The sequence below is a fragment of the Ureibacillus aquaedulcis genome (genome assembly GCF_030418165.1).
GTDB lineage: Bacteria > Bacillota > Bacilli > Bacillales_A > Planococcaceae > Ureibacillus > Ureibacillus aquaedulcis.
In genome coordinates this window covers 1-57,671 of the sequence record NZ_JAUHTQ010000013.1, presented here as the reverse complement: position 1 = coordinate 57,671, position 57,671 = coordinate 1, and the positions used below count along the sequence as shown (strand labels likewise).

Here is a 57,671-nt window from a genome sequence, read left to right as displayed (position 1 = left end):
ATGTATACCACTCCTCATAATAACGAAATTCATCGGGTTCCATAATAACTCTGTAAACCCATAAATTTACACAAGGCGAACCGCTATAATGTATACTGTAGGTATCCTGTTAAACTAGTAGGAAAGTCTTTTTCTAGGAGATTACGATGAAATTAGATTGTTTAATTGTAGATGATGAAGTTGCTTTAGCCGAAACAACTTGTGAGTATTTTAATATGTTTGAAGTCAGGACGGAATTTGTAACAAGTGTAGAAGAATGTGAACGCTTTTTAGAGAAACATGAACCATCACTGCTTCTTCTGGACATTAATCTAGGAAATGAATCCGGCTTTGACTTGTGCAAGAAATTGCGCAAAACCATGGAGATTCCCATCCTCTTTATAAGTGCCCGTTCCAGCGATGACGATGTTCTTATTGCACTTAACATTGGTGGGGACGATTATATACAGAAGCCCTATACATTAAGTATCTTATTGGCAAAAGTAAAAGCAGTGCTTAAAAGATATGGCAATGCTTCTGGGAAGCAGCAAGATATCCTGGAGTTTGGACAGATACAAATTGTTCCAAAACTTCGTCGTGTTCGCGTGAGTGGTATGGATGTTCATTTAAAATTGATGGAATATAAACTTCTGCATTACTTGGCAAAAAACAAAAATCGGATCATCACAAAAGATGAATTATTTCAGAATGTATGGGGGGATTCCTTTGTTGGAGATGGGACCCTGAATGTACATATTCGGCATTTGCGGGAGAAAATTGAACGAAATCCAAAGGACCCGCAATTTATAAAAACAGTATGGGGAACAGGATATGTTTTTGAGGATACCCAACAATGAGAATAAATTTGCTTATTGTCATGATTTTGGTTGTTTTTAGTGCAGGGATAACTTCCTCACTAATCATTATTATGAGTAAAAAAACTCCCGAAATGGATCTTGTGGCCATAAATGATGTGGTGAAAACGGTTGAAAAAAATTGGGGCCATGTTGGTGAAGAAACTTTTCGCAATAGCGACCTAGCACAACCCTTTACCATTATCGATTACTCGGGGACCGTCATCTACCGAACACCAGGAAATCATTTTAATAATAATAACGAAGCCATTAAAAATAGAGATACATTCATCGATCTTAGGCAAGATAATGAAATTGTAGGCAAAATAATTATCCGCAACAACGAACAAGAAATAATGCAGCAAATGAAAAATGAACTCGTTGCATCTATCAGCTTGATTTTGGGTTTGTTATTGATAGTTACTTTATTTTTTATTATTTATATTGATAGAACATTATTGAAACCCTTTAAGCAGCTTCAAAATTTTGCAGTAAATGTGGTCAGGGGCAATCTAGAAATACCTCTAAATATGAACAAGAATAATTACTTTGGCGCATTCACTGAAAGTTTCGATCTATTGCGTGAAGAACTTGGTGCTGCCCGTCAACGGGAGTACGAGTCCAACCGCAGCAAGAAGGAGCTTGTTGCCACCTTGAGTCATGATATTAAGACACCTGTTGCTTCGATCAAAGCAGTAAGTGAATTAATGCTTCTGCAGGCAAAAGACGATAAGGTCATCAAGCACGTGAATACGATCTATTCCAAAGCAGAACAAATTGACTTACTTGTAACGGATATGTTTCATGCAACTTTAGAAGAACTGCAGCAGTTAAGGTTAACGGTTGCCGAAGAATCGAGCGAAGTACTTATGGAGATGATAGAGAATGTCAATTATGGCAACAAAATCGCCTATGATCATATTCCACAATGTATTATTTTAATAGATCCTATCCGTATGCAGCAGGTAATAGACAACATTATCAGTAATTCATATAAATACGCAGGAACAAATGTGAGTATTAAGTCTCAAATCAATCAGGGATACCTTGAACTCTACATTATGGACTTCGGAACAGGAGTTAGTGAAGGGGAATTGCCTCTACTGTTCAATAAATACTATCGCGGAAAAAATGTCCTGGGGAAGAATGGTTCAGGCCTTGGCCTCTATATATCAAAATACTTCATCGAAAATATGGATGGCCAAATTCGCTGTTGCAACAGAGAGGATGGCTTTACTGTCGTCATGAAAATCAAACTTGCCTAAGATTTAAGAAACAGTTAAGAATTGCATAAAGATTTAATAAGAATTCATTTTGTATGATAAGACTGTAATCTTCATTACGGTCTTTTTTCTATGAGTTGAAATAAGGGAGAGTGCTGAAAGAACATGACAATGACAATTATAAAAACGGAAAAGTTATGTAAAACCTTTTCGAGTGGGGGAATTCAACAGCATGTGTTGAAAAATCTGGATATTAGTTTGCAAGAAGGGGATTTCACGATCATAATGGGCAGTTCGGGATCAGGGAAATCCACTCTGCTTTATGCAATGAGCGGTATGGATAAACCAACATTGGGTGAAATCGATTTTGCCGGCAAAAACCTGTCCCGATTAAATAACGATCAACTAGCGATATTCAGAAGAAACAACTGTGGCTTTGTCTTTCAACAAATTCATCTACTAGACAATATGAGCGTGCTCGACAATGTACTGGCAAGCGGACTTTTAGGAAATAAAAATAGGCGCCAAACAATACACAAAGCCAAAGAAATGTTAATGCAAGTAGGAATCGATGAAAAGGCATGGTCCAAATTTCCGACTCAGCTTTCCGGTGGTGAGGCTCAACGAGTTGGAATTGTTCGTGCGTTGATTAATAGTCCAAGAATTCTTTTTGCAGATGAACCAACCGGAGCACTGAACTCTGCATCCAGTGATAGTGTGTTAGATGTGTTAACAGATGTAAATCGAAAAGGGCAGAGTATCGTCATGGTCACACATGACATCAAAACAGCAATACGCGGGAATCGAATTTTATATTTACGAGATGGTGTTATTTGTGGAGATTTGCAGTTAGGTGGTTACAGTGAGCAAAAGAATGCAGAACGGCATGAAGAGCTCAAGACTTTCCTGGCAGAAATGGGGTGGTAGGGTGAGAATCATGAACCTGGCCATGGCCAATATAAGAAAAAGTAAATCTGCTACCGTTTCTTTATATACATTCATTTTAGTTGCTGCGCTGCTTCTTAATATTGGTCTCATGGTCATTACTCAACTAAATATGTTTTTTGACCAAAAAGCGGAACAATTAAAAGATCCCCATGTGACCATAGTGATGAATCAAGCAAATTATAATTCGACTCATGAAGAATATTTGGCGAACTATCCTGGAGTAAAAGAGACGGAAACAGAAGAGATTATCCATATGAACCTAGCTAATTATAAATTCGGCAATGGTGAGCTAACGAACAGTGCGGTTATGTATAATGCCGATGCTAATCGGACTATTGGAACGCTTAAGTTAGTAGAAAAATTAGATGCATCGAGCCCCAATGATATTTTTGTTCCCTACAGCTTTAAAACGGTTGGAGGTTACGAATTAGGTGATGACTTCACGATCACATTACAAGACAAGGATTATGAATATCGTGTTGCAGGATTCTTCGAAACAACCATGATGGGTACAAATAATATTGGTGTCATGAAATTTATGCTGCCGGAAAATTCTTATCAATCACTAGCAGCTGAACTAGAAGACCATTCCAAATGGATAAGTCTTTCTGCGGTGATGAAAGACAGTGCAAACTCTGCGGAATTGGAAAATGATTTCATCCAAGATGTAAGGAAATCTCAAGGAGAGGAAGATACACCTTACATTTTTGGTATAAATATTGAAATGGTTGAAAGTGTAAACACATTGACTATCAATATCATAGCGACGATATTAGTAGCCTTTTCAGCAATTATCGTACTTGTTTCACTCATAGTTATTAAATTCCGTGTTTCCAATAATATTGAAGATGGCATGGCCAATATCGGGGTATTAAAATCGATTGGTTATACAAGTGGGCAAATTCTTTCATCAATTATTCTTCAGTATACTCTTATTGCCCTTTGTGCGAGTGTAATCGGTATAGCACTGTCCTATGCACTCATGCCGTATATTGGGCGTGTTATTTCAACCATATCCGGATTGATATGGACACAAGACCTCGATATGGGTGTTAACTTGATCAGTATTCTATTTGTGACGATTAGTGTTGTCATCGTAACGTTGGCATCTGCCTTTCGTGTGCGAAAAATTCTGCCTGTTGCCGCACTTCGTGGTGGTATTCAAACCCACAGTTTCAGAAAAAATCATATTCCTTTGGCAAGAGCGAAAGGTGGTCTTCATTTTCTGCTTGCTATTAAGTCAATGCTTGCGAATTCTAAACAAAATATAATGATTAGTTTAATTGTGATGGCGTTGACTTTTGCCACAGTTTTCTCGGTTGTGCTATATTACAACATTGCATCAGACAAATCCGCATTTGTTGATTTATTCGGATCTGAACCGGCAAATGTCTATATAGCGGTTAAGCCGGATGCAGACACTAGAGAGTTGATGAACAGTATTGAACAAATGGAGTATGTTAGGAAAGTGAATATATTCGACACAATCGAGACGAGAGTGGATGATCAAAATATCTACACAAATGTGACGGATCACTACGACCAGCTGGAGAATAATGTCGTGTATGAAGGTCGCCAGCCAAAGCACGAAAATGAAATATCGATCTCCTGGATAATATCAAATCATATCAATAAGGGGATTGGCGACACGGTTGAGGTGGAATATGGAAATGAAACAGCTAGTTTTCTAGTAACGGGCCTTAGTCAGTCAATTGGTAATTCCGGCCAGATTGGTTCATTAACAATGGAAGGTATTCAACAGATACAATCAAACTATAAAGGTACGACACTTTATGTATATTTGGACGGAGTATCGAACAAGGATTTTATTCAGAATGTCCAGGAACAGTACGGGAATTCAATAATTGAAACATTAGATATCGATGAAAATATTGAAAGTCAGACAAGCATGTATACAGCTGCAGTATTTGCAATCATGGTGATGGTTTTGACGATTAATGTGCTGGTTGTCGTAATGATTTTATATTTAGTCATTAAAACGATGATTACAAAGCGGAGAAAAGAGTTTGGCGTATTGAAAGCAATAGGGTACTCAACAATTCAGTTGATGACTCAAATCTCCATCAGTTTTCTGCCTGTAGTTGTTATAGGTGTTGGTATTGGCGGCATGTTAGGATTACTCTTCACTAATCCTATGCTGTCCGTGCTGCTTTCAAGTGCTGGGGTTAAACGTTTGGATTTCATTATCCATTACCCAATTATTGTAATGTTTTGTGTAGGAATCATTCTTTTGGCGTACATTGTTTCGATGTTGGTTTCCTTAAGAATAAAGAAAATTTCTGCGTACAGTCTAATAACAGAATAGAATATTTTTTAAATATAAGAAACAATACCTCAACTTATATAAATTAGAACATTTTATTAGAAGGCAACCTTCCATTTTGGGAGTTTGCCTTTTCTTATTTTATATCAACGAAAACAGTAATTTATAAGAAACTTAAGAGAAATTAAGGCTAACATAATGGCGTAAGAATCATGTTTGATATCCTATGTTTCCTTTTTATTGAAAATCTCCTTGTTTTACGTCAGCTTTATGATATTATTATTAAATTCAAACTATTTTAATATATTATACTATTTCATCAATTAAAGGGAGGAAAATATATAATGAGAAGATTGATCATAGCGATTTTAGCAGCTTTACCTTTTGTTATGATGCTGGGAGCCATACCTTTTGTTAATCGAATTCACCCTATTATTCTGGGGTTGCCATTTTTCCACTTTTGGCTATTCCTGGGCATGATTATTGTACCAATATGTACATATATCATTTATCGATTACAAAAATCGGAAGGGAGCATTGAATGATGCAGGGGAATCTAACAGCTTTGTTGGTCACAAGTTTTATCGTACTTACAGTTGTATTAATTGGATTTATAGCAGGAAGAGATAAGTCAAGCAGGAGTTCGGTAGAAGAATGGTCCGTAGGCGGAAGGAAATTTGGACCTTTGCTCGTGTGGCTTTTGGTAGGTGCTGACTTATATACAGCCTATACATTCCTTGGGCTAACGAGTACAGCCTATACAGGTGGAAGTCTTGCTTTCTTTGCTATTCCTTATACTATTATAGCTTTCTTTATTTCTTACTTCTATTTACCGAAGTTGTGGAAGGTTTCGAAGGAATTTAAGTTTACTACCCTTGCCGATTATGCGAAAGGAAGATTTGATAGTAAATTTTTGTCCCTTCTTATAGCCATTGTTGGTGTATTAATGCTTATTCCGTATATTGATTTACAGCTGGCAGGTATACAAGATACATTAAGAGTAGCTGGTACAGGTTATATTAATATTCAAGTAGTTGTAATCATTTCGTTTCTATTGGTTGCACTTTATACATTCTTTAGTGGAATCAAAGGACCAACCTACACGGCTATTATTAAAGATATTTTAATCTGGGTTATTATGTTGTTCCTTGTAGTATCTATTCCGATGATCCATTTTGGCGGTTGGGGATCCATGATTAATAAAATTGTGGTGGAATCTCCCGAACTTCTAACAATCCCGACGACTGGACCAAAAGGGATCCCTTGGTTCCTAACTGCTTCACTCGTATCCGGATTGGCGTTATTTATGTGGGCTCATGGTGCTACAGGTGTACTAACGGCGAAAAACGCTGATACACTTCGAAAAAATGCTATCTATCTGCCACTATATAATATTGTGTTGATTCTTGTTGTATTTCTAGGGTTTGCTGCATTTCATGTATTGCCGGAGGGCAGCGATCCTCGTTTTGCCTTATTAAATTTAATTCAAGTGTCTTACGGCGGGGTGGTTCAAGGACTCGCCTATGCCACGATTGCACTTGCTTCGCTTATTCCATGTTCCATCATGGCAATCGGTGCATCCAATCTTTTTGCCAATAATATTTACCGTGATTTTATTAATCCGAAGGTTGCACCTGCAAAATTGACACTTATTACAAGATCGATGGTATTTGTCGTTATCGGGTTGGCCTTGATATTCGGAATGTTGTTCCCGACAGCCCTTGTTTCTCTTCAACTTCTGGGGGTATCCGGAATGGTTCAAATCTTCCCGGCCATTGTCTTTAGCTTGTTCTGGAGAAAACAAACGAAACAGGCAACGATAATTGGATTGATCGTTGGGTTAGTTGTTACGTTTACTGTATCCGGAACCGGGATGACTTTCGGTATTTACGAAGGTTTCTGGGGCCTATTGGCAAATGTCCTGGTTCTTGTTCTTCTAAATCCGCTTTTTGTTAAGAAAATCAATCGTCAATCCAACCCGATTATGGCCCAATTATTTACGCAACAAGATAACTAGGATATTCGAAATAATTACTTAAAGCAAAGATTCAAGAATAAACGGTCCAAGGAAGAAACTAATTTTATTCAAAAAGGCAATATCCCTATAGGGGTATTGCCTTTTTTCAATTGAACAGGATTGTGCAGCTCTATCCACAAGTTAAAAACAAGCCAAAAATTCTTATGCTCTATTGACAAAGGAAACTTATAAAAATAAAATAAATCGTACACGATGTATCGGATGCGATTTATTTTCGGGAGGAATAGAAATTGAATAGAGCAAAATTTATTGGGGAATCAATTGATTTTATCCATCGCTATACGATGAAGAGTCTACAAAAAACAGCGGAAGAACATGGAGTCACGATTCCACAAATAAGAGTAATCGCCGATGTATATGCCCATAAAACCGTTAGCATCAAGCAACTCTCTCAAAATTTGAAGATGACCCAAAGTACGGTTTCGGATATTGTTGAAAGGCTGATTGCCAAAGAATTGCTGGAGAAAAAGCCAAACCAAAAAGATAAACGTCTAGTGGATATTTCATTAACTGCCAGATTGGTTGAAAAGATTGACGAGAGTATAACTGAACTGGCAAACCAGTCATTGGTTGGGGCAATAGATCTTTTAAGTCCCGGCGAACAAGAAATAGTGGAGAAAGGGATGAAATTATTAGTTTCGGCGGTTAAAGAAAAAATGATTGCTGAAGGAATGGACAACTATGATTTCATCGACATTTTGTACTTCTCCGAAAAGGACAAAAGCGGAAAATAACATACGGACAAAAATGGAGGATACAAATTGAAAACTATTATAAAAGGACGCTGGGCCGTTTTTGCAATTTGGCTTATTGCAACAATCGTGCTGACAGTTATTCAGCCTGATATCAATGCGATATTGCGCCAACAGGGACAAGAAGGGACAAGCAGTGCAAGTCCATCTGTCATTGCAGGAGATATCTTGGAGAAGATGGATACCACTAAAGGTACGGATAATCTAATTGTTTTTTACGATGAACATAAAATATCGGATGAGGACGTGCAGCAGATTGGGGAGGCTGTTGAATCTATCCGTAATAACAGCACGGAACTAGGCGTTACTCAGATGATTGACCCGTTCAGTATGCCGGATGCAAAAAGCTCTTTATTCTCTGAAGATGGCACAACCCTGATGGTGAGCTATAAACTTGATAAAAAAGGGCGAGAAATCGACGACATTAAAGAACAATTTGAAAGAAAACTGGAAGATGTTCCTGTCGACTACTACCTTAGTGGGGAAGATTTTATTAATAATGACTATTTAAAAGCATCCCAGGCAGGTGTTGAGAAAAGTGCTGCATTGACAGTTGTATTTATTTTAATAGTACTTATCATCGCCTTTAGATCAGTTGTTACACCATTCATATCACTTATAACGGTGGCTTTTTCTTACCTTGTTTCAATGGGAATTGCCGCTCAATTAATAGATAAAGCTGGTTTCCCAATAACGAGTCTTACACAGATGCTGTTGGTCCTGATTCTTTTCGGAATCGGTACAGATTATAACATCCTAATATTTAATCGATTCAAGGAAGAATTGGCGCATGGCCACTCAGTGGATGACTCTATCATTAATACGTATAAAACAGCGGGTAAAACGATTGCCTATAGTATTCTCACAGTATTCATTGCTTTCCTGGCCCTAGTTTTCTCAGAATCGCCAATCTATAAATCAGGTGTAGTTGTTGTGATTGGAGTAACTATACTGCTGCTGGAAATCTTGACATTAACACCTTTCGTCATGAAAGTACTAGGAAAGAAAATTTTCTGGCCATCTAAAAATGTTGGAGGCCATAAGGATAACAAGTTCTGGGAGAAAACTTCTTCCTTTGGTACAAAGCACCCGATTCTTGTTACAATCATCATTCTTGCAATCATTGCACCGATGATCATCCTTCATGAAGAAAAACTTAATTTCGATACGGTCGGTGAACTTGGAGATAATTATCCTTCATCGAAAGCGATTAATCTCGTAGCCGAGCACTTTGGGAAAGGTCAAGCGATGCCTGCTACCGTAGTTATTGAAAACGATGAAGCACTTGATAACAATGAATCTCTTGCTGTTATTGATAACATTACAGAACAGTTGAATGAGCTGGAAGGAGTGAAGATGGTTTCATCGGTCACTCAGCCTCAAGGCAAGGAAATTCCAGACTTTTATGTCGATAGTCAAATGGGAAGTGTTACTGATGGACTTTCCCAAACGCAAGATGGGGTTGACCAAATCTATGATGGATTGGCGGAAGCTCAAGAAGGACTGCAATCTGCAGACTTTTCCGAGGTGACCCAAATGGTCGATGGAACTGCAAAACTTCAGGACGGGATGACAGCCTTAACAAACGGACTGCAACAAATCCAAGCTGGAATCGAGGATGGAACGAATAATCCACAAACCATCTATAACGGGTTGGCAGCAATTGAAACAAATCTCTCTACTATGAGTGATGGGGTAGGGACACTAGCCGAAAGTTATGGAAAAATGCAGGACGGGTACTCTGAAATGGGTACTCATTATCAAGAGGCAGCAAACGCTCTATTGGGAGTTAAAAGTGCACTTGCACAAATGCAATCCATGATAGAGGCATTAGGGAGCAGTTATGCAGAGTCTGGTAGTGATGAAAATTTCCTGGCGTTAAAACAAACGATTGATGGGCTTTCATCATCTTTAATTCAAATTACGCCAGAGGGTATAGCCGCATTAAATGAAAATTATAATACAGTCACTGCAGGTTTTGCTGCAGCGAACGAAAATTTGGCAAACATGAACAATGGTCTATCTCAAATGGTGGCCGGCTTGGATAAGTTAAAAGATGGACTTGGACAAGCATCTTCAGGAATTGACACAATTGTAGCGAATATGAATACAGTAAATACCGGGCTTGGTGAAATAAAGGCCGGTCAGCAGCAGCTAGTTGCAGGACTTAATGGATTCGGTGAATTTGGAGAAAAATTAACAGATGTCAATAATGGGCTAGAAGGAATTTCGGATGGACTGGAGCAGACAAATGGCTATTTGACTCAGCTCAATACGAACAAAACCTTTTTCATTCCACAGGAAGCATTAACAAATGAGGAATTTAAGAAATCGTTGGACGCATTTATGTCCGAAGACCGTAAAATTACAAAGATGACGGTTGTTTTGAAGGATGATCCTTATTCCGACGCTGCCTTGGCAACAATCAATACAATCAACGATACACTTGCAGCCGGATTGAAAGGTTCAGTTCTTTCGGGTGCAGAAAGTGGTACGGTAGGAACAAGTGCGACAACGAATGATATGAACGATGTATTATCGAGAGATTTAAGTAGAACAACGGTAATTGTAATTATTGGCGTGCTGCTTGTTTTATTCCTGGTGATTCGTTCATTCTGGACGCCGGTATTTATTACGGCTTCCCTTGTTGGGGCATATTATACAGCGATGTTCATCATTAATTTTATTTTCCTGAATCTATTGGGGTACGATGGAATTTCTTCCTTTGTCCCATTCTTCTCCTTTATCATCATTGTTGCCCTGGGAGTAGATTATAGTATTTTCTTGATGATGCGCTTCAAGGAATACCCGGAGCTTTCTCCAAAAGAAGCAATTGTATTGGCTTCCAAGCATACCGGCGGCGTTATCATTTCTGCAGTAATTATACTTGGCGGTACTTTTGCCACATTGATGCCAGCTGGAATAATACTGTTAACGGAACTAGCTATAGCAGTTATTACAGGATTGATTGTTCTTTGCTTTATCCTGCTGCCGCTCTTTGTTCCGGCTTTGATGGCTCTGCCAGGTACATTAAAAGCTTATGTCTCAAAGGAGGAAAATAAAATCTAATTTTATATTCTAGAAATGGGAGCGATTGTTCAAATTGAGCAATCGCTCTTTTTAACTAGAAAGGTAGTCAGGTAATTAAGTAGCTTAGATTATAGTAAAGGGCCTAAAAAGTGATATGATAATGGTATGAATCAATATATTGGAAAGGAGAGGTGAATTTTGAGCCAGGATACTATTAAGCGAAATCACGTAAATATTAGTGGCAAGGGGAAGAAATCAATCATTTTCGCGGCTGGTTTTGGATGTGATCAAACGGTTTGGAAAGATGTTGCACCCGCTTTTGCAGATGAATACCAAGTTATTTTATTTGATTATGTTGGTTTAGGAAGTTCGAATGTTTCAGCTTTCGATCCTGCTAAATATAGTGAATTATCTGGTTACGTACAGGACGTCATAGATGTTTGCACAGCCTTGAAATTAGAGGACGCAATATTTATCGGGCATTCCGTAAGTAGTATGATTGGTTTATTGGCATCTATTCAGAGACCGGAATATTTTTCACAGCTGATTATGATTGCACCTTCACCCTGTTATTTGAATGATCCTCCTGAGTATAAAGGTGGTTTCGAAAGAGAAGATCTGGAAAGCTTATTAGCCATGATGGAGAAAAACTATATAGGATGGGCTAATGCTTTCTCTATTAATCTTCTAAATAATAATAGACAATCAGATGTGGCGAAAAATTTGGAAGATCGTTTTTGCTCTACTGATCCTTTGATTGTAAATACCTTTGCAAGGGCATGTTTCTTTACCGATAGTCGCCCGCATCTCGCAAAAGCGCCTGTACCGTCCCTTATTCTTCAGTGCTCCGATGATATCATTGCACCCAAGGAAGTTGGCGAGTATCTAAAAAAGAAAATGCCAAACAGTACACTAACACATATGAATGCTATCGGTCACTGCCCGCATATGAGTGACCCTGATGAAACTATTCAATCTATAAAAAAATACTTAACTAATCAATCTGCATCACTGGTTGGGGAGGGTGTAGGTGAAGTTTAAATGGACGAATTAATAGAAGAAGCACCATGTGGATTTTTGACACTATCGAGGGATGGGATGATTCAATCCATTAATAGGACATTGCTAAAAATTTTACAATGTCCATCACCGAAGCAGCTTATCGGGAAACATATAAATGCAGCACTAGCTAATTCCGCACAAATTTTTATGCAGCTTTATTTTTTCCCACTTATAAAAACAAAGCATCGTGTTGAGGAAATGTATATTTCATTACATACTGAAAGCGGGGAAGAAATTCCTGTATTATTGAATGCATCGCTGCAAAAAAATAATGAGATTGTCTGCGTGATTGTCCCGATGCATAATCGCAATGCCTTTGAGGACGAGATTCTTCATGCAAAAAAGATGGCTGAAAATGCTTACCGCGATAAGGAAAAGACCCTTATGGAATTAGAGAGCGCACTTAAATCAGTCGAGGAGAAACAACAGGAGCTGCTGATAGCCAATAATCAAAATGCCAAATATAAGCTGGATACCGAACGGGAACTGGAGCTTGCCAAAAAAATCCAGGAAACGGCTCTTACGAAAGATATCATAAACGACAAAATACAAATCGTATCTTATTATCATGCTTCAAAAGCATTGTCTGGTGATATTTATGGATTTTATCAAGTGACTCCCGAAAAATACGGAATCATCCTATTGGATGTAATGGGACACGGCATATCATCTGCATTAATTACTATGTCGCTACAATCCTTGTTTCAAAAGTTGATTTCGCAAGGGGTAAGAGCTGAAAATGTCATGCAGGAGCTAGACCAATACCTCCATGAATTATTCCAAAATAACCAAGATGCTTGGCATTACTGTACGGCTATCTATTTTAATATTGATACAACTACTAGGACTGTTGAATACATTAATGCCGGGCATCCTCCTGCCATTATCCAGAATATAGATGGTGAACAGCAAGAATTGTTGGCTACCAGCCCTCCTTTAGGGACATTCGAAGACATCACTTTTAAATCAAGAACCATAAACTATACGCAAGGAACGAGACTCCTTTTATATACGGACGGTGTTTCGGAAGCCTTTGAGCCTAACACGCTTAACTACTTATTGCATGACTCGTTACCAAGTGATATATCAGAAACAAAGGGGATAATTCAAGGAGCGCTGGAAAATACGGAAAATAAATTTGAAAAGTACAATCACGATGACCAATGTTTTATTTTAATTGAATTGTAAGTGAGGGTTTAAGAATATATCATATTGGTCAAACGTAAAGAGGTTCGGGATACATTTTATTCCGAGCCTCTTTTAAAAAATGCAGATTTTGATAGCTGGTACGAATACATTAACAAAAAAAGAGGGGTAGAATCATGACACTACAACAATTAAAGTATGTAATCGAAGTTGCGAGGAGTCGTTCCATCAGTAAAGCCGCGCAAAATTTATTTATCAGTCAGCCAAGCTTATCCAATGCACTAAAAGAATTGGAAAATGAAATTGGCATTATGATTTTTTCGAGAACCAATAAAGGAATTATCCTGACACCAGAGGGGGAGGAGTTTCTGGGTTATGCTAGGCAAGTAGTTGAACAAGTTGCGCTTCTTGAAAATCGATATTCAAATACTCAATCAGTCCAGCAGCATTTCTCTGTATCAGCCCAGCATTATGCATTTGCGGTAAGTGCATTTGTGCGTCTACTAAAAGAATACAAGCGAGATGAGTACGAATTCACGCTGAGAGAAACGAAGACCTACGAAATTATAGAAGATGTAAAAAATCTGCGAAGTGAAATTGGCATCCTATATGTAAATGATTTTAATAGAAACGTCATTCAAAAATTTCTTAGAGAGGGCAACCTTATCTTTCATGAGTTATTCGAAGCAAAGCCGCATGTATTTATAAGTTCAGGAAATCCACTCGCAAAACAGGATTATGTAACATTAACGGACTTAATTCCTTATCCTTATCTTTCATTTGAGCAAGGGGATTATAATTCTTTTTACTTTTCTGAAGAAATCTTAAGTACGATCTCCCGACCAAAAAATATTCGTGTTAGTGATCGGGCAACACTCTTTAACTTGCTGATCGGTCTAAATGGCTACACAATTTCTACAGGGGTGATCAGTCAAAAGTTAAATGGCAAAGATATCGTAGCGGTTCCTTTACGTGTAGATGAACGGATTACAGTGGGGTATATCACGCACAAAAACGTAACTCCTTCACCTTTAGCGAATATCTATATAGATTATTTAAAAGAATCAATTGCTGAAGAACAAGCTCAGGTATAGTTTAAAACTATACCTAGAGATAAAATATATGTGTTATCTGCTATCAAATTTATCGTGCTACAATCTCCTTACAATATAAAAACCGAGGAGATTATTGCAATGACAGTAAAAACTAGTACTTCCCCATATCGCTTTGACCATGTAGGCAGCTTATTACGCCCTGCAAACTTAATAAAGGCTCGTGAACAATATAATTCAGGAGCAATTACTTATGACGAATTAACAAGCATAGAAAACAGCGAAATTATCAGTTTGATAGAAAAGCAAAAGGAAAATGGTGTACTTGCAGTTACAGATGGAGAATTCCGCAGAAGCTGGTGGCATTTTGATTTTTTAGGCGGACTTGATGGCATTGAATATTACGAAAAAGAGACAGGCCTAAGCTTTCACAAAATGGAGACGCGGAAGGAGGGTATTCGTGTAATTGGCAAGATAGATTTTTCAACTCACCCATTTATTCAGCATTTCCAATTTATGAAACAGCACTCTGGCGACATGAATGTCAAGCAAACAATTCCAAGTCCGAATATGCTTGTCTATCGAGCAGATTTGAATAAAGAGATTTATAGTGACAGAGAGTCGCTTCTGCAGGATACAATCATAGCTTACCAAAAAGCAATTCAAGCATTTTATGATGCCGGCTGTCGTTATTTGCAATTAGATGATACAGCATGGGCGGACTTATTCTCTGAAGAAGGTCACCAAAAACTGCGAGCTAAAGATTTGGACCCTGCCGAGGAATTAAAGGTAATGCAAAGGATGATTAATGAATCCATTGCCCATAAACCGGAAGACTTAGTTGTGACGATGCATATTTGCCGTGGAAATTATAAATCGAATTACTTTTCAAGCGGCGGTTATGATTATGCTTCGGAAGTGATTTTTGGCGGATTGGATGTTGATGGGCTATTCCTTGAATTTGATGATGAGCGATCAGGAAGCTTCGAACCACTAAAATTTGTTAATCGGAAAGATTTAAAAATCGTATTAGGCTTAATCACATCGAAGTCCGGTGAATTAGAAGACAAGGATAAAATTATTGCGCGTATTAATGAAGCGGCATCTTATGTCCCGCTTGAACAGCTTTGCTTAAGTCCACAATGCGGCTTTTCATCGACAGAAGAAGGCAATCTATTAAGTGAAGAAGAACAGTGGGCAAAACTTCGATTTGTGAAAGAAATCGCAGAGAAAGTTTGGCTGTAATTTGTGACTTGCAGCCTTATCATCTGCGTACAAGAAAAATAGAAAAACAATAGTAGATTAATGCCATCCTATCTTAATGAAGGTTATAAACGGTCAAACCAATATGGTGGCTTTTATCTACAAAATAAAATTCAAATCGGAGTGGTTTCTATGAATACAGTGAATCCCATTGAAATCGTTAATCAAAGTAAATTGAAAGGTTTCCACTACATTCTTGTTCTTTGCTTATTTATTATTATGATGTTCGACGGCTATGATGTTGTTATTTATGGTGCCACTATTCCTTTGCTGAAAGAAGACTGGGGAATCTCGAATATCGTTGCAGGGGCGATCAGTAGTTATACAACGATTGGTACGGCAGTTGGTGCAGTCATATTCGGGCTGTATGCAGATCGTTTCGGGAAAAAGCGCATTATTGTATTAACAACGTTCTTATTCAGTTTCTTTACATTATTATCCGGGTTTGCATCTTCACCTTTATTCTTTATTGTTTGTCGTGTAATTGCAGGCTTGGGATTTGGTGGTGTTATGCCAAATATCGCCGCTTTAATTTCTGAGTACGCACCGGCAAAACATCGTGCCGCCATTATTTCATTCATTTTTTGCGGTTATTCAGTTGGTGCGATGAGTGCCTCAATTAGCGGCCAAGTATTGCTCGAAAATTTCGGATGGCAGCCGGTATACTGGATTGGGGGCTTGCCGCTGCTTTTGTTGCCTTTTGTTGTTCGTATCGTTCCTGAGTCGATCAGTACTTTAATGAAGCAAAAAGATACAAGTGGTCTTGTTGCAATCCTTCGAAAAATCGAGCCAAAGCTTTCGAATGATGTCCAATTTACGTATGTTGAACAGGAACAGTTGAAAAAATCATCCGTTCGTGATCTATTCAAAAACAAACTTGGTTTAAGTACAGCAATGTTCTGGCTATCTTGTTTCTGTACATTTATCTTAATGTATTCTTTAAATACATGGCTCCCAACACTGATGATGAATGCAGGCTATGATTTAAAATCAAGTCTACTATTTGTCGCTGTTCTTCAAATAGGCGCTATTGGCGGAACATTGGTTTTCGGAAACCTTATACAGCTGCTTGGCTTTAAGCGTGTCCTTATCCCGCTTTATCTTGTAGGGGCAGTGTCCTTAGTGCTCATAGGATTCTCAAATAATATTTATATTGCATATGGATTAATTGCGATAATTGGAGCAGCTTCAGTCGGCTTGCAAAATATGTCCAATGCATATGTAGCACAATACTATTCCGTGGATGTTCGAGCAGCTGCACTTGGCAGTACAATGGCTTTTGGACGCATCGGTTCGATTGTTGCTCCAACGTATATGGGGATTTTGCTGACATTTAACTTGCAGCCGCAATTTAACTTCTTTGCAATTGGGGTAGCTGCAATTTTTGGTGCAATTGCGATGAGCCTCATTCGTGAAGAACGTGCTGACTATGCAGACGAAAAACAAGCAAATGCCAATCATGTACCAGTCTTAAAATCTTCAACCAAAAGTGTATAGACTTCTGCTTGAAGCTATTCTTGAACAACAAAAAGGGACCTGGATGGTCCCTTTTTGTTATATTTTCTATATCCAAATAGATAGAAGATAGAAAGGTTAACCGAATCTTGATCAGCTATTATTAGTCTAATATTGTTACTTTTAATTGTTTTACGCCAAACTTTACAGCTTCCTGTTTTGAAGCAATGAAGACATCGATTTTGTTTCCTTTAATGCCGCCGCCAGTATCTCCTGCGATTGCCTCCCCATAGCCTTCTACATAAACTTTACTTCCTAATGGGATTACAGTAGGGTCAACCGATATCACTTTTGCATCCGGGTTTTCTTTAAGGTTAATTCCGGTAGACGTAATACCTGAACATCCTTCACATGATGCAGTATAGGCTGTAGCTTCCATTATAAGCACTTTGGAATCTGTATTGCTTGTTGATGGAGCAGCTTCAGCAGGTGTACTTTCGTTGGAAACTTCACTATTTGTAGTTGGTGCAGTTGCCTCTGGTGTACTTTCTTTAGTTTGTTCGTTATTTGTAGTTGGTGCAGTTGCCTCTGGTGCACTTGCTTTTGATTCTTCACTATTTGTAGTTGGTGCAGCTGCCTTTGGTGAACTTGCTTTTGATGTTTCATTATTTGTTGGTGCCGCTGTTTCTTTATGATCTATAGTTGCTGGTGAGGTTGCATTTTTACTCACAGCCGCAGTGCTCGTTTTCGCACCTTCAAAGATTAATAGATTTAAGTCAGGATGAATGAGATCCGAATTTAAATTGTTCCATCCTAAAAGTTGGGAAACTGTTACATGATGTTTTTTCGCTATGTCCCATAATGTGTCTCCGGACTTCACCGTATAATGCTTTTCTTTTGCAATTGTCAATAAGTCCCCAGGATGGATAAGGTCTGTATTCAGATGATTTACAGTTTGAATCGTATCCACGGATGTGTTATTTGCACGAGCCAAATCCCAAAGGGTATCCCCTTTTTGAACGGTTACTGTTGCAGCTTGTACGTTAGCGCCAACAGTTAAGGTAAGTGCCGCTACAGGTACTATCGAAATTAATTTTTTTAACATTGAGCTTTCCTCCAAATTCTATGTTGCTAATCCGTGATTATCGTAACATAGATTTTTTCGTAAAAAAGAACAGGGAGGTGATAATTCGTTTACGTCTATGGCATTTAGATTGCGAGAATATTTCTCATATATCTTAGGGGAAATTCTCTTAATAAGTTGATAGTGGATTTCTGATGATAAAAAATACTAAATGAACCAATGGAAGTTCCAAAAATTATTTGAGATAATTGATTAGTGAAATAATGGTAGAGGGGATAGAAATGGAAATAATCGAAATGAACTTTAAAAATCCCGTTGTAAGAATGTGGTTCTATACTGTTTTTCCGATGATTCCCGTTGAAATAATTTTATTGTTAATTCTTCCGATGCAGTACCATTACTTCATCTTCATTGGTAAAGCTTTTCTTCTTGCTGCTTTTTATGTATGGTATTTATATTATAAGAAGAAAAAGGCAGCAAATTAAGTCGCTTATCATGAAGTGCCATAAAGAGTAGTCTATATTATAGATTCCAGGGATTTGGATTCGGTATTTAACCGGTTCAATCCTTTTTATTTTTCTCATAAAGTTTTAATTTGAAACTTTTTAAGGCTAATTACGTTCTAATAGTAATGTAAAGAGATTTTTAATAAAGTTACAATAGGTTAACAATTGTGTGTAAAAACTTTCAATCTAGTCTATACTTGCTATTGTGAATGACAATATTAGGAAGATATAAAGTACCATAAAAACCGGAGTTATTTTGATATAATTTTATTTTTGGGTAATTTAGTAGATTGAAATAGAAGGGAATATAAGTTATTTTATTGGATGATATATCTATATAATGTAGTAGTGTGATAGGGGAAAATTATTAAAATTTACTTATTTATAACTTGACAGAATAGTAGTTATGATGTAATGTATAAAAGTTCTAGAAAAACATCTGGAAAAATTGATAGTATTACATTTTACCAAAATTATCTTCTAATGTAAATGTTAATTGTTTATCCTTTGAAAATGAATAATTAAGCTAGTTTTCATATTTACTGTATTAGAATAATAGGAAGGTGGAAACATGGAAGGTTTATATAATAATAAAACCAACTTTTTAAATAAATTTTTCGGTCTGTATTCATTAGCAGTAATCCTGCTATGGTTTAAAACATATATCACGCAAGTAACGCAGTTTGATTTAGGGGTTGAAGGGCCTCTTCAACAATTCCTTTTATTTATCAATCCACTAGGGTCGGCAATGTTATTTCTTGGCTTTGCGTTTGTATTTAAAGGAAGAGGACGTTATGCGGCATTAGCGATCATTTACACACTCATGTCCATCCTTTTATATGCCAATGCAGTTTATTACCGATTCTTTAGTGACTTTATTACATTACCGACGATTTTCCAAACGCAAAACTTTGGAGATTTAGGTGGCAGTGTAGTTTCGCTATTGCATCCAACTGATATTCTATTCTTCGTGGATGTGCTGGTTGTAATTTACTTATGTTCAACTAAGAGAATACAAAAAGACACTACTAGAATGGGCTATAAAAGAGCTATGGCGTTGATCGCTTTCATTATCGGATTTTCTGCAGTCAATTTGGAACTTGCGAATGCCGATCGCCCACAATTATTAACTCGTGGGTTTGATAGAAGCTATATCGTGAAGTACTTAGGTATGTATAACTATACTCTTTATGATGCTACTGAAACGGTAAAGGCGTCTTCACAAAGGGTTCTTGCAGATAACGACGATATGACTGAAGTAGTCAACTATGCAAAATCCAATTATGCTGAACCGAACAAAGACTATTTTGGTATAGCAAAAGGAAAGAATGTTATCTATATTCACCTAGAGTCATTCCAAAACTTTTTAATCAACTATAAATTAAATGGTGAAGAGGTCACTCCGTTCATCAATTCATTAGCAGGAGATTCAAGTTCACTATACTTTGATAACTTCTTCCATCAGACAGCTCAAGGTAAAACATCGGATGCCGAGTTTATGCTTGAAAACTCTATCTTTGGTTTACCTCAAGGATCTGCGTTTATTACAAAAGGCGAGAATACGTATCAAGCAGCGCCGGCAATCTTAAGTGACAATGGCTATACATCAGCCGTATTCCACGGCAATAGCGGTACTTTCTGGAACCGCAATAAGATTTATAAAGCTTTTGGCTATAACCATTTCTTTGATGCCAAATACTATGATACAAGCAACGAAATCGATATGGCCGAATATGGCTTGCTGGATAAACCGTTCTTTGAACAATCAGTACCACTGCTAGAGACATTGCCTCAACCGTTCTATACGAAATTTATTACGGTTGGACACCATTATCCATACAAGATCAATCAAGAGTTGACTACGATTGGGAAAGCGGATACCGGAGATGCGAGTGTCGATGATTACTTCCAAACAGCCCGTTATGCTGATGAAGCAATCCAACAGTTCTTTGCCCAATTAAAAGAAGCAGGTTTATACGAGAATAGTGTATTCGTTCTTTATGGTGACCATTATGGTATCTCGGAAAATCACAATAGAGCCATGTCTAAACTCATGGGGAAAGAAATAGATTCTTTCGAAAGTACAAATTTACAACGAGTACCATTAATTATTCACATTCCTGGTATGGAAGGTGGAGTGAATCATACTTTTGGAGGACAGGTAGATCTTCTGCCGACATTATTACATTTACTTGGTGTGGATACACATAACTATGTTCAATTTGGTACAGATATATTATCCGAAGAGCATAATGAAGTAGTACCATTTAGAAATGGTGATTTTGTTAGCCCAAGTATCTATTCCATCAGTGATAAATTCTATGATGCTAAAACCGGCTTGCCATTGGATGAAAGTCAGCTGGAAACAGCAAATGAGTACAAAAAAGATGTAGATTATAAACTACAATTATCAGATCGAGTTGTGAATGGTGATTTACTAAGATTCTATACACCGGCAGACTTTACTAAAGTCGACCCATCTCAGTTCAATTACAATAAGGACTTAGAAAGTTCTGTTCAATAAACATTAAGGGTAAGATATCACAAGCTATTTTTGTGGAATCTTGCCCTTTTTTGATAGGTATTATTTATTTAGAAAGTAATTTTGTATATATAAGTAAAAGAGATCCAAACTACCTTTAAAAGTAATTTGGAGGGTACACATGCAAAAAGATAAGCAACCTAAGCCTGATGATAGACACAATAATGTGGAACGATTGCATGACATGATTGAGAATACGAAAAGTAAACTAAAAGAAGCAGAAATCAGTATGGAGTTTGCAAGCCCCGAAGAAAGAGAGCGGCTTCAAGATAAAAATGAGCGTCGGAAACAATCCATTGAGGCAATGGAAAATGAAATGCAGGATGAAATGAAGGCCCGTAAAAACAAGAGACTATAGTAATAAGAGCTCAACCATACTTGCGGGTTGAGCTCCTTTTTTATATTCAAGAATGGAAAGTTGAATAATCTTATAGTTCGAGTTTTTCAACTAGAGGAATTCCAATTTTTTTAAGTAAAAAAGAAAGTGATTTCCAAAAAATCTTCTTGTGGAAAGGGAGATGGTTCACATACAAGGCTGTATATTCAGGGGTTCCTTCTCCGCTTCTAGCTTTCTTGAAATTCCCGGCTCCGGCACTTTGGTGATATAATAACTTGTTATCCAGCGCCAATCTTGTGTTTAAGTGCCTTAAAATCCGATATAGTTGGTACTGAGGAAATAATGAAAGGTTATATCCATAAATCGGATTTGTCATCATATTATTCAGTATAAATGTTCCGGAAATTGCCTCCAATTTTCCGTTGATTTTAATTCCTTGAAAGACCAGCAAATTCTTTTTTAATAAGTTTTCAATGAATCTATAGGTGAATTGGGGATTTAAGTCAGAATATTTCTCGATATATAGCTGATTATAAAGCTCAACAATTCTTTCGATATCCTCTGTAGCTAATTCTTTGTTCGTAACAATGGTCATTTCCTTTGTAATACATTTTTCATCTTGTCTTCTTTTCTTTCTTTCACCTTTCCTCGGGGTATTTAATCTACTGTTCGTTGAAATGTAGATATACCGGCTTGGTAATAGATTGAAACCCTCAGCCTCGAAAGATTTCATCATATCCTTATGGCAAATTTCATTTATTGAATGAAAACCTAGTTGGTAGTCAGGAAACCCTTCGATTAGCAGCTCTTTTAATGCAAGTATCTCTTCTTTTGATAAGGGGGCTATTAAATTGGTGGACAAGCAATAATTGTTAATATAAACAATTTTGTTAATCTCGATGATTTTTGCAAAAGAGCCGAAAAAATTAATGATAGCTTCCAGAAAGAATCTTAACGGTTTTGGTGAAACAAAGCGCAATTCTTCCTTTGTATAAGTAATGTAATGTGTGTAGGGTGAGCAAACATACGAATTATCATATGTTGTGTCATTGATTGTACAAGGGATTAACTTTTTTCCAATTGCTGCAAAACAAACTTCCGTTTCTACGTTTCTTATATAAGTGGTTGTATCTGTAATAAACTCTGTAAAATACTCTTTTAGGAAAGTGCCATTTTCATAGAAATTCCAGTCCATTTCAGCCATGTTCTTTTTATCGTAAAGAGTAGCTTTGCAATTATTGGACATTTTGGACAACCTCATCAATCCCCACATTGCTTTGAATTCTTTTTAGTTTTGTTAAACGATGATTCTCCTGATATTTTCTGTAAGTGATTTTTGGGATTAGGTATTGATCTTGCAAGTAGGCCATTAAGTTTGCTCTAATGCTTTCTTCCGTTTCCTGCCTTTTATCTTCATCGAAAACTAAACATTGTACTTCTAAATCTTGAACACTATGTTGAATCACTTTGTATTCCTTTAGATTCTCCGACGCTGTAATGCAAGCTCGTCTTATAAAGTCGGGAAAGACATATTCCAATTGACCGTTTTGCTTGTTTTTAAGAATAAATAGGTCATCCATTCGCCCCTCGATTTGTTCGATTGCCAGCATTGGAGAGCCGCAGGGACATGGTTTGGATTTCAGGGTGAGAATATCATTTAAGCGATAACGAATAATCGGTTGTGTGCGTCGTTTATAATCCGTAATAATTGGATAGAATTTCGTTTTTTCAGCATCCAAAAATTCCTTTTCGATATAGACGATATCTTCGTTTAAATGAATTGTCCCGTGGGAGCAAGTGCAGCCAAGGAAGCCCTCTGTACATTGGTATACTTGATGGATTTTTTGTTTAAATACTTTTTCGATGTACGCTTCATCTAAAGGGTCCAACACTTCAGCCATTGTAATGATCTTGATGGGCTGTATATGAAGTTTATTCTCTTTTACAGCGCTGGCGATACGTCGAACCATTGATGGAGGAGCAGCCAAAATAGTTGGCTGATAGTCCTCAAGTCTTTTAATATGCGAGTCAAATTGATCCAGTAAATCATAAAATGCAAACTCGATTTTTTTACTTCGGACCGACTCGTACAGATTACTGTTTGCACGTAGGAAGAAGGCGATCTTCTCTTTGTTCTTAAAACCATTGGGCAATAATTTGGCTAGAATTGTTCCGGCCCAAGTGGATTGCTCTTCCTTGGAAACCAGGAATATCCCTCTGTTTCCGGATGTACCGGAAGATAACCCGACCGTAGTGCTGCCGATTTTCGGCGAGAAATCTCTGTTTTCTTCTGCATTCATAGCAATTTTAAAAGCCTCATCTTTTCTTACGCCTTGCGTATTCAAATTATCGAAGTTATCCATCATCAACTGTTTATTCATGAAAGGGTAGTGGGTTAAATTGGTTAAGTTAGCTAAGCCATCTTTCCCCAGTTGTTGATAGTAAGGTGAATTTTTATTTATCCATCTGAGGTGTTTTTGTAATTGCTTGTTCTGCCACTTTCGAAAATTTTCTGGTGAATACTTTTGGATTCTTTTTACCTTTAGATAATTTTGTAGAATGTTCATCAATTTAATCATTTGAAACCTCTTTGCTTGGTGAAGTTGTTTACTAAGAATGGTTCTTCACAATGGGAAGGAATTATCTTAATGCCTTTCTCCAACGCATGTAGACGTACGATTTTTCCGAAATTTTCTTTATATTCCTTCGCGTTATCCATAATAAAATAAGCTAATTTGCTAGGTGGCCGATTCTCCCGGAAGGCGGCACTTCTCCAGACAGAGTCCGCTACCAAGAAGACGGTCTCCTTTTTTTCATCTTCAAATATTAGTCCGAATTGGCCTTTGGCGTGACCGGAGAGATTGATTGCCAAACAACTTCCGTCACCCCAAAGGTCGTACAGTGGTTTTTGGAAAACCTTACTAATCATGGAGCTTGTTTGACTGCCGACCGGGGCAGTCTTGGTATCTTCTATAAAGAGAGCTCTCTCTTCAAAATCACTTGGCAATAAATCAGGGATATAGGCAGATTTTGCAGCACCGATTCCTTTTTTAGTTTTCACAGAGTGGTAGGCTTCTTTTGAGCAGATGAAAATGCTGTTAGGAAAATCTTTTAGCCCGCACATATGGTCAGCATGAAAATGACTTAAAAAGATGTAGCGAATCTCATCAGCAAAAATATTCTCTTTTTCCAGCTGCGCGAGTATGCTATCCTCTGCTTTTACATAGACAGGTGTTATTTTTGCGTAAATAGAAAAAGGGAACTTTTTTGTCTCTTCATAGAATCTTTCGGTATAACCTGTATCAAATAAAATATATCCTTTAATGGGATGTTTTAATAAAGCTACCATCGCCGGGAACTTCATTTCATAAGATGGTTCATCCTTTAAAGCCACTTTTGCATCATGCGTACAGTAGCCGGCTTGAAATAGTTTATATGTCAACATTTTGAGTATTCCACCATTCTGCAAACTTATTAATGCCTTCTTCAACCGAAATGCGCGGTTTATATCCCAACTCTGTTTTAGCTGCATCGATGTTTAAAGTTTGAGAGTGGGCCAGAACCGTCACAGTGTAGGGAGTGATAATGGGCTCTTTTTTAATATTGAACAATCGATAGGTTTTTTCTAAAAAGCTTGCAGCGAGTAAAATAGTTTCATATTTCATTTCTTTCTTTTTTATTGGCTGTCCAAGCAATAAGAAAACTTTCTCTAATAACTCGTTCAAATACATCGGCTCACCATTTGTAATATTATATTTCTTGCCAAGAGTCCGCTCATCTGAAAACAGACAAAGACATATAGCATCCACAACATTTTCGACATATGTAATATCAGTCAATATTCTTGCACCATCAATAAATGGCAGTCCGGATTTCTGGTTTGTTTTGATTAGTCTTGGAATAATCGCATTATCCCCAGGTCCGAACAAGGCGCGAGGTCTAATTGTGATCGTCGGTAGGCCATGATTAAAAGCTTCATCGACAACCTCTTCCGCCATTCTTTTCGTTTTTGCATAGTTATTAACGGCGGGATTAGGTAAAGCACTGTCCTCTTTAACATTTATTTTTGAGCGTTCCTGCAAACTAAAATAAATACTTGGAGTAGAAACATGTACGAATCTTTTTATGCTATAAAAGAGGGCGGCGTCGACCATGTTTTGTGTACCGAAGACATTCGTATTATAAAAATCCTCGTATTTTCCCCATACTGAAGAAAGTGCTCCGCAATGAATCACCACATCTTGATTTTGCATTACCTGAAAAATCCCATTCCGGTCTTCCAGAGACACTTCTACAAAACGAACCTCTTGAGGAAGAGTGCTGCCTATAGTTCTGTTGCGACCGATTGCCGTTACCTTAAATCCATCTTCAGCTAATCTTTTAACAAGATGTTGCCCTAAAAACCCCGTGGCTCCCGTTACTAAAATATTGCTTTTCAATCAATTCTCACTCCTCTCCATTCCATTCAATGTCCAATGTACTCATTTGATAGCTGGATATTTTTCTCTTCCTCGATTCATTCAACAAATATATAAAGCTGCTAATTTGACTGAAAAAGGTACGTGGATCTTTTGAATTCCAGACAATATCTTTTGCTCTGGTCATTTTATAAATCTGTTTTAATATGTTTTTAGAAAATAGAGTTTGCAGCATTGCCAGGCTGAGCATCGTTGTTTCTGTACCTACTCTATAGGATTTCGGTATCTGCTTTTGCTTTGCAAGAGGGAACAGGCAAATACCGCTGGTTGTTCTTGGATTACATTCAATCGGATAAAAATCTCCTTTGCCATTCAAAATCAAATCAAAAGCAATTTGCCCTGTATACTGATATTCCTCAATATAGTGTCTCACGAATTCTTCCAATTTCCGATTTGCAAAAGGTTCAAAGTAAATGGTAGCGCCAAGTCCAACACTATCATTTGTTTGGTAGGCGCTAAACATAAGCATAAGCCCCTTATCAGCTATGGCATATGTGCAAATTTGTTGGCCTTCGATTTTTTCCTGGATAACCCAGAGGTTTTTCTTCTGATAGAGTAAATCAGGTATTTCAGCGCCTTTCTTAAAACTAACTTCGGTACCGAATCTTGAATACGCGGGTTTACATACATATTCATTATCTAAATGGATGGAGTTAGCCTCCAAATAATCCGAGATTTCGGCTCTGTCGATAGTTTTAGTTGTATCGATAACCGATGTACAAGGTACATGAATAAATTCACTAAACTTATCCCTTAATGTGTTGATGAACAATCCCTTGTGGTGAAAGATTTTTAATTTATTTAACGGTTCACAAAAAACTCGGCAATACTCTGAGAGTTGTTCATGTGCTAAGGCAATATGAAACACTTCTTCACAAGTAGGGATTAATAGTTCGATTTTATATTTTTTAATGATCTTGATTAAATCTTGGATATAGGCATGTCGATTCTCATTTGGTGAGCATACCCGTAATACTTTTTCAAACATGTTCGAACGCATACATAAGTGTCTAGGTAAACTTTCTGCCATGAATAGGTTGTCCCCTTGTTCTTTTAGCAAGCGGGCGAGATAATAAGTCGCAGGAGCACGCCCTCCTGTAAGCAAGATATTAATACTCAAACACAATCCCCCCGATAGATAGTCCTGCTGAAGTACCTAAAAGCATAATTTTGCTTCCTCGTTGCACTTTGTTCTGCACAATTGCTTCGTGCAGAGCCATTGGAATACTAGATGCGATAGTGTTCCCATGATTGTGGATAATGTTCATGAACTTTGCTTCTGCAATGCCTAGTTTTTTCCTTAAAATCCTCATTGCCATGCCGCTCGCTTGGTGTGGCACTACTAGATTAATATCATCCATTGTACAATCGGAAAAGGCTAATAATGTATCTACAAAATCACCAATATTTCTTGAGGATAATTTGAAGATCGATTTTCCGTTCATATCAAAAAGGAAGTCTGTTTCGACTGCATTTTGGTTATTTGGATGTAATCTAGTTCCGCCTCCGCGAATTTCGGTATAATGGGCACCATCGCTAAATGTTTCCATATGTCCTGCCAATACTTTGGAATTTCCATTTTCCGGTGTTTTCGTCAGTATAGCAGCAGCGGCGCCATCTCCGAACAATATCGCATTTTCTTTAGCTTCCCAATTTAATCCAACAGAAGCAATTTCACTGGAAACCAGCAGTACGTTATTGTATCTACCACTATGTACTAAATAAGAGATTGTATCAAAGCCCGTTACGAAGCTTAGACAAGTGGAGTTGATATCAAAACAAGGGATTTTTGATTCACTTAAACCCAGTTGCTTTTGAACAAGTGCTGCATTGCACGGAATTGGTTGTTCCATTGTCCCACTTACACTTACGATGCAATCTATCTCTTCTTTATGTATCCCTGCCTCGTTTATAGCTTCGCTTGCGGCATGGGCTGCCATTTGTGAAGCAGTTTCATTTCCAACGAAGGAGCGAAGGGCAACACCTGATTTTTGCTCTACCCAGCCCTTTTTTACTCCCAGCAGTTCATCGAGTTCGTGTGCAAATACCTTTTTATTAGGTAGATATTTTCCTGTACCTATAATTTTTACATTTCTAACTTGAGACATAATTCTTCTTTCCGCCTTCCGCATATAAAAAACGTATACTCCATAACTCGTGTTTAATAGATCTATATTAACTCTAATAAGTTAGACGCTTTTCCAACCCATGAATTGATAGTTGTTGTTATTGTTTAATGCCTAATTATTGATGAATACGTTCAATGCTTTATCAATTGAACTTTTAACCATTGCTTATTGTTGCTTCTTTATTTTCTTTAACATTATCAGAATCATTATTTATTAGTCTATGGGAATTATAGAAGGCTACTTTTAAAATACTTTTTCTTTTTTTAAGTCCTAAAGTTTACACCTGAATTCAAGGATTTGCACTGAAAAAATGAATGGGTGGGGTTAGCTTCCATCCGGAGTAACTGTAACAGTAAAAAGTGTCTTTCATAATAAAAAATAATATTTACTTTTTTAAAGCATGGGAGTATGATATCAATGTTCTAAATTTCTAAATCGCTGAAACCAATAGGTACGGGGGAACCATTACTAGATGGGTGATTTTTTATCCATTCTTGGGGTGAATCCTTATTAGGTAGGGCTACTCAATGGTCCGAATCCGACAGCTAACCTCGTAAGCGTTATATGAGAAGGAAGGTGGAGCTTGTGACCCCAAAAAAATAGGTGTCTACAGGTCTATTTAACTATGGCTTGTAGGCACTTTTTTATTGTTTCAAGAACTATTATATAAAACGAAGGAGCAATTTAAATGCTTTCATCATTCAAACGATTTCTAATTGGGCGTCCTTTAAAAAACGATGAGATAGGAGACCAAAAACTTAGTAAAACAAAGGCGTTGGCCATCCTTTCTTCAGATGCATTATCCTCTGTTGCCTATGGTCCGGAACAAATACTGATTGTATTAATTACAATATCCGGTTTGGCGATGTGGTATTCGGTGCCGATTGCGCTATGCGTGTTGATTCTTTTGGCTGTTTTGATTTTGTCCTATAAACAGATTATTTTTGCTTATCCACAGGGTGGTGGAGCGTATGTAGTTTCTAAAACTAACTTGGGAATGAATTGTGGTTTAGTAGCAGGGGGCTCCCTGCTGGTTGATTATATTCTAACTGTTGCAGTAAGTGTTTCTGCTGGAACTGATGCGATTACATCTGCTTTCCCGTCATTACAAAATTATAATGTTGAGATTGCTGTTTTATTTGTCATATTGCTTACAATCCTAAATTTAAGAGGGGTAACCGAATCAGCTTCAATTTTAGCCTACCCTGTATATTTATTTGTTTTGGCAGCATTTATTTTGATTGGTGCGGGTATATTCAATGTTTTAACTGGAAATATTTCTCCAGAATTGCACACACCTATTGGAACACCTGTTGCGGGAATTGGCTTATTTATACTTTTAAAAGCATTTGCTTCTGGTAGTTCGGCTTTAACGGGAGTTGAAGCGATCTCTAATGCGATTCCTAATTTTAAAGACCCGGCACCTAAAAATGCAGCAAAAACCTTGGCTGTTATGGGGGGATTACTTGCAATATTATTTACTGGAATTGTTGTGTTGGCCTATTTTTATGGAATAATACCAAAAGCAGAGGCAACAGTTGTTTCTCAAATTGCCGAGAGTATTTTTGGGCGCAATTTCATGTACTTCTTTATACAAGGGACAACAGCATTAATTTTGATTTTGGCTGCAAACACGGGTTATTCTGCTTTTCCATTGTTGGCAGTTAATCTTGCTAAAGATAAATTTATTCCAAGAATGTTTCTTGCTAGAGGGGATCGTTTAGGATATTCAAATGGTATTATCGTACTCGGAGTGGCTTCTATAATGCTCATACTTGTATTTCACGCAAAAACGGAGCATTTAATTCCACTTTATGCAGTAGGGGTTTTTGTTCCATTTACACTCTCGCAAACCGGGATGATGATGAAATGGCTTAAAGAAAAGCCTAAAGGATGGGTTACTAAGTTCATCATCAATACGACAGGTGCCTTTATTAGTTTAATAGTTACAATGATTTTTTTTATTACAAAGTTTACTCAAGTTTGGTCAATACTAATTTTCCTGCCTATTATTGTATGGATCTTTTATCGAATAAAAAAACACTATGTTGCTATTGGGGATCAGTTAAGACTTACAAATGACGACCTAGTGAAAAAAATAGAGGGAAATGTGATTATTGTTCCGATTGCCGGGATGACTCGTGTAGTAGAGGGGTCATTAAATTATGCAAAGTCTCTAATGCCTGATCAAATTATTGCAGTAAATGTGGGATTTGAGAAAGAAAGTGAGAAAGCATTTAAAGAAGAATGGCAAACGTGGCAACCCGATGTTCGATTGGTGACTTTGTATTCTCAATTTAGAAGTGTTCTTGGTCCTCTTAATAGATTTATTGAAGCTGTAGAACGTAAAGCAAGTGAGTCCAACTATCAGGTTACGGTTGTGATTCCGCAATTTATTCCAAAGAAAGGATGGCACAACATACTTCATAATCAATCGGGACTGTTGATTCGCTCTTATCTATTGTATAGAAAGAATGTAGTAGTCGCTACAGTCCCATATCACCTAAAAAAATAATAACAGCTTTTTTGAACAGTGAAGAAGATAATCTGCTTCTTCACTGTTTTTATAGAGTCATAGCGTTAATAAAATACATAGAATTCTACAGTTATTATTTACTATCTATGAACAGTAGTTACTATGTGATATTATCAACAAAGATAATGTTGTTATTTTAATAGGAGGAAGTACCCGTGGTTTCTATGAAAGACCTCATTTCTAACTCTCGAAAAAAGCCTATAAAAAGAGGTTTGTCAGAAAATCAGCTACACGTCCAGAATGATGAATTGCTCCCTTTTTTAAAGAATTACGGGGGAAACCATGTCTCACATCTCATTTTTTTACAAGATAAAGAACAGTTTTGGACAAAAGATTTGAATGTACTGATTGTGTATAAACAAATTTTCGATAAATACGTTGTGCTTGGCGATCCTATTGGCGATGAATCGAATTTTCATACAGCAATAAAAGAATTTAATGAGTTTTGTAAGGGGAACAGGGTAAAACCGATTTATTATCAAGTAAATCCCCTTTATATGCAACTCTATCATGATGCTGGATTTCGATTCATGAAGCTTGGGGAAGAAGCGATTATAAAGCTTAATGACTTTTCATTAGCAGGAAAAAAGGGAGCAAAATTACGTACCAGGGTTAATAAGTTTGCTCGAAATGGCTTTACATTCCGTGTTGTGGAACCACCACACTCTTCTAAACTCATCTCTGAAATTAAAAGTATTTCAGATTGCTGGTTAGGAACAGAAAAAGAGAAGGGGTTTTCTGTTGTATCTTTTTGTGAAGAATATGTTTCACGGTTTCCGATAGCACTTCTACATAATCCAGATGGAAAAATTATTGCATTTGCTACACTAGCAACGGATTACAAGCAAACAATAACGATTGATCTTATGAGAAACTGTAGGCAGAGTCCACATGGGACAATGGATGTGCTATTTACAAATATAATAATATGGGCAAAGGATGCCGGCTATCCAAAATGTAGTTTAGGGATGGCACCACTAGCTAATGTGGGGAATTGCAAACACTCATTTATTAGCGAAAAGACGATTCGTTTTGTCTATCACTATGGAAATAAGAAGTACAATTTTAGAGGTTTAAAAGAGTTTAAAGGCAAATTTGCGACAGACTGGGAACCCAAGTATCTCGCGTATAAGAAATCCTTTTTACCGATTATTTTCTTGCAATTAATACTGTTGATTAATCGTAAAAATCAACGAGAAACAGTCTTGCGGAAGAACATGGTTAGAAAAATACTCGATAGAAAATTGCGGTTCCAATAATGGATCAGAATCTTTACTAGAGTGTAAATGTTAAAATAATCACGGGTTATCGTTGCTTAAAGTAAGAGCCGGAAAGGTAGTTATGTTAATAAGAAAAGGGTTATTCCTTAAGTTTATGAAATATAGTTTTGTAGGTTGTATAAGTACGTTAATCTATTTTCTTTCAGTCTTTCTTTTTATTGAAGCTATACATATGGATCCGGTGATGGGATCGGCAGTTGCTTTTATCATAATGACCATCGTATCGTTTTTTCTGAATGTAAAGTATACCTTTGACAGTATTATTACTAGGCAGAAAGCAATACGATTTATGACTGTATCTGCAATTGGATTTTTATTAAACTTCATATTGATGTTTGTCATTGTTCGTATTTTTGATTTTCATTATTTCGTTGGAGAATTAGTTACGATATCAATCATTCCTATAGTTAATTTTATACTAAATAATTATTGGACCTTTCAATCGAATACATGAATCTGCTAGCAGATAAAAACGCAAAGCCCGAAAAGCAAATTTTTCGGGCTTTTACTTATGAGAAAAAAGTCAGATAAATGGAAAGAATTATTAAGTGAATTACATTTTTTTGTAAAGAATCTAGTTGGAATTCTGAATATTAACAATAATTTACAACAATTGCATTGATTTTAATATGAATTTACAAAAGCTTTACAAAAGACGCGATGAAAATTTACAGTATGCATTTATTCTGTAATTAGACATAGTGCGACAAAAATTCCTAACATACTTTCTTGGAGGTAAGAAATGAGCATTATAAAAATAGTGAAATTTGGATTACTCACATTATCTGTGCTTGCTGTCCTTTCAGCATGTACAACTGATGATAAAAATAATTCACAAGCATCCAGCAGTAATGGAGATACAATCGCTATTTCCGGATCTACGTCTGTTGGACCGCTTGCTGAAAAGTTGGCACACAAGTATGGTGAACAAGAAAATACCAATATAGAAATCAACCAAATTGGTTCTTCCGCAGGAATTACAAACGCAATTAGTGGAGTATCCGAAATCGGGATGTCTTCAAGGGATTTAAAGGAAGAAGAGAAAGCGCAGCTGAATGAAGTTGTCATTGCTTATGACGGAATAGTTGTTGCAACTCATCCGACAAACAAGGTAAAAGATTTAACATTGGAGCAAGTGAAACAAATCTTTACTGGTGAAGTAACGAACTGGAAGGAATTCGGGGGAGATGATATGGAGATTGTGGTTGTCTCCCGTGAAGATGGTTCAGGATCTCGTGATGCTTTCCAAGAAATTGTTGACTATAGTTCAGGTGATCTTATAAAAAATGCAATTATTGCAAGTGGTAACGGCAATATTAAAACAACCGTAGCGAACAATAAGCATGCTGTTGGATTCATTTCCTTTGAATATATCGACGATTCGATATCGACAATTGACATCAATGGTGTAGAAGCCACAGCCGACAATGTACTGGAACAAAAATATAAATTATCAAGACCATTCTTATTTGTCCATAAAGATGGTCAACTCTCTCAGGCAGGACAGAAATTCATTGATTTTATCTTAAGCGAGGATGGACAAGCTATTGCGAAAGAAGCAGGGGCAATCCCGATTAAGTAAGCTTGTGTTATTAGGAAGACAACATCAAATATTTTGAACGTAATTTTGGAGGAGTAAAGGTGTCTATCCCAACAACTAATCATACCGAGAAAATCGGCAACGCGAATAAAAGAAAGTACTTGCTCGAAAAAGTGTCATCAAAAGTATTTCTGATTTGTGCACTTTTATCAGTATTCACATTATTGCTTATCATTGGATTTGTATTCTATAAAGGAGCCCATCCTTTTGTTGCGGGTGGCTATAGCTTTGTTGACTTTCTCCTAGGGACGGATTGGGTTCCAAGCGAGGATAAATTTGGTATATTGCCGATGATTATCGCTTCGATCTATGCAACGATTGGCGCATTAATCATCGGGGTGCCTATAGGATTATTTACAGCCATATTCTTAGCGGAGATTGCTTCAAAAAGAGCTGCGAAAATCATATCTCCTGCGATTCAATTATTGGCGGGCATTCCATCAGTATTATACGGTGTATTTGGACTGGCGATTATTGTCCCGTTCTTGCAGAATACTTTAGGGCTGGTAAAAGGTCAAAGTTTGATTGCTGTTATTCTTGTTCTTGCTATCATGATGCTGCCAACGATCGTGACAGTAGCCGAAACAGCGATTCGGGCAGTCCCTAAAACGTACAGGGAAGGGTCTTTGGCACTGGGTGTTTCACAGATTGGAACAATCTTCAGGGTTGTTGTACCGGCCGCAAAATCCGGGATTTTAACGGCTATCGTACTTGGATTAGGAAGAGCAATCGGAGAAACAATGGCTGTAATCTTGGTTGCGGGGAACAGTTTAATCGTTCCGACGAGCTTAACGGATAGCATCCGCCCATTAACAACAAACATAGCATTGGAAATGGGTTATGCAGCAGGAACACACCAGGAAATGCTTTTTGCAACAGGTATCGTTTTATTCTCATTTATTTTAATCTTGAATTTTGTACTGGCAAGAATCAGCGCGAAGGGTGGTAACTAGGATGAGACAATTCAAAGATAATTTGCTAAATGGTCTATTATGGTTGTCGGCATTCTTATCAGTAGCAGTTCTCGTGATGATTGTTGGATTTATCTTTTATAAGGGCTTCGGGCTGATTAGCTTTGATTTCATCTTCGGTGATTATTCTCCAACTGGCGGTGGAGGAATACTGCCTATGATTGTAACCACAATCTATACAATTGCTATTTCACTCATTATTGCAACACCGATCGGGATTTTAGCTGCGGTTTATTTGCAGGAATATGCGAAACAGGGCCGTTTGGTAAAAGTTATTCGCTTTGCAACAGAAAGTTTAACAGGGATTCCGTCGATTATTTATGGTTTATTCGGAGCAGTATTCTTTGTAACGACATTAAAATTGGGTATGTCCATTATAGCGGCATCCCTTACATTAACGATCATTGTATTGCCGGTTATTATCCGGACAACTGAAGAAGCATTAAAGACTGTCCCGGCAGCATATCGGGAAGGCTCATTGGCACTTGGAAATACGAAGCTGCAAACACTATATAAAGTTATTTTGCCCAGTGCGATGCCAGGGATTTTATCAGGCATTATCCTTTCGATTGGACGAATTGTAGGGGAATCGGCGGCGATTTTCTTAACAGCCGGTACTGTAGCAGCAATGCCGGAAAGTATTTTTTCTTCGGCAAGAACATTAACCGTTCACTCATATCTTGTTACACAAGAGGCTGGGGATATTGAACTTGCAGCGGCCATTGGGATTGTGCTCATCGTTTTAATACTGGCAATTAATCTTTCGGCAACATTTATCTCGAAAAAATTAAATAAAGCAACAAACAAATAAGGAGTATGTTATGACTACATCAGTAATGGAACATACAAATACAACGACTAAACAAAACGAGACAGGGAAGGGTATATCGGAAATGGAGCAACGTAAAGACGGAGCATCGAAAATAAATGTAAAAGACCTAAATTTGTTCTATGGTGAAAAACAAGCACTATATGGCGTTTCCCTTGATATTCATGAAAAACAAGTGACGGCATTGATCGGTCCATCTGGTTGCGGGAAATCAACTTTCTTGCGTAGCCTGAATCGAATGAATGATTTAATTGATGGAGTGAAAATTACAGGCGATATCCTTATTGATCAGGAGAATATTTATAATTCGAATGATGTCATTAAATTACGAACTAAAGTAGGCATGGTGTTCCAAAAACCGAATTTATTCCCAATGAGCATTTATGACAATGTAGCTTATGGCCCTAGAGGACAAGGAATCAAAAATAAAAAAGAGCTTGATAAGATTGTAGAGGAAAGCCTGCGTGGTGCTGCAATTTGGGATGAGGTGAAAGATCGCCTAAAAACTTCAGCCCTAGGTTTGTCAGGTGGACAGCAACAGCGTGTATGCATCGCGCGTGCGATTGCCATGAAGCCGGATGTAATCCTGATGGATGAACCTACTTCAGCCCTGGATCCAATCTCTACTTTAAAAGTTGAAGAGCTGATTACAAACATGAAGAAAGATTATACAATTGTAATTGTTACTCATAACATGCAACAAGCTGCAAGGATTTCTGATAAAACAGCGTTTTTCCTAAATGGGGAAATTGTTGAATACGACAATACAGATGAAATATTCTCAACACCACAGGATCAGAGAACTGAAGATTATGTTACAGGTCGATTCGGATAAGGAGGGATAACCATGGTCATTCGTGAGAATTTCGAAAAAAATTTAGAAGAACTAAAAAGAAAAATCGGTGAAATGTCCGAGTTATCAATCACTGCACTTGAAAAAGCCTTTAAAGCTTTAAAAACGCAGGATATAGAAATTGCTTTAAAAGTGATTGAGGGAGACAACGCAATCGATAACCTGGAACTGGAAATTAATCAGTTTGCCATTTGGCTGATGGCAAAGGAAGCACCTGTTTCAAGAGATTTACGTGAAATTATCGGTGCAATAAAAATCTCATCGGAAATTGAACGAGTAGCTGATTTTGCAGTAAATATCGCAAAAGCAACGATTAAGATTGGTACTGCCAAATCACTGCTTGAAATTACTAATCTAGAGAAGATGAAAGAACTCGCGATTGAGATGCTTCAAAAAGCTGTGCAGTCCTTTACAGAGGAAAATATCGCATTAGCTAAAGAAGTTGGAGAACTAGAGGATGAAGTGGATCGTTATAATGGGGAAACTTACAAGACTATTACGAATTATCTAAGTGAGCATCCGGAAGAAATGAATCAACTACTGCAACTATTGTTCGTTAACCGCCATCTTGAAAGAACCGCAGATCATATTACGAATATTGCCGAAAGTACTGCCTACCTAATTAAAGGTCAAATATACGATTTTAATTCTTAATGCCAAAACGAATTCCTGTTTATGGGGAATTCGTTTTTTGTTTTATGGTGGTTAGTTAGGGATAGTATAAATTTTAGAACTTTCAGTTATTTTACACCTCAAATATTATACTGTTATAATTTGAATGTATAAATGAATGCTTGTAATTTCTCGTAATTGCAAAAATTATTCTAAATAATTCTTGATTATTAAATGTAGATTCTAGACGTATGTTTGCAATTCGAAGTTAAAACTGTTAAGTAGGCATATAAAAATACTTTCAAAAAGAAAGTAATACAGTGTCGGAAAAATGGGTAAAGAACGATAAAGGAGGAGAACGTATGGAGTGGTTTGGTAATTTATTAGGAATTATAAATACATATTTGTATTCTTACATACTGATTATCTTGTTAGTAGGAGCAGGGTTATTCTTTACGTACAAAACAAAGTTCATTCAATTTAGAATGGTTCCGGAAATGTTTAAATTGCTTGTAGAGAAATCGCCAACAGATAATGCAGGCAAGAAAAAAGGGATTTCTTCTTTCCAAGCATTCACAATATCTGCAGCCTCTCGTATCGGGACCGGGAATATTGCTGGTGTTGCAACAGCCATTGCTCTAGGAGGGCCAGGTGCTGTTTTTTGGATGTGGATGATTGCGTTAATTGGTGGAGCTTCTTCATTGATTGAAAGTACCCTCGCACAAGTGTATAAAGTAAAAGATTCCAGCACCGGCATGTACCGTGGTGGTCCTGCTTACTATATGGAAAAAGGGTTAAACAAAAGATGGATGGGTGTACTCTTTGCGGTTGTTATTACGTTAACTTATGGTTTTGTATTCAATGCTGTTCAAGCAAACACGATTACAATCGCTTTTGAAGAAAGCTTTGGTACAAATCGTGTCGTTATCGGGATCATTATTTCCATACTAACAGCTGTTATTGTATTTGGCGGGTTAAAACGTGTCGTTAGCGTTACGCAAGTAATTGTACCGGTTATGGCCATAGCTTATATCTTGATAGCCTTACTGGTAGTGATTTTGAATATTACTGAAATACCTAATATGTTTGTTCTGATTTTTAAATCTGCATTTGGATTGGAAGAAGCCTTTGCAGGGATGATCGGGGCAGCGATCATGAACGGGATTAAACGTGGTCTATTCTCAAATGAAGCTGGTATTGGTTCTGCACCGAATGCGGCAGCGACAGCATCAGTTTCTCACCCGGTAAAGCAAGGGTTAATCCAAACTTTAGGGGTATTTATTGATACATTGCTAGTGTGTACTTCAACAGCAGCAATCGTATTGCTAAGTGATGCGTATCTTCAATCAGATTCAGCTTCAATCAATTTAACGCAAGTTTCGCTGATTTCTAATCTAGGAGAGTGGGCTGGAATCTTCTTGGCAATTGCTGTATTCTTGTTCGCTTATAGTACTGTTATCGGAAATTATTACTATGGTGAAACAAATATTGGATTTATAAAAGAATCGAAAACTGCCTTACTAATATTCCGTATTCTAGTTGTAGGTTTCGTTATGTTTGGGTCGGTTGCGAAAGTACAGATTGTATGGGATTTAGCAGACCTCTTCATGGCGATGATGGCAATTATCAACTTAATTGCAATCTTGATGCTATGGAAAGTGGCGAAGCCGGTTATCCAAGATTATATCGCCCAACGCAGACAGGGGAAAAATCCTGTGTTCTATAAGAAAAACGTTCCCAATATCGGAGAAGTTGAATGTTGGGGAGACGAAGAAGAAAATCGATAAGACAAATAAAAACGAATTCCTGATTATCGGGAATTCGTTTTTTTAATTAAGTACATATGTAGACTAACTAGTTACTTATATAAATCTTACAATACTATGCCTACTAATAAAAATTCTAATTAAGTACTATTTAGGTGAGCGGGCTAAGCACACAAGTCCCAGAGCCAACTTGTAGTTGTCTCTACGACTCGTTTCTGGGGCCAACACGAAGTTGGTCATGGGGACAATGCAACAGGACGTTGCGGTTTTGTCCCCGGCTTTGTGTAAGGCCCGCTCACAAAAATTTATACTTCTATAGGTTCCGTAAAAACTACGCAGCTTACATGGTAGGCTGCGGTTTCTTAAATGGACAACTTTCTGAATAAGTACCGAATAGTACTTTCTATTAAAATTTATATGTCTATATTACAAAATGAATAATTCGCTACTCGATAGTATTTTGGTTACTCAAGCGAATCAATAAATCGCTTGATGCGTTTAATGGCTTCTTGCAGCTGTTCTAGAGAGGATGCATAAGAGCAGCGGATATGCCCTTCGCCGCTTTCCCCAAACACATCACCTGGAACCACGGCCACGCCTTCTTGCAATAGTAGTCTTTCGGCAAATTCCTGGGAAGTCAATCCTGTTGATTGAACGGAAGGAAACGCATAGAAGGCTCCTCCAGGCTCATGGCACTCCAGTCCAATCTCATTAAAGGATTGCACGATATAATTTCTGCGTCGGCGATAGCTTTTTACCATTTCTTCAACATCGGGACGCCCATTTTTTAAAGCTTCAATAGCAGCATATTGGCTCATTGTAGACGCACACATCAATCCATACTGGTGAACCTTCAGCATTGCACTTGATATCTCGACAGGTGCACAAACAAACCCTAGACGCCAGCCGGTCATGGCAAAACCTTTTGAGAAACCGGAAACTAAAATCGTTCTTTCCAGCATCCCATCAATTGCAGCCATGCTTGTATATTCTTCATCATATGCCAGCTCAGCATAGATTTCGTCGGCAATTACTAAAAAATCATATTTATTGGCTAATTGTGCTAAACCCTCTAATTCACTTTTGCTTAACATCGTGCCTGTAGGGTTATTAGGTGAACAGATCATGATTGCTTTTGTTTTTTCTGTTATTACCGCTTCGATTTGATCGGGTAAAATTTTGAAATCATTTTCTTTTAAGGCTTGCACTTGGACAGCCACGCCACCTGCCAATTCAACCATTGGTACATAGGAAACGAAGCATGGTTCCACAACGATGACTTCATCACCCGGGTCCAAAATTGTTCTCAATGCAATATCGATGGCTGAACTTGCACCAACAGTTACGATGATTTCATCGGTTGGCGAGTACGATACATTAAATTGAGTTTTCATATAGTAGGCGATTTCTTCGCGTAACTCCAATAATCCCGCATTTGGGGTATAGGAAGTGTAGCCTTGCTCAAGCGAAGAAATGGCAGCTTCTCTGATGTGCCAAGGTGTTACAAAATCAGGTTCCCCAACTCCTAAAGAGATGACGCCTTCCATTCCTGCTGCCAAATCGAAAAAGCGGCGGATTCCTGATGGTTTTAGTTCATGTACCAATTTCGATACATACGTACGTTTTGTTGATTCCATTACGGTGACACCACAATTCTTTTGTCTTTGTTATCAGGTTCAAAAATGATTCCATCATGCTTATATTTCTTCAAAATGAAGTGTGTAGTTGTAGAAATGACAGAATCAAGAGTAGAAAGCTTTTGAGAGACAAAGTTTGCCACTTCATTCATTGATTTTCCTTCTACAATAATCGATAAATCATACGTGCCAGACATCAAGTAAACTGAATTTACTTCATCAAAACGATAGATTCTTTCTGCAATCTCATCAAAGCCAACTCCGCGTTTTGGTGTTACTTTTACGTCGATCATCGCTCGAACTCCTGGGTGTTCCTCAACTTTTGTCCAATCGACAATTGAAATATATCGAACAATAACTTTATTTTCTTCTAGTTTCTTGATGGATTGCTCGGTTTCTTCCACGCTTAGGCCGACCATTTTGGCGATATCCCCAGTTGCGGTGCGGGCATCCTTTTCTAAAATTTCTACTATTTCTAGTTCTTTTTCATTTAGTCTCATGAAAAGACCTCCATATGGTTATTAAATATTTTATATTATAGCAAAATTCCGACGGTAGTATAGGGGGAAAGCTGAATTTGAAATACTTTCTTTAATTGTGAAATAAAGCGAGAACATTTATGGTTGAATGAGAGAGGTATTATTTGGAACTGTATGTGCAAATTGAGTAAAGTTCGGTTTGTTTAATAGTATTTAATGGATGGAAAATGGCTGATGTGATAAATTAAGGAATACATGAGTTTAACAGGTAGAGTATAAAGGAGAAGCAACATGACTAATAATGATTTACTGATTCGGTTACGTTATGCATTGGATATTAAAAATACAGATATGGTCGAGATATTCAAATTGGGCGGCAAAGAATTGTCAAAAGAAGAAGTGCTTAAACTCCTGACAAAACCGCAATTTGATGAAGATGGAGAAATTGACCTAAGCAACCCTAATTTTATTCTTTGCGACTATGACACATTGGAAGCATTCTTAAACGGTTTTATAACATTTAAGCGTGGTAAAAAGGAGCAAAAACCGGGCCAGGCTAAAGCTCCAGAACAAATGGGTAAAAGAGATACGGCAAACAACCTATTCATTAAGCGGGTAAAAATTGCTTTAAGTTTAACGACTGAAGACATGATCGATATCTTTTATGATGCAGGATTAAATGTGTCCAAAGGTGAAATTGGGGCAATTTTAAGAAAAGCTGATCACCGTAACTATAAAGAATGTGGAGATAACTTCACGCGCAACTTTATAAAAGGATTAACAATGCGATACCGCGAGCCACAAGAACAATAAAAAAGGAGCTGCTTCACATGAAGCAGCTCCTTTTCTTTAATTTAACTATCCTTGAGAACGTTTATTGGCAATGTCAGCAGTCGCTGTAAATAATACGTCCGAAGAAGAGTTAAGTGCAGTTTCACATGAGTCCTGTAAAACACCGATGATGAAACCAACACCTACAACTTGCATAGCGATATCGTTTGAAATACCGAATAAGCTGCATGCAAGCGGGATTAGCAATAGTGAACCACCTGCAACACCGGAAGCCCCAGCAGCAGATACAGCAGATAAGACAACTAGAATAACTGCAGTCCATAAATCAACTTCAATCCCAAGTGTATTAGCAGTAGCAAGCGTTAATACCGAGATTGTCACAGCGGCACCCGCCATATTAATTGTTGCTCCTAAAGGGATTGAAACCGAATAAGTATCTTCATCTAGGCCTAATTTTTCGCATAATGTCAGATTCACCGGAATATTGGCAGCTGAACTTCGTGTGAAGAAGGCTGTTATTCCACTTTCTCTTAATGTTCTTAATACTAATGGATATGGATTTTGACGAGTGAAAACCAATGTAATCAAAGGATTCACGACTAAGGCAACAAAGAACATACTGCCAAGCAGTAAAACTAAAAGCTGTCCATATTCAACAAGTGATCCTAGACCATTTGTATAAATAGCGTCAAATACAAGGCCCATAATACCGAATGGAGCTAATTCGATTACCCATTTTACGATATTTGAGATGGCATCGGAAAAATTGGCGATCATTGTTTTAGTGCTATCCGCTGCTTTTTTTAATGCAAAACCAAATACAATCGCCCAAGCTAAAATGCCTAAATAATTAGCGTTTAAAATGGCGCTTATTGGGTTGTCCACAATGCTATATAAAAGAGTTTGAATTACTTGCATTATTCCTTCAGGAGGTGCAACTTCTTCGGCCCCGGATGTCAAAGTCAAGGTTACTGGGAAAAGGAAACTAGCAACAACCCCAACAACACCAGCTAGTACTGTTCCAATTGCATAGAGTACCAAAATAAATTTCATATTCGTTTTCTTACCGCTTTTGTGGCTTGAGATAGCATTCATAACCAAGAATAAAACTAATACTGGCGCTACCGCTTTTAATGCGCCTACAAATAAAGAACCGAAAATGGAAACCCAGCTTGTAGCTTCAGGTATTGTAAGAGCGAATAGAATACCAATAATGATTCCTAGCAGGATTCTTTTTACTAGGCTAATTTGACTCCACTTATGTACGATGTTTTTCATGACGTCCCTCCGAGTGTTATAAATATTATGTTAGTAGAGTGTACAAGTGTATCGTCCAAGTGGACAATGATAAAACAAAGTGTAACATAGAAATGTGAATTAGGAAACATGAAATTATTTCAAAATACATAAAAAGCGAATGAAATATAAAAATGCAATTATACATATAATCAATTTATCACAAAAGGCGAACATTAATTATAAATTGTATTATATTATACGCATTTAAGTTAAATGGATAAGGTCTTTAGTATTTGATGTTAATAAGAAATAATAAAGTTTTAGAAGATAAACGTTTTGTGGTTTTCAATGTTATAGTAAAACAGAAATTAGAGATTTCGAGCTATACCGCAAGAAAAAACATTTCTCGGGAAATAAACGACATTCCTCTACAATTTTTGAAAATAAATAAAAAGCGTAAAATGAAAAAATCATTCTACGCTTTTTGATAAAATTTACGTTTTTTAGAATACCCAATCGCCATTGCGGAAGATTGGAACAATTGTGCCATCCTGTTTAATCCCGTCAATATCCATATTTGCTGAACCAATCATAAAGTCTACGTGAACTGTTGAAGTATTCATACCATTTGACCGTAATTCCTCGGGGCTCATTTTAGTACCACCTTGAATAGTAGTAGGGTATGCAGAACCAATCGCTAAGTGATTGGATGCATTTTCGTCATACAGAGTATTATAGAATGTAATCCCCGATTGTGAGATAGGGGATGGATCTGGAACAAGTGCAACTTCTCCTAATCCAGTTCCGCCCTCATTATCGAATACTAATTTTTTAATTGCTTCGCCGCCTTTTTCGGCAGAGATATCCACAATTTTTCCTTCTTTGAAATGAACTTCAATACCTTCAATTAACGTCCCTGCGTAGCTAAGGGGTTTTGTGCTGCGCACAACACCATCCATGCGACGTGTATCCGGAGCAGTAAACACTTCCTCGGTTGGCATATTGGCAATAAATTCTTCACCCTTTGGATTATAGCTTTCTGCACAAGCCCAAATATGACTTTTTGGTAAACCTAAAGTTAAATCAGTACCAGGTGCTGTGTAGTGTAGTGCGTCAAATTGAATTTCATTTAACTTCGCTGCTTTTTCATTTAATGTCTTCTTATGCTCATCCCAAGCAGCAATCGGATCCTCTTCATAAATTCGGCAAGTTTTGAAGATTTGATCCCATAATGCATCTACCTGTTCTTCCTGGGATTTTAGATGTGGGAAAACTTTTGCTGCCCATCCAGCCCCAGCAGCGGCTGCTACAGTCCATTTCAAGTCATCGTTTTGAGTTGCTTTGCGTTGTGCGTGGAATGCCTTTCCAAAAACATTTTGGTAAGCAGCGACTTTAGCTGGATCCGCTTCATTTAATAATCCTGGATCACTGGATAGGATTGAAAGTCTGCTCACACGGTGATTTAATACATGATCTTCTGATTCGTCAATTTCATACTGAGGAATGTCTGTCAGTACCTCTGTCGGTTGGTGAAGGTAATGCAGTTTCGTAATTTCATCATCAGACCATTTGATAATGACCTTCTCAGCACCTAACGCATAAGCCTCTTTGGTAACTAGACGGGCAAGAGGAGCTTGGTCTACTGTAATCGTCATTTTCACCCAATCTCCAGGCTGTACATTTATCCCTTTCGCAACTAGAATCTTTGCGTATTTTTGTAAGTTTTCTTCAAAGTTAGCTAACATTTTTAATTCCCCCAATATTTTTCTCTCAAAATTAATATTATCACAATAGAATGAAAACTTAATAATTATTGGATTCATTTTTATGAAAAATGAAGGCTGTATATATAAATACCAGGACGGAGGCTTATTTGGTGAAGCGATTTGCATAGCTGCTCGCCACGAAAGAATGGGGTTTAATCTTTGCTTTCAACCCAAGTGTGTTCATTCGGGAAATCATTTCTTTTACGAAGATGCTCGTTTTATTTCTCTTTCCCGCACCAATATCAATATGCCCTTCGATTGTTAGGCTTGCCCCTTTGTAGATATTCGGAAGTACAATGTCGATTAAGCAATCCTTTTTCTCATTTGTAAAAAGAGATACCACCTCTTCAGTCAAGGTTGTTTCATAGGAGATGCGTTCATAGAGATTAGTCATTTTTCTAGGGATAATTACTTTTCTAAAACAAGCCCAAACGCCTTTCCTTTCTTGCTGAATAACAATTCCGGTAATAAACCTTGTTTCACGGCTGAACACTTGTGAATCGGTACCGAACATTAACTTAAAGTTTCCGGTGGGATCTTTCTCCATAAATTGTTCAATATTACGAAAAACCCCTTCAAATGACATGTTTTTTTGACTTAAATTTTGAAAGGTAATATTACATAGATAATCTTTTGCCATTCTTCCTACCCTTCTCTTCATAGTCGATTAATACAGCTTATTCATTTAAATGAAAAAATAAGAGTGATTTATAAAATTGCGCTCATTGGCTTTTCTCGTACTGTCCAGGATTCAGAATTTAAAACAAAAAGTGACGTTATATGATTCAGGAGCGAGGTATCAAGTTTATTAAGAAAGAAGTTAAATGGGAACACTTTTTATGAAAATACGAAACTATGGGGGATACGCTGGGTAGAGTAATTCATTTTGAAATTCATGTAGATTGATATGGAGCGTGCAAAGGGTTTTTATGGAGAGGTTTTTGGTTGGTCATTTGAGGATTAGAGTGATTATGAAAAGAATGCCTTATTTTGGTGCAGTAACTGGACAAGAAGGTCAACTAGGGATCAATGGGGCTTTAATAAAACGACAAGGTGCTTCTCCAGTACCAAGCCAAAGTGTGAATGGTTTTGTTTGTACATTGGGGTCGAGGATAATGACCTAGCGGAAAAGAAGATTCTTGAGAATGGCGGAAAGATAGCACTGCCAAAGTATGCGTTGCCTAGGATGGCATGGCAGGGATATTATCTTGATACTGAAGGGAATATTATCGGAATTCACCAAGCAGATGAAAATGCTAAGTAGGTAGATAATAGTAGATGGAAACCCAGTTTTGAAAGATCTTAAGGGCTGGATATTCCAATTTGTACTATCTTCACGAAGTAATAGGGAAGCGATTAGGATTGAAAAAAGCCCAAAGTTGATTTTTGGGCTTGGACATTTTTATAAATTTTGTTTAATTGCTTCTTTTACTTCAGCAAGAGTGGAGGAACCGCCTATATCCCCTGTTTTTATGCCGGAAGCCAGGGTTTTCTCAATTGCATCCAGTACTCGTGTACCTGCTTCATGATGCCCCAGGAAATCGAGCATCATTTTACCAGTCCAGATTTGGCCAATTGGATTCGCAATTCCTTTTCCGGCAATGTCTGGTGCTGAACCGTGTACTGGTTCAAACATGGAAGGGTATTCGCGTTCAATATTTAAGTTGGCAGCAGGTGCAATGCCTATACTTCCCATTATCGCGCCGCCTAAGTCAGTTAGGATATCCCCAAATAAATTAGAAGCGACAATTACATCAAATGCTTGCGGCTTCATGACAAAAAATGCAGCCAAGGCATCGATATGATTTACAGCTGTGTCAATTTCAGGATAATCTTCCTTTACTTCATTGAATACTTCATCCCAAAATGGCATCGAATAGGTAAGACCATTTGATTTCGTCGCACTTGTTACGTGATTGCGGGAATTTTTTGCTATTTCGAATGCGTAACGCATTGCTCGTTCTGTTGATTTACGTGTGAATACGGCATTTTGAATAGCGATTTCATCTGCTCCGCTATGCATACGGCCGCCACTATCTGAATACTCACCCTCGGAATTTTCGCGGACTACGGTAATGTCGAAGTTTTCTGGATTTTTCAGAGGCGACTCAAGACCAGCTAATAGCTTTGCCGGACGAACATTGATGGACTGTTTTAGTCCACGTCGAATTTTTATTAACAATCCCCAAAGTGAAATGTGATCCGGAACTAACTCCGGCATTCCAACAGCACCCAAAAAGATTTGATCGAATTGCTTCAGAGTTTCAAGTCCATCCTCAGGCATCATTTCGCCATGCTCGAGATAGTAATCACAGCCCCATGGGAAGTAGGTCCATTGAAATTGAAAGCCTCCATCCAGTCTAGCAACTTTATCCAGCACTTCGATGGCTGCCGGAACTACCTCTGTACCAATACCGTCTCCTGAGATAACTGCAATTTTGTATGTATGCAAACATAACACCCCTTCAATGTTTAGTACTTCTCCTAAAATATAGCATAATTGCAGGTATACTAATAGTAGAGAAACACCGGAATGTCAGGACGAAAAGTTGGCAAAGCAAATAAAAGCAACATTCCCGAAAAAAGGGGAAGGTTGCCTATATGGAGATTAATTAAAATGCTTTGGATCTTGTTTTTTCTCGGCTGCTGATTTGGGTGGTTGTGGCTCTACATGATTCTTTGCTATTTCAGTATTCATACGTAAAGTAGCTGCATCGAGGTTGTTATTGAGTGCCGCTTCTTCATTTAGCTTTTCATCTTTTTTCATTTCTTTAAGACCTCCAACAATTAGTTGTACTTAGATTACCCACTTATGTTTGAAGAATGTATTCCTGTGCTGCTGAATTTAAGCAGCAGATGTTTATTTTCCATAAAGAGTGGCACAAACTGTATTAGAAGGAGTGGTTTTGATGGCAGTATGTCCTTTATGCAACTCACTAAAAGTGTTGGAAGTCGATTGTCCAAATTGCCATAAACGTTTGGAGGATGGCGGGAAGGTCTCGGATTATCTAGATCCATATGGACATTACAATGATGAAGAAACGGTGAAAATGGGGGATGGCTATCCTAATACGGCTAAAGACCAAATTTGCCCGCATCTAATGGTTTGCAATATTTGTGGCTATGATGAAGTAAAATTTATACAGGAAGAATGAATGCTTGGTTCTAAATTTCTAGAACCGGGTATTTTTTTATCTAAATTTTTTGATTCCTGCAGTTCTATTAAAATTGATTCACTAGATGAAAAGTAATAGAATGTAAGGATATAGAAAATTCTCAAAATTCCAATTCCGAAGTGGAGGGAAATTCATGAAAGTATTAGTAATCGGAAATGAGGAGAGATATAAGAAATACATACCTAACAAGGATATTTTAGAAGAGGCCGAAATTGTTTATTTTCCTATAGGAACGAATGACGAAGAGATAATTGATATGGGACATGATGCGGAGATTCTATTGGTGGATGCGATTGCTCCAGTTAGCCAAAATCTTATTAAAAGTCTCCCGAACTTACGCCTCATCCATTCTGAGGGTGTTGGATATAATGCCATAGATATCCAAACGGCGAAAGAACTCGGAATCTATGTTTGCAACAATAAAGGCGTCAACGCTGGTGCTGTGGCTGAGCAGACGATACTCCTGATGCTGGGGCTATTGAGAAAAGTAGTGCCGGGGGATCGAAATGTCCGTGAAGGCAATCAAATACAAACCAAGGAAAAAGCAATGATAGAAGGAATTACGGAACTTGCTGACTGTAAAGTAGGATTAATTGGCTTTGGCGATATTGCCAAAGCTACAGCAACCCGCCTTCACCCATTTGAATGTACGCTCTACTATTACAGCAGAACAAGGCTAACCAAGGAGGTTGAAGATCAGTACCATATTACATATCTGGAGCTAGAGGAATTGGCTCAAACCTGTGATATCATCAGCATTCATGTACCAGTAACAGATGAAACAACGGAAATGATCAATAGTAATTTTTTAAAGAAAATGAAGAAGACAGCATTCTTGGTAAATACAGCTCGTGGAGAGATAGTGGATAACATAGCTTTGCGGGAAGCAATTATTGACGGTGAAATTTATGGTGCTGGTTTTGATACGGTTTATCCAGAACCAACTACACGGGACAATCCTATAGTAGATCTTCCGCTCGAGGTCGCAGATAAAGTAATATTTTCGCCACACATTGGAGGAATTACATCTAGTACATTTTACAGAGCCCATAGCAATATTTGGTCTAATGTAGAGGCCGTTATGAACGACCAGAGACCAAACTATGTTGTCAATGGTGTGTTGAAGATTAAAAAAAATTAATTATATGCGGAAGTTGCTTAGTGAAAGGCAGCTTGAAGTTTGGCAAGAATAAAAGCAGGGACACTTTGGTAAAGTGTATTCAAATCAACTAAAGGTGTCGAAGGGAGATTCAAGATGTACAAGTTTTCAAAACGCATGGGAGAAGTTTCATCAAGTGCGGTACGCGAAATTTTTAAAGCGATGGCAGATCCGGAAATGATTTCGTTTGGAGGAGGCAGTCCGGCAAATGAATCCTTTCCAATCGATGAAGTTAAAGGGATAACAGATAAAGTGTTAACTCAAAATGGACATAAAATTTTACAGTATGGCATCACGGAAGGATGGGCGCCTTTAAAAGAAGCGTACTTAAAACACATCGCACATCCTAAAGGGATTAAAGGATCAAGTGAAAATGTAATTGTGACAACTGGAGCATCACAAGGAATTCATTTACTGGCAGATGCTTTCCTTGAACCAGGGGATGTGGTGTTGGTTGAATCGCCTACATTCTTGGGGGTATTTTCTACGTTCAATAAATATTTCGTAAAATCAATTCCTGTCGCAATGGATGAGCATGGGTTGATTATGGAGGATTTAGAAGCGAAAATTAAAGAGCATAATCCAAAGATGATATACACTATTCCGACTTTCCAAAATCCAACGGGACGAACATTGCCGCTAGAGCGTCGACAAAAAATTGCTGAATTGGCATCACAACATAATGTGATTGTTTTGGAAGATGATCCGTATTGCGATTTGAGATATTCAGGGGAAGCTTTGCCGAATATTAAAACGTTTGACCAAACAGGACATGTTGTATTGTTAAATAGCTTTGCTAAAATCATATCTCCAGGATTGCGTGTAGGGACTGTACTAGCAGAAGCAGAAATTATTCAGAAGCTAACAGTCGCAAAACAAGGTGCAGATACTCATACTGCCAATTTAACTCAGGCCATTTGTGCAGAATTCCTTGAACAGGGCTTATTGCCGGACCACCTGAAGAAGATAAATGCGATGTATGCCGAGAAATTGAATACAATGGTGACAAGTATTGAAAGATACTTCCCTGAAGGTACGAAGTTTACAAAGCCTGAAGGTGGCCTTTTCATTTGGGTGGAACTTCCTGGGGAGCCGGATGTTCTTGCTCTGTTTGAAAGAGCTACATCCGAGTATAAAGTCGCCTTTGTACCAGGAATCCATTTCTGCAAGAATCCTGATGATGGCAGCAGGCATCTACGTCTAAACTTCTCATCCAGTACTCCTGAAAAAATTGAAGAGGGTATAAAAAAATTAGGGGAGCTATTTATTCAAGATTTAGAGGAAAAATAAGTTTGGCGTTTTCCATTTAAAAGAGTACCTGGTAGTGGATAATAAATCTTTTACCAGGTTTTTAGATTTGCCTTTTTCCAAATTAAATGGGTCACGCTACAAAATTGAAGGCTCAGCGGTTAGCTACCTCGAAAAAACTAGTCATCCTCCGATCAAAGCGTATATAATAACCGAATTGTATAAAAAATAAAACAGGATCAAGAATGATCCTGTTTTATTTTTTATATATTAGCTGTTAACTTCCTCAAATGCATTTAGAACGGCTAGTAAAGAAGCAAGTTCTTCATTATTTAATGGAATCATTGGCAGACGTACACCGCCAACCGGAATTCCGTTTGAATTTAGAGCTGCTTTTACGGATGTCGGGTTTGGTGTTGCGAATAAAGCTTTCATAACAGGCAGAAGTGTGCGGTGGTCTTTTGCAGCACCGTCTATATCGCCATCTTGGAATTTACGAATCATCTCCTGCATTTCATTGCCGATAATGTGAGCGGAAACCGAAATAACACCTGTTCCGCCAATCGATAAAGTTGGCAATGTTAAACCATCATCTCCACTATATAAAGAGAATCCTTCCGGTGTTTTCTCGATAATTTCAGCCATGGCATCAAGATTTCCGCTTGCTTCTTTAATGGCTACGATATTACGTATAGCGGAGAGACGAATCACGGTCTCAACAGATAAATTTACAACACTTCGACCCGGAATATTATAGAGAATAATCGGCAAAGCAGTACAGTCCGCAATTGCTTTAAAATGCTGATACATTCCTTCTTGTGAAGGTTTATTGTAATAAGGCGTTACAAGCATGATGCCGTCGACACCTGCATTTTCTGCTTGTCTTGTTAATATTATTGAATCTCTTGTGTTATAGGAACCTGTGCCAGCAATTACGGGAACACGTCCATCTACCACTTTTACCGTAAATCTAAATAAATCAAGTTTTTCCTGATCACTCAAAGTAGGGGATTCTCCCGTTGTACCTGATACAACCAATCCGTCAGAGCCGTTTGCGATTAAATAATTAATTAAGTTTTCAGTAGCATTCCAGTCGATTTCACCAGTTGCATCAAATGGTGTCACCATTGCAGTTAAAATTTTTCCAAAATTCATTACTTCTCCACATCCTTTTATTTTTTTAGCAGAAAAGAAAGGGTAAACCTTCTTTTCTCCTTGCGGGCAACCAAGGTTCTGCTATATGCAGGCACCTTTAGTTTTCTAAGAAAATAGAGGGAGAAGGGCGTTATGGTAAGTAAACGCAAAAAAGCAACAACGAGGGTTCGTTGTTGCGAAGAAATAAAGTTCATTTCCTTGCGTAAGATAGCCCTCCATATAGAAATCTATATGACAGTTCTGTATTTATTCAATAACAGAACCAGCTCTTGAGATTATGAGTTTCTCAGAAGCTTCGGCAAATTCCCCTTTCCACAATCGTCCCCGGATCTCATAATCCTCAAACTATGTACTAATGGTTTTTGCGCCTCTATCCTTACTTCAAAAGTTCTTGAAATAAGTGATTATTAAATTAAGTAGAATTATACCTTTTCTTAATTATAAATGCAACACCTTTTTGATTTTTTAGAATTTTTGGCCCATTATTGTAATTTTGATACAAGGGAAATTGATACTATGAAGGAATGTTTAACAACGTATTAAAAACACCTCTTTGACCATTCTAATCTCACAAGGAGGTGAGAGATATGGCTTCTCAAAGAAGTTCCAATAAATTACTCTTCCCAGGTGCTCAAGCGGCAATGGATCAAATGAAGTATGAAATTGCACAAGAGTTTGGAGTAAACCTTGGACCAGAAGATGCATCACGTGCCAATGGTTCTGTTGGTGGTGAAATTACAAAACGCCTTGTACAAATGGCTGAAGCACAATTAAAAGGACGTTCAGGTCAATAAATTCAATATAAATAAATACATGTGACTGAGGGTTGATACAAAAAAATATTTTTTGTGTCAACCTTTATCTTTAACTATATTAATTGGTGATTATACCCCCATTTGTAAATAATATTTCCTATTTACAAAAAAATAGAAAAACTGCTATTTATATGATTTCCTTTTTGATAAAATTCAATTGGTTAAGAATTTAATTAATTAGGAGATGAGCTTTAATGTGGAAAAAAATTTCCGCCTCTGCTTTAGCTTTGTCAATTGCAGTTTCAGGTTTTGCAAATGTGAACGAAGCAGATGCTGCAAAGGTTGACCAAGTCACAAGAGGAGAATATGTAAAAGCGGTCATTGATTCAATGGGAATTGAGCTAGGCACAGGAAAAACCGTGAAATTTACGGATGTACCTGATTCACTAAAACCTTATATTGAAAAAGCAATTGAATTAAAACTTATCGAGGTTAAAACAGGGAAAAAATTTAAACCTAATGCAAACATTACTCGTGAAGAGGCGGCTGTTGGTCTAGCAAACGCAATTCAAGATGGCAAGACTTACCCGGAGGATATCCTAAAAAAATATAAAGATATTAATTCTGCAAAGAAAGAGAATCTTGATGAGTTAGCTAAAGCCATTTCACTAGGTTTTTTAACTGGTTATACAGATAAAACTTTAAAACTTAAAAATGTATTGGCTGAAAATCATTTTGATTTATTATTGGAACGTTTCTTGAAAGAATATAAATCGACAGTATCTTTACGCATTCTTGGTACTTCCGATATTCATACAAATATCATGAATTATGACTATTACAAAGACACTGAATCAAATAGTTTAGGACTTGTGAAGGTAGCAACCCTAATCAAAAACGCACGTGAAGAAAATAGCAATTCTCTTCTATTTGACAATGGTGATGCAATTCAAGGAACACCACTGGGTTCATATAAACAAGCGGTCGATGTATTGGAAGAAGGAGAAGAACATCCTTCGATCACGGCAATGGAATACTTGGATTATGACGCGTCAACGCTTGGAAACCATGAATTTAACTATGGGCTGGATTATTTGGATGAAGTCTATGATGATGCCAATTTCCCATTCGTAAATGCTAATATCCGTGATGCATCCAGCGGTAGCTATAAGTATGATCCATATGTCATTGTTGAAAAAGAAGTAGTTGATTCAAAAGGAAATAAAACAACGATTAAAGTTGGGGTAACAGGAATTGTACCGCCTCAGATCTTGAATTGGGATAAGTCTCACTTACTTGGAAAAGTAACCGTGGATGATTCGGTACAAGCAGTTGAAAAAGTAATCCCGGAAATGCAAAACCAGGGTGCAGATGTGATTGTTGTCCTTTCCCATTCAGGTTTAGGAGATACGACGCATACTGTGGGTGAAGAGGATGTTACATACCTTCTATCTAAAGTGGATGGTGTCGATGCCATTATTTCTGGACATGCACACGGAGTCTTCCCTGGTAAAGTGGATGACACATTAACAGGTGTGGATACTGAAAAAGGGACTATGAATGGTGTACCGGTCGTAATGCCAGGTAAATACGGCAGCCATCTGGGTGTGATTGACTTAACTCTTGAGGAAAAAGGTGAAGAGTGGGAAGTAGTTGCTGGTACAAGTGAAGTACGCGAAATTGCGAAGGACTCTTCTGATGTAGACCAAGCGCTGGCAGCAGCAGTAGAGGAAGCACATGAGGGGACAATTGAATACGTACGTCAACCGGTAGGAAAAACAAGTGCAGATATCCATAGTTATTTCTCGCAAGTATTGGATGATCCATCTATCCAAATAGTAACAAATGCACAATCACTATACGTACAGCAGAAAATTAAGGGAACTGAATTCGAAAACCTTCCAGTTTTATCTGCGGGTGCACCGTTTAAAGCAGGTACACGTAGTGACCCTGAATATTACACATACGTACCAGCAGGTGAATTAGCTATCAAAAACGTAGCAGATCTTTACTTATATGATAATACACTAGCAATCTTGAAAGTAACTGGAGCAGATGTTAAAGAGTGGTTGGAAATGTCAGCTGGGCAATTTAACCAAATTGATTCAACCAGCAATGAAGAACAACAATTAATCAATACTGATTTCCGCTCATATAACTATGATGTGATTGATGGTGTAACTTACGAAATCGACGTTACACAACCAGCTAAATACGATGCAAGCGGCAATGTAGTAAATGAAGGTGCAGAGCGAATTGTAAACTTGCAATACAAAGGAGAACCAATAGATTTAGACCAAGAGTTTATCGTTGCAACAAACAACTATCGTGCAAATGGTTCGTTCCCGGGTGTGCGTAATGCTTCTCATATTGAAGTTTACCCGCATGAAAATCGTCAAGCAATTATTGATTATATAATTGCAAACGAAACGATTGACCCATCGGCAGATAATAACTGGAAATTCGCTGAGCTTCCAGAGTCTGCAAATGTCGTGTTCGAATCATCGAAAAAAGCAGTAGATTCGATTCCGGAAGGTAGCAACATCGAATATCTAGGTGATGGTACGGATGGATTTGGAAAATACTCTATAAAATAAATTCCTTCAAAACTCCACATAAGAGTAATCTTATGCGGAGTTTTTTACTCTTGAGATGTCACGCCTTACCACATACTTCTATTTATGCAAGATAAAAGAAATGGCTGTAGTATAAAAAGATTTAATAATTGAAAAGAGGAATCTGGAAACGAATGAAATCCCTCGACCAATAATTAAACGAAAGGGCTTATAAATGAGTACCGTTACTAGCAATAATAAAAGATAAAAATAAATCGACGTTATGCTCGGTTGTATGGAGATGGAATCAAGTAACGCAACAACAACGGAAAAGCAAAATATCTCTAAAAGAATAACTTGGGTAATTTTATTTTCCTTAGTTTTTGCATGATGTTTATTCATTGGTGTCGTCCCTTTAATAAAATTTTAACAATATAATTTTTGACCTAAAGTTTAAAATATATACAAGTGGAAAAAAACATGCGATGGGTTATCGATAATCTGGATGGAAAATAACCATACTATGGTTTGAGGTGAAGGATATATATGTACAAGCTATTAACTCATAATGACCTGGATGGAGTAGGCTGCGGTATTTTAGCAAAAATGGCTTTTGGGCCTGATGTAAGAGTACGATACAACTCAATAGCTTCACTAAACCGTGAAATAGAATTTTTTTTAGAAAATGACTCCAAAGAAACTTTCTTATTTATTACGGACTTATCTCCAAATGAAGAAAATGAAAGCAGATTAAATGAGCATTATTCGGAGCATGGGAATATTCAGTTAATCGATCATCATAAATCAGCCCTGCATCTAGATGACTATGAATGGGGCTATGTAGCGGTTGAAGATATTGACGGGAACTTAACATCCGCTACCTCGCTGTTTTATGAGTATCTGGTATCCATGAACTTTTTGGAAGCGTCAGATGCAATATCAGAATTTGTCGAGCTTGTAAGGCAATATGATACGTGGGAATGGGAGAAAAACGAAAATCAAAAAGCACATTCACTTAATTCCCTGTTCTATTTAGTGTCTATAGATGATTTTGAAGAAACAATGATTGAACGCTTATCCACTAATGCTCATTTTGATTTTGATGAATTTGAAAAACGATTGCTCAACATGGAAGAAGATAAAATCGAGCGTTATATCAAACGAAAGAAAAGAGAAATCGTACAAGCAAAAGTTCGAGACTATTATGCGGGAATAATCTACGCGGAATCGTATCATTCCGAAGTAGGGAACGAACTGGGGAAAGAGTATGCACATTTGGACTACATTGTCATCCTGAATATGGGTGGTAAAAGAATCTCCTACAGGACAATCCATGATCATGTGGATGTCTCTGAAATAGCCGGGCATTATGGAGGTGGGGGTCATCAGAAAGCTTCAGGAAGCACCATCACCGATGAAGCATATAAACACTATGTATTAGACACCTTCCACCTTGAGCCGATTCAAGAAGATGCGAAAAGAAATCGTTATAATGTAAAGAATTCCACTTTCGGAACGCTCTATAAAAACAGAAAGGACGATACTTTGTTTTTATATCCCCAAAAGGAGAATTGGGTAGTTGAGCAAAATAAGAAGGTCGTAGGACAGGCCTTTACAAACTTCGAAGAAGCGGAGATCTATGTGAAACGAAATTTTGAAGCATGGCTTGTTAAAGACGACTTGTTTGTGGAGTATTTAATAAAGGAAGTAAAGAATAAGAATTAATGGAGGAGATTATTTCTCCTTCTTTTTTATTGAACAAATTAATCATTCACCTATAAGATAATGGGCAACTAAAACAGTAAAATTGAAACAACTTCCAATATTCATGTATCATTAAACTGAAGAGTGATTATAAAATAATGTATTTCCGCGGTATAATAGGAAATAAGAAGTGGAGTGGAGATATGGAAATTGGGCTAACTACCTTTGTAGAAACAACACCCGATGTGAAAACAGGCCAAACAATTAGTCATGCACAACGAATTCGCGAGGTTGTAGAAGAAATTGTGTTAGCGGACGAGGTTGGACTGGATGTATATGGGGTAGGAGAGCATCACCGAAAAGACTATGCTTGTTCTGCACCCGCGGTATTGCTTGCAGCCGCTGCAGCACGAACAAAAAATATCCGATTGACGAGTGCGGTTTCTGTCTTGTCATCGGACGATCCCGTCAGAGTATTCCAGGAGTTTTCAACTGTTGATGCTATTTCAAATGGTCGAGCTGAAATCATGGCGGGTCGGGGCTCATTTATTGAATCTTTCCCGTTATTCGGCTATGACCTCAAGGACTATGATGAGCTCTATGAAGAAAAATTAGAGTTATTATTACAATTAACAAAAAATGAAATCATCAATTGGAAAGGGAAGCACCGAGCGGATATTCAAAATCGTGGTGTATATCCTCGACCTGTTCAGGATCCTCTACCTGTTTGGATAGCTAGCGGCGGTACACCGCAATCTGTCGCACGTGCAGGCTATCTTGGCTTGCCTTTGGTGGTGGCAATCATAGGTGGAAGCCCGTTGCAATTTGCACCACTTGTAAACTTATACTATAGAGCTGGACAAGAAGCTGGCCATGATCCATCCAAACTGACTGTTGCATCCCATTCCCATGGGTTTGTCGCAGAAACAACAGAGTCGGCAATCGAGAAGTTTTTCCCACCGACACAATATGCTATGAATGTACTAGCAAGAGAGCGTGGTTGGGGGCCATATACTCGAGAGTCCTTTGATTATGCCCGCAGTTTGGAAGGCGCTCTTTATACAGGAGATGTAAATACTGTTGCAGAAAAAATAATCCTTCTTCGCAAGAAGGTTGGCATAACACGTTTTATGCTGCATTGTCCTGTTGGCTCAATGCCTCACGAAGATGTCATGAAATCCATTGAACTACTCGGAAAAGAGGTTGCGCCAATCGTTCGTGAAGAAATCGCGCGTTGGGAAGCTGCTGGCCAGCCACAATAAATAAGCAGCAATAGGTTCTTTTCCTCCTCAAAATGGCTTAGAAATTATTACTGGAAGTTGAAGCAGTGCCTATGGATGTTAATCCGGATAAGCGAAAATTAATTTAGCGTAAGAAAAAAAACATCAAATTCCCGG

Annotated in this window: 48 protein-coding genes, 1 pseudogene and 2 riboswitches; of the genes and pseudogenes, 34 read left to right on the top strand and 15 right to left on the bottom strand. The window is 37.7% G+C overall.

Going from position 1 to position 57,671, the window contains the following annotated elements:
- The first annotated feature begins 146 nt into the window (after positions 1 to 146).
- From QYB95_RS15040 to QYB95_RS14980, 13 genes are all read left to right on the top strand, one after another.
- Complete coding sequence (locus tag QYB95_RS15040; protein WP_301139178.1) at positions 147 to 836, top strand: response regulator transcription factor; 690 nt, start codon at positions 147 to 149, stop codon at positions 834 to 836.
- Positions 833 to 2,098, top strand: a complete 1,266-nt coding sequence (locus QYB95_RS15035) for a HAMP domain-containing sensor histidine kinase (protein WP_301139177.1) — start codon at positions 833 to 835, stop codon at positions 2,096 to 2,098. The genes QYB95_RS15040 and QYB95_RS15035 overlap by 4 nt, the downstream gene beginning before the upstream one ends.
- Positions 2,099 to 2,221: 123 nt before the next feature.
- On the top strand, positions 2,222 to 2,983 hold the full coding sequence (locus QYB95_RS15030) for an ABC transporter ATP-binding protein (RefSeq protein WP_301139176.1): 762 nt from the start codon (positions 2,222 to 2,224) through the stop codon (positions 2,981 to 2,983).
- A 10-nt stretch (positions 2,984 to 2,993) separates the two neighbouring features.
- Complete coding sequence (locus QYB95_RS15025; RefSeq protein ID WP_301139236.1) at positions 2,994 to 5,330, top strand: ABC transporter permease; 2,337 nt, start codon at positions 2,994 to 2,996, stop codon at positions 5,328 to 5,330.
- Positions 5,331 to 5,632: 302 nt separating this feature from the next.
- Positions 5,633 to 5,833 carry a DUF3311 domain-containing protein gene (locus tag QYB95_RS15020; RefSeq protein WP_425609211.1) on the top strand — a complete coding sequence of 67 codons (201 nt, stop codon included), beginning with the start codon at positions 5,633 to 5,635 and terminating at the stop codon, positions 5,831 to 5,833.
- Positions 5,833 to 7,305: a sodium:solute symporter family protein gene (locus QYB95_RS15015; protein ID WP_301139234.1), complete on the top strand. Its 1,473-nt coding sequence runs from the start codon at positions 5,833 to 5,835 to the stop codon at positions 7,303 to 7,305. Before QYB95_RS15020 ends, QYB95_RS15015 begins: the two co-directional genes overlap by 1 nt.
- A 251-nt stretch (positions 7,306 to 7,556) precedes the next feature.
- Positions 7,557 to 8,060 carry a MarR family winged helix-turn-helix transcriptional regulator gene (locus QYB95_RS15010; protein WP_301139175.1) on the top strand — a complete coding sequence of 168 codons (504 nt, stop codon included), beginning with the start codon at positions 7,557 to 7,559 and terminating at the stop codon, positions 8,058 to 8,060.
- Between the two features lie 27 nt (positions 8,061 to 8,087).
- Positions 8,088 to 11,147, top strand: a complete 3,060-nt coding sequence (locus QYB95_RS15005) for an MMPL family transporter (protein ID WP_301139174.1) — start codon at positions 8,088 to 8,090, stop codon at positions 11,145 to 11,147.
- Between the two features lie 159 nt (positions 11,148 to 11,306).
- Positions 11,307 to 12,149: an alpha/beta fold hydrolase gene (locus tag QYB95_RS15000; RefSeq protein WP_301139173.1), complete on the top strand. Its 843-nt coding sequence runs from the start codon at positions 11,307 to 11,309 to the stop codon at positions 12,147 to 12,149.
- On the top strand, positions 12,150 to 13,358 hold the full coding sequence (locus tag QYB95_RS14995) for a SpoIIE family protein phosphatase (protein ID WP_301139172.1): 1,209 nt from the start codon (positions 12,150 to 12,152) through the stop codon (positions 13,356 to 13,358).
- 134 nt (positions 13,359 to 13,492) lie between these two features.
- The gene (locus tag QYB95_RS14990) at positions 13,493 to 14,410 is read left to right on the top strand and encodes a LysR family transcriptional regulator (RefSeq protein WP_301139171.1); all 918 of its coding nucleotides are present in this window, start codon (positions 13,493 to 13,495) and stop codon (positions 14,408 to 14,410) included.
- A 99-nt stretch (positions 14,411 to 14,509) separates the two neighbouring features.
- Complete coding sequence (locus QYB95_RS14985) at positions 14,510 to 15,613, top strand: 5-methyltetrahydropteroyltriglutamate--homocysteine S-methyltransferase (RefSeq protein WP_301139170.1); 1,104 nt, start codon at positions 14,510 to 14,512, stop codon at positions 15,611 to 15,613.
- Between the two features lie 150 nt (positions 15,614 to 15,763).
- Entirely contained in the window at positions 15,764 to 17,128 is a 1,365-nt protein-coding gene (locus QYB95_RS14980; protein ID WP_301139169.1) for an MFS transporter, read from the top strand.
- Positions 17,129 to 17,249: 121 nt separating this feature from the next.
- On the opposite strand, the gene QYB95_RS14975 is transcribed toward QYB95_RS14980, so the two are convergent.
- Positions 17,250 to 18,191, bottom strand: a complete 942-nt coding sequence (locus tag QYB95_RS14975) for a LysM peptidoglycan-binding domain-containing protein (RefSeq protein WP_301139168.1) — start codon at positions 18,189 to 18,191, stop codon at positions 17,250 to 17,252.
- A 260-nt stretch (positions 18,192 to 18,451) separates the two neighbouring features.
- On the opposite strand from QYB95_RS14975, the gene QYB95_RS14970 reads away from it, so the two are divergent.
- From QYB95_RS14970 to tlp, 3 genes are all read left to right on the top strand, one after another.
- Positions 18,452 to 18,655 (top strand): hypothetical protein, encoded by a 204-nt coding sequence (locus QYB95_RS14970; protein ID WP_301139167.1) that lies wholly within the window; start codon positions 18,452 to 18,454, stop codon positions 18,653 to 18,655.
- Between the two features lie 592 nt (positions 18,656 to 19,247).
- Entirely contained in the window at positions 19,248 to 21,200 is a 1,953-nt protein-coding gene (gene ltaS, locus QYB95_RS14965) for a lipoteichoic acid synthase (RefSeq protein ID WP_301139166.1), read from the top strand.
- A 139-nt stretch (positions 21,201 to 21,339) separates the two neighbouring features.
- The gene (tlp, locus tag QYB95_RS14960; RefSeq protein ID WP_301139164.1) at positions 21,340 to 21,576 is read left to right on the top strand and encodes a small acid-soluble spore protein Tlp; all 237 of its coding nucleotides are present in this window, start codon (positions 21,340 to 21,342) and stop codon (positions 21,574 to 21,576) included.
- Between the two features lie 70 nt (positions 21,577 to 21,646).
- On the opposite strand, the gene QYB95_RS14955 is transcribed toward tlp, so the two are convergent.
- From QYB95_RS14955 to QYB95_RS14930, 6 genes are read right to left on the bottom strand one after another with little or no spacing between them, the layout of a single operon-like run.
- On the bottom strand, positions 21,647 to 22,801 hold the full coding sequence (locus tag QYB95_RS14955) for a hypothetical protein (protein ID WP_301139163.1): 1,155 nt from the start codon (positions 22,799 to 22,801) through the stop codon (positions 21,647 to 21,649).
- Positions 22,791 to 24,134, bottom strand: a complete 1,344-nt coding sequence (locus tag QYB95_RS14950; protein ID WP_301139161.1) for a F390 synthetase-related protein — start codon at positions 24,132 to 24,134, stop codon at positions 22,791 to 22,793. Before QYB95_RS14950 ends, QYB95_RS14955 begins: the two co-directional genes overlap by 11 nt.
- Positions 24,131 to 25,000 carry an MBL fold metallo-hydrolase gene (locus QYB95_RS14945; RefSeq protein ID WP_301139160.1) on the bottom strand — a complete coding sequence of 290 codons (870 nt, stop codon included), beginning with the start codon at positions 24,998 to 25,000 and terminating at the stop codon, positions 24,131 to 24,133. Before QYB95_RS14945 ends, QYB95_RS14950 begins: the two co-directional genes overlap by 4 nt.
- Positions 24,987 to 25,982 carry an NAD-dependent epimerase/dehydratase family protein gene (locus QYB95_RS14940; protein ID WP_301139233.1) on the bottom strand — a complete coding sequence of 332 codons (996 nt, stop codon included), beginning with the start codon at positions 25,980 to 25,982 and terminating at the stop codon, positions 24,987 to 24,989. Before QYB95_RS14940 ends, QYB95_RS14945 begins: the two co-directional genes overlap by 14 nt.
- A 19-nt stretch (positions 25,983 to 26,001) precedes the next feature.
- Entirely contained in the window at positions 26,002 to 27,153 is a 1,152-nt protein-coding gene (locus QYB95_RS14935; RefSeq protein ID WP_301139158.1) for an ATP-grasp domain-containing protein, read from the bottom strand.
- Positions 27,143 to 28,141 (bottom strand): beta-ketoacyl-ACP synthase III, encoded by a 999-nt coding sequence (locus tag QYB95_RS14930; RefSeq protein ID WP_301139157.1) that lies wholly within the window; start codon positions 28,139 to 28,141, stop codon positions 27,143 to 27,145. The genes QYB95_RS14935 and QYB95_RS14930 overlap by 11 nt, the downstream gene beginning before the upstream one ends.
- A gap of 447 nt (positions 28,142 to 28,588) precedes the next feature.
- A riboswitch (cyclic di-AMP (ydaO/yuaA leader) is annotated at positions 28,589 to 28,738 on the top strand.
- A gap of 112 nt (positions 28,739 to 28,850) precedes the next feature.
- On the opposite strand from QYB95_RS14930, the gene QYB95_RS14925 reads away from it, so the two are divergent.
- The 9 genes from QYB95_RS14925 (at position 28,851) to QYB95_RS14890 (ending at position 38,630) form a co-directional block, all read left to right on the top strand.
- Complete coding sequence (locus QYB95_RS14925; protein WP_301139156.1) at positions 28,851 to 30,677, top strand: APC family permease; 1,827 nt, start codon at positions 28,851 to 28,853, stop codon at positions 30,675 to 30,677.
- Between the two features lie 185 nt (positions 30,678 to 30,862).
- Complete coding sequence (locus QYB95_RS14920) at positions 30,863 to 31,957, top strand: phosphatidylglycerol lysyltransferase domain-containing protein (protein WP_301139155.1); 1,095 nt, start codon at positions 30,863 to 30,865, stop codon at positions 31,955 to 31,957.
- 82 nt (positions 31,958 to 32,039) lie between these two features.
- Entirely contained in the window at positions 32,040 to 32,432 is a 393-nt protein-coding gene (locus QYB95_RS19310) for a GtrA family protein (RefSeq protein WP_425609210.1), read from the top strand.
- A gap of 288 nt (positions 32,433 to 32,720) precedes the next feature.
- Positions 32,721 to 33,560 (top strand): phosphate ABC transporter substrate-binding protein, encoded by an 840-nt coding sequence (locus QYB95_RS14915; RefSeq protein WP_301139154.1) that lies wholly within the window; start codon positions 32,721 to 32,723, stop codon positions 33,558 to 33,560.
- A gap of 59 nt (positions 33,561 to 33,619) precedes the next feature.
- Positions 33,620 to 34,531 (top strand): phosphate ABC transporter permease subunit PstC, encoded by a 912-nt coding sequence (gene pstC, locus QYB95_RS14910; RefSeq protein ID WP_301139153.1) that lies wholly within the window; start codon positions 33,620 to 33,622, stop codon positions 34,529 to 34,531.
- Position 34,532: 1 nt separating this feature from the next.
- On the top strand, positions 34,533 to 35,360 hold the full coding sequence (gene pstA, locus QYB95_RS14905; RefSeq protein ID WP_301139152.1) for a phosphate ABC transporter permease PstA: 828 nt from the start codon (positions 34,533 to 34,535) through the stop codon (positions 35,358 to 35,360).
- Between the two features lie 82 nt (positions 35,361 to 35,442).
- Positions 35,443 to 36,213: a phosphate ABC transporter ATP-binding protein PstB gene (gene pstB, locus QYB95_RS14900; RefSeq protein ID WP_301139232.1), complete on the top strand. Its 771-nt coding sequence runs from the start codon at positions 35,443 to 35,445 to the stop codon at positions 36,211 to 36,213.
- Positions 36,214 to 36,225: 12 nt separating this feature from the next.
- The gene (gene phoU / locus QYB95_RS14895; RefSeq protein ID WP_301139151.1) at positions 36,226 to 36,885 is read left to right on the top strand and encodes a phosphate signaling complex protein PhoU; all 660 of its coding nucleotides are present in this window, start codon (positions 36,226 to 36,228) and stop codon (positions 36,883 to 36,885) included.
- A gap of 320 nt (positions 36,886 to 37,205) precedes the next feature.
- Positions 37,206 to 38,630 carry an alanine/glycine:cation symporter family protein gene (locus QYB95_RS14890; protein WP_301139150.1) on the top strand — a complete coding sequence of 475 codons (1,425 nt, stop codon included), beginning with the start codon at positions 37,206 to 37,208 and terminating at the stop codon, positions 38,628 to 38,630.
- Positions 38,631 to 39,073: 443 nt separating this feature from the next.
- On the opposite strand, the gene QYB95_RS14885 is transcribed toward QYB95_RS14890, so the two are convergent.
- A complete protein-coding gene (locus QYB95_RS14885; RefSeq protein WP_301139149.1) occupies positions 39,074 to 40,246 on the bottom strand; it encodes an aminotransferase in 1,173 nt (390 codons plus the stop codon).
- A complete protein-coding gene (locus tag QYB95_RS14880) occupies positions 40,246 to 40,746 on the bottom strand; it encodes an Lrp/AsnC family transcriptional regulator (RefSeq protein WP_301139148.1) in 501 nt (166 codons plus the stop codon). The genes QYB95_RS14885 and QYB95_RS14880 overlap by 1 nt, the downstream gene beginning before the upstream one ends.
- A 270-nt stretch (positions 40,747 to 41,016) precedes the next feature.
- Here QYB95_RS14880 and QYB95_RS14875 point away from each other — a divergent pair, with 270 nt between their 5' ends.
- On the top strand, positions 41,017 to 41,538 hold the full coding sequence (locus tag QYB95_RS14875) for a YehS family protein (RefSeq protein ID WP_301139147.1): 522 nt from the start codon (positions 41,017 to 41,019) through the stop codon (positions 41,536 to 41,538).
- Positions 41,539 to 41,583: 45 nt separating this feature from the next.
- On the opposite strand, the gene sstT is transcribed toward QYB95_RS14875, so the two are convergent.
- The 3 genes from sstT to QYB95_RS14860 all read right to left on the bottom strand — a co-directional run bounded on the left by sstT (position 41,584) and on the right by QYB95_RS14860 (position 45,162).
- Positions 41,584 to 42,795: a serine/threonine transporter SstT gene (sstT, locus tag QYB95_RS14870; protein ID WP_301139145.1), complete on the bottom strand. Its 1,212-nt coding sequence runs from the start codon at positions 42,793 to 42,795 to the stop codon at positions 41,584 to 41,586.
- A gap of 464 nt (positions 42,796 to 43,259) precedes the next feature.
- Positions 43,260 to 44,501 (bottom strand): aminopeptidase, encoded by a 1,242-nt coding sequence (locus QYB95_RS14865; protein WP_301139144.1) that lies wholly within the window; start codon positions 44,499 to 44,501, stop codon positions 43,260 to 43,262.
- A 124-nt stretch (positions 44,502 to 44,625) separates the two neighbouring features.
- The gene (locus QYB95_RS14860; protein WP_301139143.1) at positions 44,626 to 45,162 is read right to left on the bottom strand and encodes a ribonuclease H-like YkuK family protein; all 537 of its coding nucleotides are present in this window, start codon (positions 45,160 to 45,162) and stop codon (positions 44,626 to 44,628) included.
- A 227-nt stretch (positions 45,163 to 45,389) separates the two neighbouring features.
- Here QYB95_RS14860 and QYB95_RS14855 point away from each other — a divergent pair.
- Positions 45,390 to 45,786 (top strand): annotated as a pseudogene (locus tag QYB95_RS14855) (VOC family protein).
- Positions 45,787 to 45,924: 138 nt separating this feature from the next.
- Here the strand turns inward: QYB95_RS14855 and QYB95_RS14850 are convergent.
- Both QYB95_RS14850 and QYB95_RS14845 read right to left on the bottom strand, forming a co-directional pair.
- A complete protein-coding gene (locus QYB95_RS14850; protein WP_301139142.1) occupies positions 45,925 to 46,974 on the bottom strand; it encodes a tartrate dehydrogenase in 1,050 nt (349 codons plus the stop codon).
- Positions 46,975 to 47,130: 156 nt separating this feature from the next.
- Complete coding sequence (locus tag QYB95_RS14845; protein WP_301139141.1) at positions 47,131 to 47,289, bottom strand: hypothetical protein; 159 nt, start codon at positions 47,287 to 47,289, stop codon at positions 47,131 to 47,133.
- A 142-nt stretch (positions 47,290 to 47,431) separates the two neighbouring features.
- Between QYB95_RS14845 and QYB95_RS14840 the strand changes: the two genes are divergently transcribed.
- From QYB95_RS14840 to QYB95_RS14830, 3 genes are all read left to right on the top strand, one after another.
- Positions 47,432 to 47,677, top strand: a complete 246-nt coding sequence (locus QYB95_RS14840) for a hypothetical protein (protein ID WP_301139140.1) — start codon at positions 47,432 to 47,434, stop codon at positions 47,675 to 47,677.
- Between the two features lie 154 nt (positions 47,678 to 47,831).
- The gene (locus QYB95_RS14835; RefSeq protein ID WP_301139139.1) at positions 47,832 to 48,839 is read left to right on the top strand and encodes a 2-hydroxyacid dehydrogenase; all 1,008 of its coding nucleotides are present in this window, start codon (positions 47,832 to 47,834) and stop codon (positions 48,837 to 48,839) included.
- A gap of 114 nt (positions 48,840 to 48,953) precedes the next feature.
- Positions 48,954 to 50,147 carry an aminotransferase-like domain-containing protein gene (locus QYB95_RS14830; protein ID WP_301139138.1) on the top strand — a complete coding sequence of 398 codons (1,194 nt, stop codon included), beginning with the start codon at positions 48,954 to 48,956 and terminating at the stop codon, positions 50,145 to 50,147.
- A 228-nt stretch (positions 50,148 to 50,375) separates the two neighbouring features.
- Here the strand turns inward: QYB95_RS14830 and dapA are convergent, their stop codons facing one another.
- Positions 50,376 to 51,260, bottom strand: a complete 885-nt coding sequence (dapA, locus tag QYB95_RS14825) for a 4-hydroxy-tetrahydrodipicolinate synthase (RefSeq protein WP_301139137.1) — start codon at positions 51,258 to 51,260, stop codon at positions 50,376 to 50,378.
- A gap of 200 nt (positions 51,261 to 51,460) precedes the next feature.
- A riboswitch (Lysine riboswitch) is annotated at positions 51,461 to 51,641 on the bottom strand.
- Between the two features lie 206 nt (positions 51,642 to 51,847).
- Between dapA and QYB95_RS14820 the strand changes: the two genes are divergently transcribed.
- The 4 genes from QYB95_RS14820 to QYB95_RS14805 all read left to right on the top strand — a co-directional run bounded on the left by QYB95_RS14820 (position 51,848) and on the right by QYB95_RS14805 (position 57,536).
- Positions 51,848 to 52,054 carry an alpha/beta-type small acid-soluble spore protein gene (locus QYB95_RS14820; protein ID WP_301139136.1) on the top strand — a complete coding sequence of 69 codons (207 nt, stop codon included), beginning with the start codon at positions 51,848 to 51,850 and terminating at the stop codon, positions 52,052 to 52,054.
- A 215-nt stretch (positions 52,055 to 52,269) separates the two neighbouring features.
- Entirely contained in the window at positions 52,270 to 54,612 is a 2,343-nt protein-coding gene (locus QYB95_RS14815; protein WP_301139135.1) for a bifunctional 2',3'-cyclic-nucleotide 2'-phosphodiesterase/3'-nucleotidase, read from the top strand.
- Positions 54,613 to 55,116: 504 nt separating this feature from the next.
- The gene (locus QYB95_RS14810; protein ID WP_301139134.1) at positions 55,117 to 56,295 is read left to right on the top strand and encodes a DHH family phosphoesterase; all 1,179 of its coding nucleotides are present in this window, start codon (positions 55,117 to 55,119) and stop codon (positions 56,293 to 56,295) included.
- Positions 56,296 to 56,477: 182 nt separating this feature from the next.
- The gene (locus QYB95_RS14805; protein ID WP_301139133.1) at positions 56,478 to 57,536 is read left to right on the top strand and encodes an LLM class flavin-dependent oxidoreductase; all 1,059 of its coding nucleotides are present in this window, start codon (positions 56,478 to 56,480) and stop codon (positions 57,534 to 57,536) included.
- Positions 57,537 to 57,671 lie beyond the last annotated feature (135 nt).

Bases quoted from the DNA above. Each gene is read 5' to 3' on its own strand.
- QYB95_RS14890 (WP_301139150.1), top strand. From the start codon at position 37,206: ATGGAGTGGTTTGGTAATTTATTAGGAATTATAAATACATATTTGTAT.
- QYB95_RS14885 (WP_301139149.1), bottom strand. From the start codon at position 40,246: ATGGAATCAACAAAACGTACGTATGTATCGAAATTGGTACATGAACTA.
- QYB95_RS14835 (WP_301139139.1), top strand. From the start codon at position 47,832: ATGAAAGTATTAGTAATCGGAAATGAGGAGAGATATAAGAAATACATA.
- pstB (WP_301139232.1), top strand. From the start codon at position 35,443: ATGGAGCAACGTAAAGACGGAGCATCGAAAATAAATGTAAAAGACCTA.
- QYB95_RS14880 (WP_301139148.1), bottom strand. From the start codon at position 40,746: ATGAGACTAAATGAAAAAGAACTAGAAATAGTAGAAATTTTAGAAAAG.
- QYB95_RS14860 (WP_301139143.1), bottom strand. From the start codon at position 45,162: ATGGCAAAAGATTATCTATGTAATATTACCTTTCAAAATTTAAGTCAA.
- QYB95_RS14930 (WP_301139157.1), bottom strand. From the start codon at position 28,141: ATGTCTCAAGTTAGAAATGTAAAAATTATAGGTACAGGAAAATATCTA.
- QYB95_RS14875 (WP_301139147.1), top strand. From the start codon at position 41,017: ATGACTAATAATGATTTACTGATTCGGTTACGTTATGCATTGGATATT.
- tlp (WP_301139164.1), top strand. From the start codon at position 21,340: ATGCAAAAAGATAAGCAACCTAAGCCTGATGATAGACACAATAATGTG.
- QYB95_RS14810 (WP_301139134.1), top strand. From the start codon at position 55,117: ATGTACAAGCTATTAACTCATAATGACCTGGATGGAGTAGGCTGCGGT.
- QYB95_RS14950 (WP_301139161.1), bottom strand. From the start codon at position 24,134: ATGATTAAATTGATGAACATTCTACAAAATTATCTAAAGGTAAAAAGA.
- QYB95_RS14995 (WP_301139172.1), top strand. From the start codon at position 12,150: ATGGACGAATTAATAGAAGAAGCACCATGTGGATTTTTGACACTATCG.
- QYB95_RS15025 (WP_301139236.1), top strand. From the start codon at position 2,994: ATGAACCTGGCCATGGCCAATATAAGAAAAAGTAAATCTGCTACCGTT.
- QYB95_RS14970 (WP_301139167.1), top strand. From the start codon at position 18,452: ATGGAAATAATCGAAATGAACTTTAAAAATCCCGTTGTAAGAATGTGG.
- ltaS (WP_301139166.1), top strand. From the start codon at position 19,248: ATGGAAGGTTTATATAATAATAAAACCAACTTTTTAAATAAATTTTTC.
- QYB95_RS15015 (WP_301139234.1), top strand. From the start codon at position 5,833: ATGCAGGGGAATCTAACAGCTTTGTTGGTCACAAGTTTTATCGTACTT.
- QYB95_RS15020 (WP_425609211.1), top strand. From the start codon at position 5,633: ATGAGAAGATTGATCATAGCGATTTTAGCAGCTTTACCTTTTGTTATG.
- QYB95_RS14955 (WP_301139163.1), bottom strand. From the start codon at position 22,801: ATGTCCAATAATTGCAAAGCTACTCTTTACGATAAAAAGAACATGGCT.
- QYB95_RS14830 (WP_301139138.1), top strand. From the start codon at position 48,954: ATGTACAAGTTTTCAAAACGCATGGGAGAAGTTTCATCAAGTGCGGTA.
- QYB95_RS15035 (WP_301139177.1), top strand. From the start codon at position 833: ATGAGAATAAATTTGCTTATTGTCATGATTTTGGTTGTTTTTAGTGCA.
- phoU (WP_301139151.1), top strand. From the start codon at position 36,226: ATGGTCATTCGTGAGAATTTCGAAAAAAATTTAGAAGAACTAAAAAGA.
- QYB95_RS15030 (WP_301139176.1), top strand. From the start codon at position 2,222: ATGACAATGACAATTATAAAAACGGAAAAGTTATGTAAAACCTTTTCG.
- QYB95_RS14815 (WP_301139135.1), top strand. From the start codon at position 52,270: ATGTGGAAAAAAATTTCCGCCTCTGCTTTAGCTTTGTCAATTGCAGTT.
- QYB95_RS14845 (WP_301139141.1), bottom strand. From the start codon at position 47,289: ATGAAAAAAGATGAAAAGCTAAATGAAGAAGCGGCACTCAATAACAAC.
- dapA (WP_301139137.1), bottom strand. From the start codon at position 51,260: ATGAATTTTGGAAAAATTTTAACTGCAATGGTGACACCATTTGATGCA.
- QYB95_RS14865 (WP_301139144.1), bottom strand. From the start codon at position 44,501: ATGTTAGCTAACTTTGAAGAAAACTTACAAAAATACGCAAAGATTCTA.
- QYB95_RS19310 (WP_425609210.1), top strand. From the start codon at position 32,040: ATGTTAATAAGAAAAGGGTTATTCCTTAAGTTTATGAAATATAGTTTT.
- QYB95_RS14980 (WP_301139169.1), top strand. From the start codon at position 15,764: ATGAATACAGTGAATCCCATTGAAATCGTTAATCAAAGTAAATTGAAA.
- QYB95_RS14975 (WP_301139168.1), bottom strand. From the start codon at position 18,191: ATGTTAAAAAAATTAATTTCGATAGTACCTGTAGCGGCACTTACCTTA.
- QYB95_RS14820 (WP_301139136.1), top strand. From the start codon at position 51,848: ATGGCTTCTCAAAGAAGTTCCAATAAATTACTCTTCCCAGGTGCTCAA.
- QYB95_RS14805 (WP_301139133.1), top strand. From the start codon at position 56,478: ATGGAAATTGGGCTAACTACCTTTGTAGAAACAACACCCGATGTGAAA.
- QYB95_RS15040 (WP_301139178.1), top strand. From the start codon at position 147: ATGAAATTAGATTGTTTAATTGTAGATGATGAAGTTGCTTTAGCCGAA.
- QYB95_RS14915 (WP_301139154.1), top strand. From the start codon at position 32,721: ATGAGCATTATAAAAATAGTGAAATTTGGATTACTCACATTATCTGTG.
- QYB95_RS14840 (WP_301139140.1), top strand. From the start codon at position 47,432: ATGGCAGTATGTCCTTTATGCAACTCACTAAAAGTGTTGGAAGTCGAT.
- sstT (WP_301139145.1), bottom strand. From the start codon at position 42,795: ATGAAAAACATCGTACATAAGTGGAGTCAAATTAGCCTAGTAAAAAGA.
- QYB95_RS14985 (WP_301139170.1), top strand. From the start codon at position 14,510: ATGACAGTAAAAACTAGTACTTCCCCATATCGCTTTGACCATGTAGGC.
- QYB95_RS14920 (WP_301139155.1), top strand. From the start codon at position 30,863: ATGAAAGACCTCATTTCTAACTCTCGAAAAAAGCCTATAAAAAGAGGT.
- QYB95_RS14925 (WP_301139156.1), top strand. From the start codon at position 28,851: ATGCTTTCATCATTCAAACGATTTCTAATTGGGCGTCCTTTAAAAAAC.
- pstA (WP_301139152.1), top strand. From the start codon at position 34,533: ATGAGACAATTCAAAGATAATTTGCTAAATGGTCTATTATGGTTGTCG.
- QYB95_RS14990 (WP_301139171.1), top strand. From the start codon at position 13,493: ATGACACTACAACAATTAAAGTATGTAATCGAAGTTGCGAGGAGTCGT.
- QYB95_RS14945 (WP_301139160.1), bottom strand. From the start codon at position 25,000: ATGTTGACATATAAACTATTTCAAGCCGGCTACTGTACGCATGATGCA.